This window comes from Amycolatopsis halotolerans, from assembly GCF_042647905.1.
GTDB classification, from domain to species: domain Bacteria; phylum Actinomycetota; class Actinomycetes; order Mycobacteriales; family Pseudonocardiaceae; genus Amycolatopsis; species Amycolatopsis halotolerans.
This window is the reverse complement of sequence record NZ_JBHRWI010000001.1, coordinates 113,662-154,354: the sequence shown is the minus strand read 5'-3', so window position 1 is coordinate 154,354 and position 40,693 is coordinate 113,662. Positions and strand designations below refer to the sequence as shown.

General features: G+C 69.7%; 40 protein-coding genes (1 of these 40 cut by a window edge). 23 read left to right on the top strand and 17 right to left on the bottom strand.

The annotated features are described in order from the left end of the window. Positions 1-69: 69 nt before the first annotated feature. Positions 70-843, bottom strand: coding sequence for a deoxyribonuclease IV (locus tag ACFORO_RS00735; protein WP_354735785.1), 774 nt, complete (start codon positions 841-843; stop codon positions 70-72). Positions 844-959: 116 nt separating this feature from the next. Here ACFORO_RS00735 and ACFORO_RS00730 point away from each other — a divergent pair, with 116 nt between their 5' ends. The 12 genes from ACFORO_RS00730 (at position 960) to dnaB (ending at position 11,240) form a co-directional block, all read left to right on the top strand. Continuing rightward, positions 960-1,787 carry a hypothetical protein gene (locus tag ACFORO_RS00730; RefSeq protein WP_377872821.1) on the top strand — a complete coding sequence of 276 codons (828 nt, stop codon included), beginning with the start codon at positions 960-962 and terminating at the stop codon, positions 1,785-1,787. A 166-nt stretch (positions 1,788-1,953) separates the two neighbouring features. Beyond that, complete coding sequence (locus ACFORO_RS00725; RefSeq protein WP_377872822.1) at positions 1,954-2,856, top strand: hypothetical protein; 903 nt, start codon at positions 1,954-1,956, stop codon at positions 2,854-2,856. Positions 2,857-2,985: 129 nt separating this feature from the next. Beyond that, positions 2,986-3,906, top strand: a complete 921-nt coding sequence (locus tag ACFORO_RS00720; protein WP_377872823.1) for a hypothetical protein — start codon at positions 2,986-2,988, stop codon at positions 3,904-3,906. A 102-nt stretch (positions 3,907-4,008) separates the two neighbouring features. Continuing rightward, complete coding sequence (gene rpsF / locus ACFORO_RS00715; RefSeq protein WP_344282605.1) at positions 4,009-4,332, top strand: 30S ribosomal protein S6; 324 nt, start codon at positions 4,009-4,011, stop codon at positions 4,330-4,332. Positions 4,333-4,361: 29 nt separating this feature from the next. Continuing rightward, entirely contained in the window at positions 4,362-4,898 is a 537-nt protein-coding gene (locus tag ACFORO_RS00710) for a single-stranded DNA-binding protein (protein ID WP_377872824.1), read from the top strand. 34 nt (positions 4,899-4,932) lie between these two features. After that, positions 4,933-5,181, top strand: a complete 249-nt coding sequence (gene rpsR, locus ACFORO_RS00705) for a 30S ribosomal protein S18 (protein ID WP_009085242.1) — start codon at positions 4,933-4,935, stop codon at positions 5,179-5,181. Between the two features lie 14 nt (positions 5,182-5,195). Next, positions 5,196-5,660 (top strand): 50S ribosomal protein L9, encoded by a 465-nt coding sequence (rplI, locus tag ACFORO_RS00700; RefSeq protein WP_009085244.1) that lies wholly within the window; start codon positions 5,196-5,198, stop codon positions 5,658-5,660. A 176-nt stretch (positions 5,661-5,836) separates the two neighbouring features. After that, positions 5,837-6,268 carry a hypothetical protein gene (locus tag ACFORO_RS00695; RefSeq protein ID WP_377872825.1) on the top strand — a complete coding sequence of 144 codons (432 nt, stop codon included), beginning with the start codon at positions 5,837-5,839 and terminating at the stop codon, positions 6,266-6,268. Between the two features lie 7 nt (positions 6,269-6,275). Beyond that, the gene (locus ACFORO_RS00690; protein ID WP_377872826.1) at positions 6,276-6,890 is read left to right on the top strand and encodes a DUF3558 domain-containing protein; all 615 of its coding nucleotides are present in this window, start codon (positions 6,276-6,278) and stop codon (positions 6,888-6,890) included. 42 nt (positions 6,891-6,932) lie between these two features. After that, positions 6,933-8,312 carry a hypothetical protein gene (locus tag ACFORO_RS00685; RefSeq protein ID WP_377872827.1) on the top strand — a complete coding sequence of 460 codons (1,380 nt, stop codon included), beginning with the start codon at positions 6,933-6,935 and terminating at the stop codon, positions 8,310-8,312. Positions 8,313-8,323: 11 nt separating this feature from the next. Next, positions 8,324-9,121: an ESX secretion-associated protein EspG gene (locus tag ACFORO_RS00680; protein WP_354735801.1), complete on the top strand. Its 798-nt coding sequence runs from the start codon at positions 8,324-8,326 to the stop codon at positions 9,119-9,121. Positions 9,122-9,836: 715 nt separating this feature from the next. Beyond that, complete coding sequence (gene dnaB / locus ACFORO_RS00675) at positions 9,837-11,240, top strand: replicative DNA helicase (protein ID WP_037809085.1); 1,404 nt, start codon at positions 9,837-9,839, stop codon at positions 11,238-11,240. An 18-nt stretch (positions 11,241-11,258) separates the two neighbouring features. On the opposite strand, the gene ACFORO_RS00670 is transcribed toward dnaB, so the two are convergent. From ACFORO_RS00670 to ACFORO_RS00655, 4 genes are read right to left on the bottom strand one after another with little or no spacing between them, the layout of a single operon-like run. Further along, positions 11,259-12,272, bottom strand: coding sequence for an alpha/beta hydrolase (locus tag ACFORO_RS00670; protein WP_377872828.1), 1,014 nt, complete (start codon positions 12,270-12,272; stop codon positions 11,259-11,261). A 4-nt stretch (positions 12,273-12,276) separates the two neighbouring features. After that, entirely contained in the window at positions 12,277-12,627 is a 351-nt protein-coding gene (locus ACFORO_RS00665; protein ID WP_354735803.1) for a hypothetical protein, read from the bottom strand. Between the two features lie 14 nt (positions 12,628-12,641). Continuing rightward, positions 12,642-13,142 carry a TetR/AcrR family transcriptional regulator gene (locus ACFORO_RS00660; RefSeq protein WP_377872829.1) on the bottom strand — a complete coding sequence of 167 codons (501 nt, stop codon included), beginning with the start codon at positions 13,140-13,142 and terminating at the stop codon, positions 12,642-12,644. A 60-nt stretch (positions 13,143-13,202) separates the two neighbouring features. After that, positions 13,203-13,568, bottom strand: a complete 366-nt coding sequence (locus ACFORO_RS00655) for an ArsR/SmtB family transcription factor (RefSeq protein ID WP_377872830.1) — start codon at positions 13,566-13,568, stop codon at positions 13,203-13,205. Between the two features lie 87 nt (positions 13,569-13,655). On the opposite strand from ACFORO_RS00655, the gene ACFORO_RS00650 reads away from it, so the two are divergent. Continuing rightward, entirely contained in the window at positions 13,656-14,834 is a 1,179-nt protein-coding gene (locus ACFORO_RS00650) for an MFS transporter (protein WP_377872831.1), read from the top strand. Between the two features lie 3 nt (positions 14,835-14,837). On the opposite strand, the gene ACFORO_RS00645 is transcribed toward ACFORO_RS00650, so the two are convergent. Beyond that, positions 14,838-15,371, bottom strand: coding sequence for a YciI family protein (locus ACFORO_RS00645; RefSeq protein ID WP_377872832.1), 534 nt, complete (start codon positions 15,369-15,371; stop codon positions 14,838-14,840). A 103-nt stretch (positions 15,372-15,474) separates the two neighbouring features. Between ACFORO_RS00645 and ACFORO_RS00640 the strand changes: the two genes are divergently transcribed. After that, positions 15,475-16,254 (top strand): dioxygenase family protein, encoded by a 780-nt coding sequence (locus ACFORO_RS00640; RefSeq protein ID WP_377872833.1) that lies wholly within the window; start codon positions 15,475-15,477, stop codon positions 16,252-16,254. A gap of 84 nt (positions 16,255-16,338) precedes the next feature. On the opposite strand, the gene ACFORO_RS00635 is transcribed toward ACFORO_RS00640, so the two are convergent. Beyond that, the gene (locus ACFORO_RS00635; RefSeq protein WP_377872834.1) at positions 16,339-19,464 is read right to left on the bottom strand and encodes a PE-PGRS family protein; all 3,126 of its coding nucleotides are present in this window, start codon (positions 19,462-19,464) and stop codon (positions 16,339-16,341) included. Positions 19,465-19,655: 191 nt separating this feature from the next. Beyond that, positions 19,656-20,693 carry a hypothetical protein gene (locus ACFORO_RS00630; RefSeq protein WP_377872835.1) on the bottom strand — a complete coding sequence of 346 codons (1,038 nt, stop codon included), beginning with the start codon at positions 20,691-20,693 and terminating at the stop codon, positions 19,656-19,658. A 299-nt stretch (positions 20,694-20,992) separates the two neighbouring features. On the opposite strand from ACFORO_RS00630, the gene ACFORO_RS00625 reads away from it, so the two are divergent. From ACFORO_RS00625 to ACFORO_RS00615, 3 genes are read left to right on the top strand one after another with little or no spacing between them, the layout of a single operon-like run. Then, on the top strand, positions 20,993-22,228 hold the full coding sequence (locus ACFORO_RS00625) for an AI-2E family transporter (RefSeq protein ID WP_377872836.1): 1,236 nt from the start codon (positions 20,993-20,995) through the stop codon (positions 22,226-22,228). After that, positions 22,225-23,361 (top strand): MacS family sensor histidine kinase, encoded by a 1,137-nt coding sequence (macS, locus tag ACFORO_RS00620; RefSeq protein ID WP_377872837.1) that lies wholly within the window; start codon positions 22,225-22,227, stop codon positions 23,359-23,361. The genes ACFORO_RS00625 and macS overlap by 4 nt, the downstream gene beginning before the upstream one ends. Next, on the top strand, positions 23,358-24,014 hold the full coding sequence (locus ACFORO_RS00615; protein ID WP_354735822.1) for a response regulator transcription factor: 657 nt from the start codon (positions 23,358-23,360) through the stop codon (positions 24,012-24,014). Before macS ends, ACFORO_RS00615 begins: the two co-directional genes overlap by 4 nt. A gap of 1 nt (position 24,015) precedes the next feature. Here ACFORO_RS00615 and ACFORO_RS00610 read toward each other — a convergent pair whose 3' ends face one another. After that, a complete protein-coding gene (locus tag ACFORO_RS00610) occupies positions 24,016-24,918 on the bottom strand; it encodes a hypothetical protein (RefSeq protein ID WP_377872838.1) in 903 nt (300 codons plus the stop codon). A gap of 222 nt (positions 24,919-25,140) precedes the next feature. Here ACFORO_RS00610 and ACFORO_RS00605 point away from each other — a divergent pair, with 222 nt between their 5' ends. Then, positions 25,141-25,803, top strand: coding sequence for a DUF1707 SHOCT-like domain-containing protein (locus ACFORO_RS00605; protein WP_354735825.1), 663 nt, complete (start codon positions 25,141-25,143; stop codon positions 25,801-25,803). A 58-nt stretch (positions 25,804-25,861) separates the two neighbouring features. Here the strand turns inward: ACFORO_RS00605 and ptsP are convergent, their stop codons facing one another. Genes ptsP through ACFORO_RS00590 form a run of 3 tightly spaced genes read right to left on the bottom strand, consistent with a single transcriptional unit; the run spans position 25,862 to position 29,160 of the window. Then, entirely contained in the window at positions 25,862-27,535 is a 1,674-nt protein-coding gene (ptsP, locus tag ACFORO_RS00600; RefSeq protein ID WP_377896477.1) for a phosphoenolpyruvate--protein phosphotransferase, read from the bottom strand. Then, a complete protein-coding gene (locus ACFORO_RS00595; protein ID WP_354735828.1) occupies positions 27,528-28,259 on the bottom strand; it encodes a hypothetical protein in 732 nt (243 codons plus the stop codon). The genes ptsP and ACFORO_RS00595 overlap by 8 nt, the downstream gene beginning before the upstream one ends. Before the next feature lie 28 nt (positions 28,260-28,287). Continuing rightward, positions 28,288-29,160, bottom strand: a complete 873-nt coding sequence (locus tag ACFORO_RS00590) for a ribokinase (protein WP_377872839.1) — start codon at positions 29,158-29,160, stop codon at positions 28,288-28,290. A gap of 341 nt (positions 29,161-29,501) precedes the next feature. On the opposite strand from ACFORO_RS00590, the gene ACFORO_RS00585 reads away from it, so the two are divergent. Then, positions 29,502-30,239 (top strand): TetR/AcrR family transcriptional regulator, encoded by a 738-nt coding sequence (locus ACFORO_RS00585; RefSeq protein WP_377872840.1) that lies wholly within the window; start codon positions 29,502-29,504, stop codon positions 30,237-30,239. Here ACFORO_RS00585 and ACFORO_RS00580 read toward each other — a convergent pair. Next, on the bottom strand, positions 30,236-30,973 hold the full coding sequence (locus ACFORO_RS00580) for a 3-oxoacyl-ACP reductase family protein (protein ID WP_354735834.1): 738 nt from the start codon (positions 30,971-30,973) through the stop codon (positions 30,236-30,238). The two genes, ACFORO_RS00585 and ACFORO_RS00580, sit on opposite strands and share 4 nt — an antisense overlap. 152 nt (positions 30,974-31,125) lie before the next feature. On the opposite strand from ACFORO_RS00580, the gene ACFORO_RS00575 reads away from it, so the two are divergent. Beyond that, complete coding sequence (locus ACFORO_RS00575; RefSeq protein ID WP_377872841.1) at positions 31,126-32,001, top strand: ABC transporter ATP-binding protein; 876 nt, start codon at positions 31,126-31,128, stop codon at positions 31,999-32,001. Then, positions 31,998-32,765 (top strand): hypothetical protein, encoded by a 768-nt coding sequence (locus tag ACFORO_RS00570; RefSeq protein WP_377872842.1) that lies wholly within the window; start codon positions 31,998-32,000, stop codon positions 32,763-32,765. Before ACFORO_RS00575 ends, ACFORO_RS00570 begins: the two co-directional genes overlap by 4 nt. 7 nt (positions 32,766-32,772) lie before the next feature. On the opposite strand, the gene ACFORO_RS00565 is transcribed toward ACFORO_RS00570, so the two are convergent. The 3 genes from ACFORO_RS00565 to ACFORO_RS00555 form a co-directional block, all read right to left on the bottom strand. After that, a complete protein-coding gene (locus tag ACFORO_RS00565; protein WP_377872843.1) occupies positions 32,773-33,402 on the bottom strand; it encodes a hypothetical protein in 630 nt (209 codons plus the stop codon). Positions 33,403-33,453: 51 nt separating this feature from the next. Beyond that, positions 33,454-36,354, bottom strand: coding sequence for a leucine--tRNA ligase (gene leuS, locus ACFORO_RS00560; protein ID WP_377872844.1), 2,901 nt, complete (start codon positions 36,352-36,354; stop codon positions 33,454-33,456). Positions 36,355-36,513: 159 nt separating this feature from the next. Continuing rightward, positions 36,514-37,674 carry an esterase-like activity of phytase family protein gene (locus ACFORO_RS00555; RefSeq protein WP_377872845.1) on the bottom strand — a complete coding sequence of 387 codons (1,161 nt, stop codon included), beginning with the start codon at positions 37,672-37,674 and terminating at the stop codon, positions 36,514-36,516. A gap of 65 nt (positions 37,675-37,739) precedes the next feature. Between ACFORO_RS00555 and ACFORO_RS00550 the strand changes: the two genes are divergently transcribed. Next, entirely contained in the window at positions 37,740-38,159 is a 420-nt protein-coding gene (locus tag ACFORO_RS00550) for an SdpI family protein (protein WP_377872846.1), read from the top strand. On the opposite strand, the gene ACFORO_RS00545 is transcribed toward ACFORO_RS00550, so the two are convergent. Beyond that, the gene (locus ACFORO_RS00545) at positions 38,156-38,737 is read right to left on the bottom strand and encodes a YqgE/AlgH family protein (protein ID WP_354735848.1); all 582 of its coding nucleotides are present in this window, start codon (positions 38,735-38,737) and stop codon (positions 38,156-38,158) included. The two genes, ACFORO_RS00550 and ACFORO_RS00545, sit on opposite strands and share 4 nt — an antisense overlap. Positions 38,738-40,024: 1,287 nt before the next feature. On the opposite strand from ACFORO_RS00545, the gene ACFORO_RS00540 reads away from it, so the two are divergent. After that, positions 40,025-40,693: the 5' portion of an MFS transporter gene (locus tag ACFORO_RS00540; protein WP_354735849.1), read on the top strand. 642 nt of this gene lie beyond the right edge of the window; only the first 669 of its 1,311 coding nucleotides appear in the window; the start codon lies at positions 40,025-40,027; the stop codon falls past the right edge of the window.

Below are 40,693 nucleotides of genomic sequence, written 5' to 3'. Positions count from 1 at the left end.
AACCGTGACCAACCACGCTTAAGTTCCTGGCATTGACTCTGATTCCCGCAGGGTTCCCTTCACGGCTTCTCAGGCGAGTTGTTTGCGCAGGTAAGCGATGTCGGCGGCCTGGCCATCGCCCGGCGTCTCGACGACCACCGGCGCGCCCGCCTGGCGCACGACCTCGGCGAGCAGCTCCGGTTCGATGGTGCCGTCGCCGTCGACCACCGACGCGTGCCGGTCGCGGTTGGAGCCGTGCTCGTCGCGGGAGTTGTTGCAGTGCACCAGGTCGATCCGGCCGGTGATGGCCTTGACCTTCTCCACCGCGGTCGCGAGATCCCAGCCCGCCGCGTAGGCGTGGCAGGTGTCGAGGCAGAAGCCCGCGCCGAACTCGCCGACCTTGTCCCACAGCCGGGCGATCACGTCGAGCTCGCGGGTCATCGCGTTGTCACCGCCCGCGGTGTTCTCGATCAGGATCGGCACCGCGAAGCCGCCCTTTTCCGCCTCGCGCTCGAAAAGCTTGCGCCAGTTGACCAAGCCCTCCTCGACGTCGTCGCCCGCGCCGACGTGCCCGCCGTGCACGATCAGGCCCTTCGCGCCGATCGCGGCGGCCCCGTCGGCGTGCTGGGTGACGTTCTTGCGGGACGGGATGCGGATCCGGTTGTTCTTGGACGCGACGTTGATCAGGTACGGCGCGTGGATGAACACCTCGACCGGGGAGGCCTTGATCTCCTCGCCGTGCGGATGCGGTTTCGGTGCCTTCCACCCCTGCGGGTCGGAGAGGAAGAACTGGACGACGTCGGCTTCTCGCTCGGCGACGGCGGCCAGCGGATCGTCGTCGCGGACATGGGCGCCAATCTGCATGCCCTGACGCTACTACCGGGCGAATCTCCCCCTTCCGCCCGAGTTGGTGACGCTCGTGGAGTACCGTGAGCGCGTTCCGTGATCCATTCGGAGTGAGCACATCGGGGGAGGAAGGCATGCGGAAGCGCGCTGGACGGATGACCGCATTGGGGGTCGCGCTCGCGGCGCCGCTGCTGTCCGCGGTTCTCGCCTTTCCCGCCACCGCCGCCGCGGATCCCAGCCCCACCGTGAGCGGCGACTGCGAATCCACCCTGCAGAACGGCAAGAACGGCAACGGCCTCGCGCTCGACGCGGGCGCTCCGCTCAACGCGCCGAACCGGCTCACGATCGGTCTCGATTCGAAGGCCAAGCAGACCGACGGCAACAACACGTTGCTCAACGTCCCGGTCGGCGATGTCGCGCGCACGCTGGGCGTCGGCGAGGTCCCAGCTGTTGGCGACACGGCCGCGAAGGACACTTGCCCGATGGTGCAAGCCGCGGCGAACGGTGTCGGCAACGCGACCCAGGGCCTGGTCGGAGGTCTGCCGAACATCCCGCCGCCGACACCGAAGCCACCGCCGGGCCCCACGCCCCACCCGCCAGCTCCGCCGTCCCCGGCTCCCGGCCCAGGCGGCCCAGGCCAGCCCGTCCCCGGCGGCGACACGCTCGGCCCGGTGACCTCGGTCGGCGGACTCTCCGGCCTCGACTCGGTGTCCGGCATCTTCTCCGGAGCCGCGATGCTCCCGGCGAGCTTCGTGCAGGCCCCGCTCGTCACCCAGGTCGTCCCGGGCCAACTGCCGCAGCCGGACCAGGTGCCGACGGTCGACGCGAAGAAGTCCGGCACCGCCGAGGCGCTGCCCGCGGCCAACCCGCCCGCCCGGCTGCCGCTGCTGATCGCCGTGCTGGCGCTCGCGATGGTGGCCGCCGCGCTGGTGCGCGCGTGGCTGCGCCGCAAGCCCGCCTGATATTGACTCTCAGTAGCGCCCGCTTCCACCCGAATGCCTGACGTCGGAGGGGAGGCGGGCGTTACTCGTCTTCGTTACCGTCGTTGTCCTCAGCAAGGCAGGTACAACGGACGCGGCGAAAGGGTCGACGGCCATGCAGCAGCACCGGGCACGGAGGGCAACCGCAGTGGGCGCCGCCGCTCTCGTCCTGGCCGGCTCCGCCGCGCTCGCCGCACCAGGCACCGCGTCGGCAGGCACTCTGACCGCGACCTGCGGTTCCACCATCACCGCGCATCCCGGAGACCACGTCCAGGCGACCACCCCGCTGCTCGGCATCCCGATCGACCTCGGCATCGTCGGCCAGGTCTCGGGCGTGCTCACCGGCACCATCAACGCGATCCTCGGCACGGTCTGCAAGGTCACGGTGAACGTGGTGAACACCGTCGTCGCGCCGGTCCCGGTGATCGGCGCGCCCGCCGCGAGCGCGGTCAACGGCGCGGTCGCGGGCGGCACGAACACGCTCCAGCAGGGCGTCGCCGCGGCAGGCCAGGCCTTCAGCGGCGGCCAGCCGGGCAAGCAGAACCCGGGCCCGAACCCGCAGCAACCGCCGTCCGGCAGCAATGGCGGCAACCCGCAGCAGGGCGGCTCGCCGGGGCAGCAATCCCAGATGCCGGGCTCGAACAGCCCGGTCCTCGGCGACTACAGCGGCGGCGGGGCCGCGCCGTTCTCGGCTTTCCTGCCGAATTTCAGCAATTTGTCGTACGGCTACAGCACCGGATACGCGCCGATGCGCGATTACAGCGGCATCCCGATGGCGATGGCCGGATTGTTCAGCCCGTCGCCCTCGCTGCGGTACGGCAGCCAGATCCCGGGTTACGCGCCGCAGTACGGCGTTTCCAACCCGGACGGCGCCTCGGGCGGCGACCGCACGATCCAGAACGCCGGTAATGCCGAAGCATTGCCTGGCACCGGCGGCAACCACACGAACGGGTTGGACTGGCCAGTTCTGGTGGCAGTTTTGGCACTCTCCGGAGTCAGCGCGGGCCTGGTCCGAACCTGGGTGCTCCGCCGAATGGCCGCTACGAGTTAGCCCGCCCCGCCCCACCACCACCCTCAGTCGAGCGGCTTCGCCGCGCTGTTGTCACTGCGCCAGTATCTTTACCGGAGTCCACTCGTTGTCCCAGATGCGACGAATCATGCCCACGGACCCCGGAGGATAGTGCTCGTGCGGAAACTCCCCACCTGGAAGCGAACCCGTCGAGCACTCACCGTCACCGCTCTCGCCGCCCTCTTCACCGGCGGCACGTTCCTGGGCGCGGGCTCCGCGTCCGCGGCGACCACGCTCGCGAACCAGTGCAAGGGCACGGTCACCGGCGGCATGGGTGATTCGGTCGCCGTGCCCGGTTCGGCGGTCAAGGAGATCGTCCGCCAGTCGGCCAAGGACCAGGTCAACTTCTGGCGCTTGGCCACCGTCTGGCCGGACGCGCTGGCGAACGACATCGCGAACAAGGGCAACCTGCAGGTCGGCACGATCCCGAACGCCGCGGGCGGCACGGTCAGCGGCGACGCGATCGGCCAGGTCGTCTCGGACGCGCTGAAGAACGAGTGGGGCATCGGCCTGCTGCCGGACACCAAGACCAAGGTGCTGAACGGGATCCGCAGCGGGGTCGCGTCCGCGTGCGGGCTGACCACGATGGCGAACAACTACCAGGCGCCGTCGTCCTCGAGCTCCTCGTCGAACGGCGGCGCCCAGTCGAACGGGAACTCGCCCGCGCAGAACGGCGGCGGCAACCCGCTCGGCGACTACCAGCCGGGCTCGACCGGGATCGCCCCGCCGCGCGACTACGGCAACATCCCGACCGCGAGCCCCGGCAACCCCGGCGTGCTCGGCACCGCGATCGCCCCCGGCGCGCGCTACGGCACGCTGCCCGGTTCCGGCGCGCTGCCGCAGCAGCCCTCGGCCGGACAGGACCCGCAGGGACAGCAGGGCCCGGACATCCGCAACGCGGGCAACGCCGAATCGCTGGCGAGCCAGGGCCGGCCCTCCGACGTCCAGCTGCCGATGCTGCTCGCGGTGATCGTGCTGGCCGGCGTCACCGCCGGGCTGGTCCGCACCTGGGTGCTGCGCCGCGTCAGCTGACCCGCCGGACGGGACTGTCGTACCCGCCGGGTACGCTTACCTGGACAAACCCTCCTGTCACGGAATCCGCCGTGACCGCGAGCCCATAGGAGGTGAGTGGTTATGTCACGCCATTACGAGGTAATGGTCATCCTGGACCCGACGCTCGACGAGCGTACGGTCGCGCCCACGCTGGACAACTTCCTCAACGTGATCCGCACTTCGGGCGGAAGCGTCGAGAAGGTCGACGTCTGGGGCCGCCGTCGCTTGGCGTACGAGATCAAGAAGAACGCCGAGGGCATCTACGCGCTGCTGGACCTGAACTCGACGTCCGAGGCCGTCAAGGAACTGGACCGCCAGCTGTCGCTGCAGGAAACCGTGCTGCGCACCAAGGTCATGCGCCGCGAGGTCAAGGCCGCGGCCAAGCCCGCGCCCGCCAAGGCCTGATCCGAGCCCGATCCGAAGGGACGCCATCCGTGGCTGGAGACACCGTCATCACCGTGGTCGGGAACCTGACGTCCGACCCGGAGCTGCGCTTCACCCCGTCCGGTGCGGCGGTCGCGAACTTCACCGTCGCGTCCACCCCGCGCACGCTCGACCGCCAGAGCGGCGAGTGGAAGGACGGCGAGGCGCTGTTCCTGCGCTGCAACATCTGGCGGCAGGCGGCGGAAAACGTCGCCGAGTCGCTCACGCGGGGCGCCCGCGTGGTGGTGCAGGGGCGGCTGAAGCAGCGGTCTTTCGAGACCAAGGAAGGCGAGAAGCGCACCGTCGTAGAGCTCGAGGTCGACGAGATCGGCCCCTCGCTGCGCTACGCGACGGCGAAGGTCAACAAGGTCAGCCGCGGTGGCGGCGGCGGTGACTTCGGCGGCGGTGGCGGCGGCTTCAACGGCGGCGGAGGCGGCGGCAACCGCGGCGGCGGAGGCGGCAACAGCGCGCCCGCCGACGACCCGTGGGGCTCGGCCCCGGCAGCCAGCAGCGGCGGCGGAGGCTTCTCCGACGAACCCCCGTTCTGATCTCATCTCTTTCTAGAATTCCAGGAGTACACCAGTGGCCAAGCCACCCATTCGCAAGCCCAAGAAGAAGGTCTGCGTGTTCTGCAAGGCCGAGAAGAAGGGCCGCCCGGAGACCATCGACTACAAGGACACCAACCTGCTGCGGAAGTACATCTCCGACCGCGGCAAGATCCGTGCCCGTCGCGTCACCGGCAACTGCAGCCAGCACCAGCGCGACATCGCCATCGCGGTGAAGAACTCGCGCGAGATGGCGCTGCTGCCCTACACGTCCACCGCGCGCTGAGGGGAGCCGTAGTCATGGCGAAGATCATTCTCACCACCGACGTGGCGAACCTCGGCGGCCCCGGCGACATCGTCGAGGTCAAGGACGGATACGCCCGCAACTACCTGCTGCCGCGCGGCTACGCCATCGTGGCCAGCAAGGGCGCGGAGAAGAACGTGCGCACGATCCAGCGCGCACAGGAATCCCGCCGCATCCGCGACCTCGACCACGCCAAGGAAATCAAGGCGACCCTCGAGGGCCTCGGCGCGATCCAGCTGACCGGCAAGGCCGCGGCGGGCTCGAAGAAGCTGTTCGGCTCGATCACCGCCGGCGAAATCGTCGACGCGATCAAGGCCCAGGGCGGCCCGCTGCTCGACAAGCGCGTCCTCGACCTGCGCGACCACATCAAGACGGTCGGCAAGCACTCGGTCAACGCCCGCCTGCACCCGAACGTGAAGGTGGACCTCCGTCTCGAGGTCAAGGCCGTGGCCGCGAACTGACGCTCGCGTCTTTTTCCGCGAACCGCCCCCGGGGACTTTTCCCGGGGGCGGTTTCGTTTCGTCCCGGCCGCAGGTTCCCAGGTCAGGCGCACTCGGCCAACTTGCGAACACCGAGCGGGAACCAACTCGCGTGCGTTAACATCCAAGGTGCTGATCTCGCTGGGGAAGAGCGAGGCGTGGGTTATAAGGGGGCCAGCGAGATGCCTGAAGGAACACCCGCATCCAACGCGAACGCAGGGACTCAGGTTCCTCCAGTTCCGCCGATCATGGTGGGCAGCTACGGCAAGGCCGGCGGCTACAAGTTCACCGAGGACGAGGTCGACTCAGTCATCAAGCAGTGGCAAGACCTGCTCGGCGACCTGGTCAAGGACCGCACGCACGCCATCGTCATCGCCGGGGTAAAACCGCCCGCCGACGAAGTGGCCAGCCATACCTTCGTCAACCAGGGTTCCAACCCGTCCGGGCAAAGCCTGCTGGACGAGCACGAAAAGATGGTCACCTACACCCAGAACTTCATCGACGCGCTCACCGCGGCGAAGAAGAAGATCAGCATTACCGAGCTGCACAATGCCGAAGACATGAAGAAGCAGACACAGAGTGGGCTCTGATCAGCACATGCCAAAACACATCGCGCGGCTCGCCGCCGGCACTGTCGTCGCCCTCAGCTTGCTGACCGCCTGCAGCGGCGGGACCGGCGGCACTGCTGAACCCCCCGCGTCCGGCACCCCCGGCCCGACGAGTTCCGACAACTCGTCGGGCAACGGCGTACCGAAAGTCCCGGCACCGCTCCCGACTGAGAAGCTGCTCGCCGATCCGTGCTCTGTCCTCAGCGACGACGACGCCAAAACGCTCGGTCTCGCCTCGCCCGGGAAGCTCAACGACATCACGCCACGCGGATGCGACTGGCAGTCCTCGGACCCGGAGCTCAAGGCGAACGGGATCACCCTCGCGCCGATCCCGCAGAACAAAAACGGCCTCGCCGACACCTACTCGATGAAGCCGAGCCAGGCTTACTTCGAGCCGACCGAGATCGGTGGCTATCCCGCGGTTTTCGCGTCTCCGAAAGACTCGCGCAAGACTGGCGCGTGCGCTGTCGTTGTCGGCGTCACCGATCAGCTCGCCGTCATCATCGCCGACGGAATTACGAAGGGCAAGAACTACGACAACCCGTGCGAGCCGCTGACCAAGATCGGCGCCGCGATGATCAACCACCTCAAGACAGCTTCTTGATCGCCACACGGCTCTAGCAGGCCCGGAAGGAAGATTCTCATTATGGGGAATGAGGACAACAGCACTGGCAGCACCCTGAAGAACACCGCTAAGGGTGCGGTAGTCGGCGCCGCCTACGGTGCCGTGCTCGGGCCGGAAGGGGCAGTGGTCGGCGGCGTAGTCGGCGGCTTGGTGGGTGCGGCATCCAGCATCTTCAGCGGCGGACCGCACGCCGAACACGTCCAAGCGAACGTCGGTGGCGGGTCAATCGACGCGTACACGATTTACGACAAGATCAGCAAAGGCAACACCGGCTCGCTCGACGGCGGCAGGGGCGCAGCCGACACGCTTCAGAAGCTGCACTCCGGTCGCTCTCAGCAGATCGATGCGCTGAACAACAAGATGAACAGCGCTTGGCAGGGCAACAGCGCCGGCGCGGCCCAGTCGGGCGCGAATGCGCTCAAGATCTGGCACGACGACTCCGCCAACAATCTTGGCAAGAGCCAGACCTTCATGACCAACCAGGTCGACGCGTTCCACGACGTGCACGGGAAGGTCCAGAAACTGGACCAGAACCCGCCCGAGATGAAGTGGTACGACCACCAGCCGTTCAGCGACAAAGACGACGAGATCGACAAGTACAACAAGGACAGCCAGACGAACGTCCAGGCTTACACCGCGTACTACGGTTCGAGTTCCCAGAACGCCGGCGGGATGCCGCAGTACAACGTCTGGCAGGGCAACAACATTTCTGACGGCGGCACCGACCCCGGCAAGTACGGCGGCGGTCCCGGCACCGGCCCCGGCGGCAGCGGCGGCTTCACCGGCGGGCCGGGCGGTGGCGGCGGCGGCTTCACCCCGCCGAAGACGGGCACGCCGAAGTTCACCCCGCCGGGCGGCGGCAACAACACCCCGCCCAAGTACACCCCGCCCAAGTACACCCCGCCGGGCGGTCCCGGCGGTCCCGGCGGGCCTGGCAAGTTCACCCCTCCTGGCGACGGCACGACGACCTCGGGCTGGACGCCGCCTACGACCGACCCGTCGAAGTTCAGCCCGAGCACCTTCGGCCCGAGCACCTTCGGCCCGGGCGGCGGAGGCGGCTTCGGGCCTGGCGGCTCCGGAGGAGGCAGCGGTGCCGGCGGCGCGGGCTTCGGCCCCGGCGGATTCGGCGCGGCGGGCTTCGGCCCCGGCGGTGCCGGTTCCGGCGCGATGGCCGGCGAGGCCGGCGGTGCGGGCGCGGGCGGAATGCGCGGCGGCGGTGCCGCTGGCGGCGGCGCGGCAGGCAAGGCCGGTGCGTCCGGGATGGGCGGCATGGGCGGCGGAGCCAAGGGCGGCAAGGGCCAGGAAGACGAAGAGCACCAGACCAAGTACCTGCTGGAAGAAGACGGCAACGACATCTTCGGCTCGGACCAGATGACCGTTCCGCCGGTCATCGGTGAATGAGGCTCGGCGACGTGATCACTCTCGACCGTCCGGTTTCCTTCACTGCCTACACCCTGTGCAACCTGATCCGGCGACGCGGCGCGGAGCCGCACAAGATCATCGGCGAGACCGCCGCGTTCTACGTGCCGGAGGACCAGCGCAAGCTGGACGAGCAGGTCAACGCGGGGCTTCAGCAGGCCGGGCTGATGGGCCCGCGGGGGATGGACCGCGATCTGCTCGCGCTGATCGATTCCATCTCCCATCCGCATTTCGAGTACTACGGCTGGTTCGACGGCCAGTTCGACGACGGCAGCCCGGCCAACTTCTCCGCTCTGGTGGGCAGTGGCAACGGCGGCGGTTTCGGACTGGTCCGGGCCGGCGGGCAACCGACGCTCGCCGTCACCCGGCAGCGGCCGGAACGGCTCCTCGAGACCTTCCTCGACATCATCCCGACCGCGCGAACGCCTCCTGGGCAGGCGCTGCTTGTCGACCGCAAGGAATTCGAGTCCGGGAAGGCCAACGACTCCGCTGAACCGCGGAGTTCGATCATGGTCACCGACCAGGGCCGGAACCACCAAGCCTCCCCGCTGAAGGAGATTCAGCGGATCATGCAGGCGCCGCGCATCGGCAATGGCACGTTGTACGTCGCCGCCCGGACATCGAGCGGCACCCGCAGGCGGATTCCGAAGCCGATCAACTTCGTCGACATCGCCGAAGGGCGCTGGCTCATGGAGGAGCGACCGGGGCGCGAGTCCATTCTCGTGTACACGCCCTGGTCGAGGCAGGCGGTCTCCGAACGGCTCCGGCAGGCGCACAGCGCCTTGGGCTGAGCACCCCGAGCGTTACTCCGGGTGGGGTTCCCGGCACGGCACCGCGAGGTGTCCGGCCGGTGAACCTCGCCCGGTTTCGCGTTTGCACGCGGTTAACCTGCGCTTTTGCCCGATCGCTCACTGTGCGCAGTCATCGAGTAGGCCACGTGGGGAATTCTCCTTCGTTCAGCCCATCGGGTCGGTGATCTACCGTGCGTAGCAACCATCCACAGGGCAGTGGACCAACCCGGGTGCGACACGCCGAAGAACCAGTTCGACACGACACGCCGAACGAGTTTTCGCGGAGTTCTCCACAGTCTCTGCACAGGGCTTGACCTGCGGGTTCAGTGAAGCCGATCTGCACTGTCCCCACTTTGTCCACAGGCTCACGGATACCTGTGATTCGTTGCCCCCAGTCATCCACAAGTTATCCACAGCACGGTCAACACCCGGGTTTGCGCTCGTCCTTCCGGGGGACCTAGCGTGCGTTCGCGCCCAGTACTCCCGGTGGCTCCGCGTGGCGGTCACCGGCGAGGGGAACCGCCCGGTCCATCATCGAAGTGAACCGGACGGGCGGGTGGGAAAGCCGGGCCGACTCCGGCATACTCGAACAGGTGTTCGCCTGTGCTGGCCTCTGCGCGAGGCGGCGGGCGGACGCGGTTCGGCACAGGACAGGCGCACGCGAGACGACGGGGCCAGCCGGGACGACGGCGGGGCGAGGGGAGGTGTCCGGGCAGTGGCGGTGACCGATGACCGCGGTCCGGCGTACGCGGAGTCCGATCCGGGTCCGAGCGACCCCGGCCCCGGCGGGTTCGACCGCCAGCCGCCGCAGGACATCGCGGCGGAGCAGTCCGTGCTCGGCGGCATGCTGCTGTCGAAGGACGCGGTCGCCGACGTCATCGAAGCGCTCGGCCCCGGCGATTTCTACCGGCCCGCGCACCAGGCCGTGTACGACTGCATCCTCGATCTCTACGGCCGCGGCGAACCGGCGGACCCAATCACCGTGGCGGCCGAGCTGGAACGGCGCGGCGAACTCGGCCGCGTCGGCGGGGCGCCGTACTTGCACACGCTCATCGCGACCGTGCCCACCGCGGCCAACGCGGGCTACTACGCGGAGATCGTCTCCGAAAAGGCGGTGCTGCGCCGCCTCGTGGAAGCGGGCACGCGCATCGTCCAGTACGGCTACGGCGCGGCCGCGGCCGACGGCGCGAACATCGACGAGGTCGTCGACCGCGCACAGGCCGCGATCTACGACGTCACCGAACGCCGCACGAGCGAGGACTACGTCGCGCTGGAGGACCTGCTCCAGCCGACCATGGACGAGATCGACGCGATCGCCTCGCGCGGCGGGCAGTCCCAGGGCATCCCGACCGGGTTCGCCGACTTCGACGAGCTGACCAACGGCCTGCACCCCGGCCAGATGATCATCGTCGCGGCCCGACCCGGTGTCGGCAAGTCGACTTTGGGGCTGGACTTCGTCCGCTCGGCGTCCATCAAGCACGGCCTGACCAGCGTCATCTTCTCGCTGGAAATGAGCCGCACCGAGATCGTGATGCGCATGCTGTCGGCCGAGGCGAAAATCCGCCTGGCCGACATGCGAGGCGGCAAGATGTCCGACGACGACTGGACGCGGCTGGCCCGCCGGATGAGCGAGGTGTCCGAGGCCCCGCTGTTCGTCGACGACTCGCCGAACATGACGATGATGGAAATCCGGGCGAAGGCCCGCCGACTCAAGCAGCGGCACGACCTGAAGCTCGTGGTCGTCGACTATCTGCAGCTGATGACGTCCGGCAAGCGCGTCGAATCGCGGCAGCAGGAAGTGTCGGAGTTCTCCCGTCAGCTGAAGCTGCTGGCGAAGGAGATCGAGGTGCCGGTGATCGCGATCTCCCAGCTGAACCGTGGTCCGGAACAGCGAACCGACAAGAAGCCGATGCTGTCGGACCTGCGTGAATCCGGCTCCCTGGAGCAGGACGCGGACATCGTCATCCTGATCAACCGCCCGGACGCCTGGGAACGCGACGACCCGCGAGCCGGGGAAGCGGACCTGATCCTGGCGAAGCACCGTGCCGGCCCGACGAGCACGATCGTGGTCGCACACCAGCTGCACTACAGCCGGTTCGCCGACCTCGCCCACGACTGACGCGTGGTCCGGTTCGCCTCAGCATCGGGCGAATCGGTGCAGGACGTCGAGCACGGCTGGGGCGAGGGTGCTCGGGTGGTCGGCGTCGTGCAGCAGGTGATCCACTCCGGGCAGCGGCATCCGGCCTGGTCCGCTGACGTGCGCGCGGCGTAGGGCGGCGGTCAGGGCGTCCGTTGTGGTGCAAGGGACTTGGGCGTCGTTCGTGCCGCAAGTCAGCAGTACCCGGGTCCCCGGTCGCAGGGATGCTGCGGTGTCCGGCGGATAGACGGCATCGTCGCTATCCACGAAGCGGCTGTTCTGTCCTTGGAAGGCCTTGAAGAGTTGCGCGACGGCGGGCGGCAGGCCGGTGGTGTCGACCGGTCGATGTTCGCGCACGGCGGTGACGGCGGCGTCGATCGCCGCGTCGATCGAGTGCTGTTGTTCCGGGGTGAGCTGGCCCTGGCGGACAGCCTCGGCGATCTGGGCGTGTAGTTGCAGCGCGACCAGGTCCAGCAGGCGGATCGCCTGCGGTTGCAGCAGTGCCAGACCGGTCGGGCGCGGGCGGGCGGTGCCGCCGAGCAGCAGCGCGGTCATCGCGCCTTCGCTGTGCCCGACGACGGTCAGCGCGTGCGGGTTGGTCTCCGGCTGGTCGCGCAATGACTCGTAGGCAGCCTTTGCCTGACGGACGAACGCCGGATAGTCCAGTTTTTCCGGGTGGTCGCGATAAGCGCCGAGCCCGGTGCGACCGGTGCCGTACTTGTCGAACCGCAGCGTGGCGACCCGGTCGTGGTCGAGTGCGTCGGCGACCTGCGCCAAGGTGTTCGGGGACGTGTGCGCTTGGTTGCCGTCGCGGTCGGTCGGTCCGCTGCCGGGCAACAGCAATGCGGCGCGCAGCCGTTGCCCGGTGTGGTGTGCGGGAACGTGCAGGGTGCCGTACGTCGTCGTCCCGTCGACAGTGAAGACGATCTCGCGGTCGGCGGCGGGCACGAGGCTGACCGGGGCGGCTGTCACGCCGGCCAACGACAGCACGACGGCGGTGAGGTGGGTGAACATCGGCTCACCGCAAGGCGTTCTCGACCAGCGCGACGGTCGCGCGGGGGTCGTCGACCTGGACGACCAGGCGGGCGTAGCGCTCGTCGGCCAGTTCGAGCACGACGGCCTTCGACGGGTCCTTGACGTCCCAGAAGACCTTTTCGCCGTCGAGGTGGAACGTGCCCGCCGTGATCACGCCGGGCACGTGGGCGCCCGGCGCGCGGATTCCCTTGGGGTCGGCGGCGATACCGGGGTCCGCGGTCGCGCCGCGGACGTGGTCCAGCGGGATGGTCAGGCTGCTCTTGAAGGCCCAGAGCTTGTCGAGACCTTCGATCACGACAACGAGGTCGTCGCCGTCGATGGAGACCAGTGCCATTTCTGTTTTCCTTGTCAGTTAAGGGGATCGAGGTGTTGAGTCAGCGCGACGGCGGCACCGTCGGGGTTGCCGCGCAGGCGGAGGCCCAATGCGGCAGCCGTTAGGGCGGCGGCCAGTTCGGTGGAGATGTCGAGCGCGTCGGCGATTGCCTGGTCGAGCGAGGCCAGAGCCGCAGTCACTTCAGCGGCCACCTCCTCGTCGGCCGGTGCTCGTTCGACCACCGCGAGCAGGAGCAGGCCGAGGTCGGCCGAACTGACCAATCGCAGCACGGTCGCGGAATCTGTTGCCGCGGCGAGCTTTTCGGCCAGTGGGCGGAGGTCGTCGGCGAGGTGGCGGCGCAGGGCGACCAGATAGAGGCCGCGTTTGCTGCCGAACGTCTTGTAGAGGCTGTTGCGGTGCACGCCGAGGTGGGTGACGAGGTCGTCGACAGAAACCCCGTCGTACGCGCGGCCGCCGAACAACCCCACGGCGGCGCGCACCACCTCGTCCTCGTCGAACGCCCTTCGCCTGCCCATGCCTCGACTATAGGATTTTGGGGAATGATCAGTCAAGAACGATCGTTCCCCAAAAGTGAGTCACGAAGCGGGCTGCCACTCCGCGACCAGGTCCAGCAGTCCGGGGAAGCGTGCGTTGAGGTCCTCCATGCGCACCCGGCTGCGGCGTTCCAGCCCGTATTGCCGCTGGCGCAGGACGCCCGCCTCGCGCAACGCCTTGAAGTGATGAGTCAGCGACGACTTCGGGCGGTCGAAGCCGAACCAGCCGCACGGATGGTCGTAGGCCTCGCGTTCCAGCAGGAGTTTTCGCACGATCGTCAGCCGCAGCGGGTCGCTCAGTGCGCCTAGGACGATTTCCAGCCGCAGGTCTTCTCGCGCCGGTTCGGGGAGGGCCGGCGGGAGTTCGACGGGCGGGGCATCCGGGTCGGTCACCGAGGACGAGCGCATGTCTTCATTCAACCACTCCAGTACGAGATTAGTCGAACTACTGCTAGGTTCGAAGAGTAGTTCGACTAATCTCGTACTGGAGGACCCATGGCCGTCGTCGCACCCTCGCGGGTCGGCAGTCCTTGGCTTGCCGCTTGGCCGGTCACCGCAGTGTTCGTGCTTTCGAACGCGCCGACCCCGCTGTACGTGCTGTGGCAGCACCGGCTCGGGTTCTCCTCCGGCACGCTCACGGTGATCTTCGCGGCCTACATCGCCGGGTTGCTGGCAGCGCTGCTCGTGGCGGGGCGCGCGTCGGATCGGCTCGGGCGTAAACCCGTTGTGCTGCCTGGGGTTTTGCTCGCGCTCGTCGCTTGCGGGTTGTTCGCGGTCGCGACGTCGGTGCTCGCGTTGGCGGTCGCGCGGTTGCTGGCGGGGATCGCGGTCGGCATCACGGTGTCGGCGGGGATGGCGGCGGTGGTTGACGTCGGCGGACGCGAACGTGCGAGGACCTCGACGCTCGCGGCGTCTACCGCGATGGTGTTCGGGGCCGGGCTCGGGCCGTTGCTGGCCGGGGCGCTGTCGGAGACACTGCCGGGGCCGACGGTGACGATCTTTGTGGTTGCGGCCGTGCTTCTGCTCAGTGCGGCCGTCGTGGTGATCCGGTTGCCGCTGCGGCGTCCGGTCGATTCCGGTGCGGGCGGTTGGGTCCGGGTTCCCGCAGTGCCGCGGGAGCAGCGCAAGTACGTCGTGCTGGGGATCGCGGTTTTCGCACCGGGGATCACGTCGACGTCGTTCGTGCTTTCCCTCGGACCGGCGTTGCTGGCCAGCGTGCTCGGCACCAGCAATCGCCTGCTCGCCGGGGCGACCGCGTTCGTCATGTTCGGCGCGGCGACTGCGGTTCAGTTCGCGGCGAAGCGGCTCGAGGTCCGTGCCATCCTGCTCGCCGGTGCGGCGGCGGGCGTCGCCTGCATGGCCGCGTTGCTGGTCGCCGTGCACGCGCAGTGGATCGCGGCCATCGTCGTGACCGCTGTGCTCGCGGGTGCCGCGCAGGGACTCGGCCAACTCGGCGGGCTCACCCTGATCAGCACCCACGTGCCTGAGCGGAGGCGCGCCGAGGCCAATGCTTTGGTCAATTTCGGCGGCTACCTTCCGGCGGCGCTGCTGCCGGTCGGCACCGGATATCTCAGTGACGCCCTCGGAATCGCCACTGGGACAACGGTTTTCGCTGCGGTTCTCGCACTTTCCGCACTGACTGCTGGCGGAATCGTGTGGCGGTCGGCCCGCTAACAGTCAGGAACGGCCGCCTGGTTGCCAGTAGTGCACCTCGATCGCGGCATAGTTCTCCGCGGTAAGGATTCCGCGGGCCGCGTCGGCATCGGCGGCTTGCACCAGCGCTGCGGTGCCGAGCCAGGCGGTGCCGTCGTCGGACCACAGCGGGCCGTAGGAGATCAAGGACTCCGTGGCGGACGGCTCGAGGTCGACGGCGGGGCCGGAACCCAAGCCCAGCACCAAATACAGGTTGGCCGCCTCCGGATCACCGGGGAATTCCCACATGGTGCGGCCGAGAACGTCGTCCCAGCGGCGGATCAGGACGTCCCGGTAGGCGCCGGCCTGGTAATTCGGTTCCGCGAAAGCGAATTCGCGGACGGCGGCGACGTCCGGGAGGTCGACGATGTGCACGCTGCCGGTCGGAGTTTCGCCGTCCAGGGTCGGGCCGCGGGCGATCAGCTCGAAACCGTCCATATAGGACCAATGCGCTTCGATCAGCTCGGCGCGCAACGCGGCGGAGCCGGGGCGGTCGCGGTGATAGCAGAAGAACTTCACCAGAGGAGTCTCCCGCATCCAGCAGGCCGCCGAGGACGAATTAGCCAAGTCCTCGAACCAGGCGTACGGTAGTAGTTGAACTTTCAAACACTCGGAGGCAGTCATGGCGAACCGCACGCCGGTCCTGTACCTGAGCCACGGTGCGCCGCCGCTCGCCGACGACGCGACGTGGACTCGGCAGCTCGCCGAATGGTCCGCTGACCTGGCCAAACCTCGCGCGATCCTGGTTGTTTCGGCGCACTGGGAGGAAGCTCCGCTGACGCTCGGGGCGACCACGACGGTCCCGCTCGTCTACGACTTCTGGGGCTTCCCCGAGCACTACTACCAGGTCAAATACGCCGCGCCGGGTGCTCCGGAGCTGGCCGCGCAGGTGCGCAAGCTGCTGCATTCGACCGAAACCCCGGTGCACGACGCCCCGGACCGCGGCCTCGACCACGGCGCGTACGTCCCGCTGGTGGAGATGTTCCCCGACGCCGACGTCCCGGTGCTGCAGATTTCCATGCCCTCGCTCGACCCGCGGGCGCTCTACGACCTCGGCCGCAAGCTCGCTCCGCTGCGCGACGAGGGCGTGCTGATCATCGGCAGCGGATTCTTCACCCACAACCTCCGCGCGATGCAGGAAGTCAACGGCGTCAACGGAAACCCGCCGGGATGGTCCGCGGAATTCGACCACTGGGGCGACGAGGTGCTGCGCGCCCGCGACCTCGACGCATTGCTCGATTTCCAGCACAAGGCCCCCGCCGCCGCGATGGCGCACCCGCGCATCGAGCACTTCGCGCCGCTGTTCGTGTCGCTCGGCGCCAGCTCGGCCGAGGGCGAAGGCCGCACAGTGATCGACGGTTTCTGGCACGGCCTGGCGAAGCGGTCGCTCGAATTCTCCTGACCCAGCACACAAAAAACGGGCCCGGAAGCACTTGGCTTCCGGGCCCGCCCGGGGTTATCCCCGGTTCGCTTCAGGCGAAGCGGTTCACTTCTTGAAGATGCCGGTCACCTTCGCGGCCAGCTTCTGGAACGCACCCAGCGGGCCGGTCGCGTCACCGATCGCCGGCACGGCCGGAGCGGTCGGCATGGCGGTCGGCAGCGTCGTCGGGGCGCCCGGAACGGCGGGCACCGCGGCGAAGGAGGGCAGCTGGCCCAGCGTCGGCAGCGAGGTCTTCACCGGCAGCTGAGCGGGAACGGCCGGCACCGCCGGAACGTCCGCGCGCTCGGCACCCGCACCCGGCAGAGCCGGAACGCCGGGCAGAGCCGGAGCCGACGGCAGGTGGATGCCGTTCTGCAGCCCGGAAACCGAAGGCAGCGCCGAAGCACCCTTCAGCTGGTTGAGCTGGTTCAGCGCGGACAGTCCGCTGACCTGCGGCACGTCAGCACGCTGGGTGCCCGGCAGGGCCGGGGCGGGCAGCGTGGTGGCGGTGGGCAGGCTGCCCAGGCCCGGCAGCGCCGGGGCCGACGGCAGCGACGGAGCGGAACCGCCCGGCAGACCCGGCACGGCGGGCATCGCGGGGAGCTCGCCGGCGCCCATCTCGCCGCCGACCGGCACGTCGATGGCGGGCGGCTCTTCGACGTCGGTCGAGTTGGGGGCCTCGGCGGTGGCCACGCCGAGCACCTCCAGCGGCACGCCGAAGACCTGCACCAGCGCACCCAGCGGGTGGTAGAAGTCGAAGCCGGAGAGGGCTTCGCCGGTGCCGTCGGTGCTGGTGGCGTCGTTGCCGTCGGTCACGTCGGTGACGTTGTCGCCGACCCCGTGCGCCACGCCGCCCGCGGCGACCCCGTCGCCGAAGACCTGCGCCACAGCCGGGACCGGGAGGTCCAGGATGTCGCCCGAGATCGAGCCCTCGGTGCCCGAGGTGGTGTCCTTGCCGGCGTCGGTGGAGACGGTGTTGTTCATGGCGTCGCCCGAGGACACGCCCGCCGCGGAGACCGCGTCGCCGAAGACCTGCGCGACCGGTTCGGCGTCCGCGCCGACGATGTCGCCCGCGACCGCGCCGCCGTCACCGTCGGTGAGGGCGTCGCCGCCCGCCGTCGAGGTGACGTCGTTGGTGGCGGTGCCGTGGCCGATCGCACCCCCGGCGACGCCGTCGCCGAAGATCGAGCCGGCACCGGCGATCGGAGCCTTGACGATGTTGCCGGCGAGCGCGCCGTCCTTGCCGTCGGCGCTGGCGTTGCCGCCCGCCTTCGAGTCGGTCAGGTTGTCCGACATGCCGGTGCCGATGCCGGCGACCGAGCCGCCGACGCCGTGGCCCTGGACCGGCAGCGAAACCGGGGCCTCGACGAGGTTGCCCGCGCCCGCGCCCTTCGCGCCGGTCGCGTGCACGTCGTTGCCCGCGGTGGAGGTGGTGTCGTTGCTGGACTTGCCGTGGCCCTGGCCGACGAACGAGCCGCCGATGCCGAACAGCTGCACCGGGGTGGACAGCGGCGCGGTGGCGAGGTTCGAGCTGAGGAAGCCGTTGTCGTCAGCGGTGTTGCCGCCGCCGCCCGCCTTCACGACCTTGGTCTCGGAGCCGTCGGCCGAGCCCTGCCCGATAAACGAGCCGCCCACGCCGAAGACCTCGGCCGGCGCGGCCACCGGGACCTGCACGATGTTGCCCGAGCCGGACGAGTCGTTGCCCTGGCTGCCGTCGTAGTTGCCCGCGGTGACCGTCTTGGTCTCGGTCGAGGTGCCCGAGGCGTTGCCGATGTGGCTGCCGCCGATGCCGTGCACCTCGGGGGCGCCCGCCACCTGGGTGTTGACGATGTTGCCGGTCAGCGTCGAGCCGTTGCCGCGGGTGTAGCTGCCGTCGCCGGACGTCGCGGTGGTGGTGTTGTCGCAGTTGGCGACCGCGCGGCCGATGTAGGTGCCGCCGACGCCGCACGCCTCGACCGGGAGCGCCACTGCCGGGTCGACCACGTTGGCCGAACCGGCGGCGTCGTTGCCGCTCGTCTTCACGAAGCCGCCGGAGGTGGCGGTGGTCTCGTGGGTGGAGGACGAGGCCTGGCGGTCGAGCGCCTGGCCGGTGGTGGCGTTGCCGATCCACGAACCGGCGACCGACGCGACGTTCGCGACCGGGCTGGCCTGCGCGGCGGCGGCGTTGCCGGACAGGAACGACTGGTCCCCGTCGGTCTCGAGGTAGGTCGGGGTGCCGTTCAGGCTGCCCGGACGGGTGTCGCCCGCCTTGGCGTCGGCCGAGGAGTTGGAGGTCGAGTCCGCGTCCGAGCCCCACACGCCGCCGGCGTTGCCGTTGAACTTGACCGGCAGCGCGATCGGCGCGCCGACCACGTTGCCGCTGCCCGCGGCGCCCTTGCCGTTGGACTTCATCGAACCGCCGGAGGCGGCGGTGGTGTCGGCGTTGTACCCGCCGCTGTAGGCGTTGCCGAGGATCCAGGACGCGGCGTTGCCGGTCACCTGGACCGGGGTCGCGAACTGGCCGCCGACGACGTTGCCGGACAGGCCGGAGCCCTTGCCGGTGGTGTCGACGTTGCCGGTCTCGGTGGTGCTCTGGTGCGCCGAACCGCCGTGCACCGCGCCGCTGCCGCCGGCCAGGCCGACGCCGTTGCCCGCGATCTGCACCGGGAGCGCGTAGTCGAGCGCCACGACGTTGCCCGCGATGCCCGAGTACTTGCCGTCGGTCGCGACGTCCTGGTTGTGGCTGTAGGTCTGGTCGTGGTCGCCGCCCTGCACGTGCGCGTCGCCGATGACGCCGACCGCGTTGTCCACGATCTGGATCGGGACGACCACGTCGCCGTTGACCTTGTTGCCCTTGAACGCGTCGTGGGTCGGCTCGAACTGCTGCCGCGGCGCGTTGGCCTTCGGGAGGCTGTCGGTCAGGCTGCCCGCAGAGCCGGCGGGCGTCTTCGCCGAAGCGAGCGCCTCCTTCGCGGCCGAGGTCACGGGCTTGGTGCTGATCTCGCTCTGGTGGGACGGGAGGTCAACCTGTCCGAGCGGGGTGCCGATCGCGTTGTTCGCTTCAGCGATCGGGACGGTGACGTTGAGATCAAGCGGGGAGGCCGGGGTGTCCGGGTTCACGTTCTCGTCGGCCGAGGCGATGCCGGTGCCCAGCATCAGCAACCCACCCGTGACCAACGCGGTCTGGAGTCCGCGCTTTGCCCAGGTCTGCATGGGATTTTTCTCCTTCATATCGGGGTCCCTTGCGGGTTCGTGGCGGTGCGCCCTGTCTCTCAAGGAATGCACCGGGAATGCGTGCGCGGAAATTGCGCAGCGCGCGAAAAACCCGCGGGATATCTGTCGATGATGGCAACGGCACACAAAGGTGTCCGAGGGTGCGTCAAAGACCCCGCGGGTGAAGTGGATCAGTCAGGAGTGACGCCGGGCTGCGTGCCCGGGGTGCGCGGCGTGTGCGCGAGGCCGGTGCGGGTCGAACCCGCCACGGCGTTGTCGACGGCGGCGGTGACCCAGGAGGGGACGCCGAAGTTCAGGCCGTCGAGGTGTCCGCCGGGCGCGGTGCTGCCACCGGCCGGGGAGTTCGGGATGGAAAGCGGCGCGGCGGGAAGCTGCGCCGGGGAGAACGGCGCGCCGGGCAGGCCCCGGTCGCCGCCGTGGTGCCGCGACGGCAGTTCGACGCCCTGCACCGGGTCGGTGGACTGCGCGTCCATCGACGGGAAGACCGACTGCAGTGCGTCGGACGTGGTCATCGCGGCGGCGCCGAGGTTCTGGTCCGCCTCGGCGGGCTGCTCGGGAATACCGGGCGCGGGCACCTGCTGCTCGGACCCGGGGGCCGGAGCGGAAGGCAGTTTCGGCAGGTCGACCAGGTTCGAGGGAGCGCTCGGGTCGAGCAGGTCCCACAGCTTCCGGCCGAAATCCTGCGCCGCGGGCGGCGGGGTGGTCGCGTCGGCGATCACCTGGCGCGCGTCCTGCGGCTTGCGCGCGATGTGCTCGAGCGAGCCGAGCGTGCGCTCCACCGGCTTGACGACCGCGTGCTGGCCGAGGTCGCTGACCGCGGTGCTGACCTTTCCGGCGGCCTCCTGGCCGCTGGCGAGATCATCGCGGTGCGGACTGGCGAGCTGGCTGAGCGAGCAGGTGGGCCGCGACGTGCCTGGTTCAGACCACGTGGTGGCGCCCTGGCCGCACGACGAAAGCCCTTGCGCCGCACCGGTGACGTCGCCCGCGAAACGGGCCGCGCCGTCGGTGACGTCGCCGATCCCGGCGGCCGTCGCGTCGGTGACCGGCGTGACGTTCGCGTCGACCGTGTCGGCTGAAGCGGCGGAAGAGGAGACTGCCCACGCTGCCGCGGTGGCCGCGAGCGCGCCGCCGACGACGAACAACGCACGCGACGCGAGACGGCCGAAGCGCGTCGCGCCCCGCCTCTCGTGCACAGCGTCGTTCGTCACAGGTGATTTCTCCTCGAGAGTAAAAATTGATTTCGGTTTTCGGGCGGAACGGCACAGTTCCGCGGTGGTGCAAAACCGAGACAACCAAATTTCGGACCCGCCGCGCATCCTTGACACGGCTTGATGCCACCATCGTGTGAACAACACAGAGTGTGGCCGGGTCTCACGATGGGTCATCCCCGGAGAAGACGGCGGGTTACTCCCGAGTCGGTTCGCGCGGCACCGGCGAAGCGGTGATTCGCGCCGCCGGCTGGGCGATCCGCCCGGTTTTCGTCGACAGGGCCGATACGGTTGACCCCGTGAGCCAGCCAGGGCGCGGACAACGCGAACAACCGTCCCTTTCCGAACCAGTCACCGACGTCACCGGTTTCATCCCGCGCGGCCTGCGCGTGTCCGCCGCGCTGTCGTGGCGGTTCATCGTGGTGATCGCCGCGCTGTACGCGGTGGTGTGGCTGCTGGGCTATCTCGCGTCGGTCGTGGTGCCGGTGTCGATCGCGCTGCTGCTTTCGGCGCTGCTGGCCCCCGCGGTGTCGCGGCTCGTGCGGATCCGCTTCCCGCGCGGCCTCGCCACGGCGATCGTGCTCGTGGCCGGGCTCGCCGTGCTCGGCGGGCTGCTGACGTTCGTGATCACCCAGTTCTCCAGCGGCCTCCCCGAACTGCAGCAGCAGCTGACCACGAGCCTCAACCAGATCAAGGACTGGCTCATCAACGGTCCGCTGCACCTGCGCCAGGAGCAGATCCAGGACTTCATCAACCAGGCGATCGGCTTCCTGCAGAACAACCAGGCGTCGATCACCACCACCGCGCTGACCACCGCGGGCACCGTCGGCGAGATCCTCACCGGCTTCGTGCTGACGCTCTTCGTCACGATCTTCTTCCTCGCCGGCGGCGACGGCATCTGGTCGTTTCTGGTGCGCGGCGTGCCGACGCGGGTGCGCTCGCGGGTGGACGTGGCGGGACGGCGCGGGTTCGCGTCGCTGGTCAGCTACATCCGCGCGACGGCCGCGGTGGCCGTGGTCGACGCGGTCGGCATCGGCATCGGGCTGTGGATCGTCGGCGTGCCGCTGGTGATCCCGCTGGCGACGCTGGTGTTCCTCGGCGCGTTCATCCCGATCATCGGCGCGCTGATCACCGGCGGCGTCGCGGTGCTGATCGCGCTCGTGTCGAAGGGCGTCATCGGCGCGGTGGTCGTGCTGGCCATCGTGATCGGCGTGATGCAGCTGGAAAGCCATGTGCTGCAGCCGTTGCTGCTCGGCCGCGCGGTGCGGCTGCACCCGCTCGCGGTGGTGCTCGCGATTGCCACCGGCCTGGTCGCCGCGGGCATCGCGGGCGCGCTGCTGGCGGTGCCGCTACTGGCGGTGCTCAACGCCGGGGTCCGGTCGCTGCTGCACGAACACGATCCCGATCCGGCGACCGTCGACGCGCTGCACAGCAAGGCCGCGTACCCGAACGACGCGCCGGACAAGGCCGAAGGCAAAAAGTCCGGCAAGGACAAGAAAGACGAGGACGCCGGCTCCGGCGAAGACGAGAAGTGACCGTTCGTTCCATCCGGGATCCGGCGGCACCGCTGTGGCGCGGTGTCGTGGTGCTGCGCGTCGTCACGTGGTTGTTCGCGCTGGCAGTGGCGATCGCACACCACCCGGGCTTCCAGCGGCCGTGGCTGGCGTGGCTCGTCATCGGAGTGATGGCCGTGTGGTCTGTCGTGTCGAGTCTGGCGTACACGCGCGAGAACGGGCGGCACCGCTGGCTGGTGATCTTCGACCTCGTACTCACCACAGCGCTCCTGCTCACGTCGCCGTGGATCCTGTCGGACGCGCAGTTCGCCAACGCGACTACGCCGTTGATCACCACGGTCTGGGCAGCGGTAGCGCCGATCGCGGTGGCAACGCGCTTCGGCGCGCGCTGCGGCGTATCGGCGGGCCTCGTCGTGGCGGTAAGTACTGGTGTCGCACGCTGGCACGTCGACATCGACGTCATCCGTGACGGTGTGCTGTTGTGCGCGAGCGGTCTCCTTGTCGGTATGGCGGCGACGCTCGCGCGTAGCTCCGCCGAGACACTCGCGCGTGCCCTTCGCACCGAAGCAGCGACGGCCGAGCGTGAACGGCTTGCGCGCTCGATTCACGACGGTGTGCTTCAGGTTCTCGCGCGCGTACGGCGTCGCGGTCTCGAAGTAGGCGGCGAAGCAGCGGAGCTGGCGCGGCTCGCGGGGGAGCAGGAGATCGCGTTGCGCGCGTTGGTGACCAGCGAACCGACGCGGTCCGGCGACACCGCGGACCTCCGCTCGGCGTTGCAGTTGCTGGCGACCACATCGGTGCAGGTCTCGACGCCGGCCGGAACGGTGGACCTGCCCGCGCACGTCACCGAGGAACTCGTCGCCATCACCCGGGAAGCGCTGGCCAACGTGGAGAAACACGCTGGTCCGGACGCACACGCCTGGGTGCTGCTGGAAGACCTCGGCGGCGAGGTCGTGGTGAGCGTCCGCGACGACGGGCCGGGCATCGAGGGCGGCAGGCTGGAACGAGCGGCGGCCGAGGGCCGGCTCGGGGTAGTGAAGTCGATTCGCGGCCGGGTGGCCGACCTCGGCGGGACCGCGGAGCTGGACAGCGCTCCCGGCCGGGGCACGGAATGGGAAGTGCGGGTGCCAGCCACGATGAGGGACGGGCGATGACGGAACGGACGATCTCGGTGATGGTGGTCGACGACCACCCGATGTGGCGCGACGGCGTGGCCCGCGACCTCAGCGAAAACGGGTTCGAGGTGGCCGCGACCGCCCCGGACGCCCCGGCGGCGATCCGGATCGCACGCGCGGTGCGTCCCGACGTCGTGCTGATGGACCTGAACCTCGGCGGCACGTCCGGCGTCGAAGCGACCCGCGAGATCACCGCGGCGGCGCCGGACACGCGCGTACTGGTGCTCTCGGCCAGCGGCGAGCACAGCGACGTGCTGGAAGCGGTGAAGGCGGGCGCGTCGGGCTACCTGGTGAAATCGGCGTCCGCGACGGAGCTGGTAGACGCGGTGCGCCGCACGGCCGACGGCGATCCGGTGTTCACCGCCGGGCTGGCAGGTCTGGTGCTCGGCGAGTACCGGCGGATGGCCGACGTTCCGGACGGTGCGCCGGAACCGCCGCGGCTCACCGATCGGGAGACCGACGTGCTCCGGCTGGTCGCGAAGGGGCTGACCGCGCGGCAGATCGCGGAACGGCTGGTCCTGTCGCACCGGACGGTGGAGAACCACGTGCAGTCGACGTTGCGGAAGCTCCAGCTGCACAACCGGGTCGAGCTGGCGCGATACGCGATCGAACACGGGCTGGACGAGGACTGAGTCAAGAGGTCGCGACCCCGGCTTCCTGCTGCGCCGCAGCGAGCTTCGCCTTCCCCAGCCGCCAGGCCGGTTCGCCGGGATGCCACGCCGCGACCACCCCGTCGTCGAGGACCAGGTCTCCTGCTTCCGTCCACTCCAGGCCGGAATGCTTCAGGTTTTCCGTCGAGTACGGCATCGACGGAGCCTGCTGCCAGGTGCCGTCGGTCAGGTTCAGCAGCCACAGATCGCGGGTCTGCGTGCCGGTTCCGGCGAACGACGGGGTGCCGAAATCCACCGCGGCGACGGTGCCGTCCCGGCTGGGCAGCACGTACGGATTGGCCTGCGGCACCGGCAGGGTCACCGGTTTCCGCGCTCCGCTGCGCAGGTCGAGCACGGTCAGGTCAGTGAGGCCGCCCAGGACGAGCCGGTCGCCTGCCGCGGCGAGGATGCGCGGCGACTGCTGCACGGTGCGCCCGGTGGCCGGGTCGATCAGGACGTCGACGGTCTCCGCGGTGCCGCCGCCGACGGTGATCAGCAACCCGTGCGACGTCTCCACCCGGACGAGCGTGTGACACGACGCCACGGACCCTCTTCCGAACGAGGTACCGGTGAGCGCGACGTGTTCCAACCGGCAGAGGTCCGGGCCGTCCTGGCGGATCAGCCATACGCTGGCGCCGTCCGCGCCCGGGGCCGCGCTCACCGCTTTACCAAGGGACCGCGGGGTCGAAAGTCCCAGGTAGACGTACACCTCGGCCGGGTCGCAGGCGGCCTGCGCGCAGATCGGCCCGGTCAGCACGACGGGGGTGTGGCCGACGCGCAGCACCGACACCACCCGCTGCCCGCCGGGAACGCCGGGCAGCGTTCCGCGCACGCCCGAATCGGCGTCGAACACCGTCGGCGGCGACGTGGCCAGCAATAACTCCACGCCGATGCCGCCGGTGGCGACGCCGCCGTCGAGGCCGGTCGGCGGGGGTGCGGTCGGGGTCGGACGCGCCGACGAGGTGAGCGGAGCCGGTACCGGGGCGCCGCTCGTGCAGGCGGTCAGCAGGCAGCAGGCCGCGGCCAGGGCGGCCGTCGCGCGGAGTACGGGTCCGTTCAGGGTTTTTCCCCGATCTGCCAGCGGAAATCGAGTTCTACCATCGAAGCCATGGCCGAGGAAGAGACGATCGCCGCGCAGCCCGCGACCGAGACCAAGCCGTTGACCGAGCGCGACATCCGGGTGTCCGACGACGAGCGCGAACACGTGGTCGGAGTGCTGCAGAAGGCGATCGGGCAGGGGATGCTCACCCTCGACGAGTTCACCGAACGCACCGACCAGGCGCTCGCGGCCCGCACCAGGGGCGACCTCAACGCCGTTCTCGCCGACCTGCCCGGGCTGGTCCACCCCGGCGCGGCGCCGCAGTACGCGCCGCTGCCCGAACCGCCCGGCTACGGCCCGAACTACGGACTCGGCAGGCGGCTCGAGCTCAACGCCAAGTACTCGTCACTGCAGCGCAGCGGCCCGTGGCAGGTCCCGGCCGCGATGGTGGTGCGCAACAAGTACGGCAGCACCAAACTCGATTTCACCGAGGCCCGCGTCGCCACCCCGGTGGTGCAGATCGAACTCGACTCGAAGTGGGGTTCGGTCGAGCTGATCATCCCGCAGCACGCGGCGGTGGACTACAACTCGATCACCGAGATCAAGTTCGGTTCGCTCGACGACAAGACCGGCAGCAACGGCCGCGCGGGCACCCCGCGCTACGTGCTGACCGGCCGCATCCACGGAGGCTCGCTGGTCATCCGCCACCCTCGGCGGGGCATCTTCGGCTGACCAGCGTCCGGCGCCGGATCCGGTACCCCATCTCTCTCCCGGGTCCGGCGTCCCCCTGCTAGGAAAGGGCGTCCGCGACCGCCTTGCGCGCGGAGGCCGGATCGGCGGTCGCGAGCGCCGCCGCCGCGATCTCGCGGGCCTTCTCGCGAGACACCGTCGCCAGGCTCGCGCCGACCGCGCGGACCGCCGGGGCGTTCATCGACAGACTGGTCAGGCCGAGCCCGGCCAGCACCAGCGCGAGCCGCGGGTCGGCCGCCGCCTCGCCGCACACGCCCGCCGGTTTGCCGGTCGCTTCCGCCGCGTCGCCGATCAGCTTCAGCAGGCGCAGCAACCCGGGCTGCCACGGGTCGTTCAGCTTCGCCACCGCGCCGAGCTGACGGTCCGCGGCGAAGGTGTACTGGGCCAGGTCGTTGGTGCCGACGGACACGAAATCGACCACGCCGAGAATCTCCTGCGCCAAAACCGCGGCGGCGGGAATCTCGATCATCACGCCCGCCCGCGCGATCCCGGCGGCGCGCACGCGCTCGGCGAACCACGCGGCTTCCTCGACGGTGCCGACCATCGGGGCCATCACCGAAACCTCCGCGCCGGAATCCTCCGCCGCGCCCGCGATGGCCTCCAGCTGCCGGTCGAGCACCTCAGGCCGGTCGAACGCGATCCGCAGGCCGCGTACGCCGAGCGCCGGGTTCGGCTCGTCGTCCGGCGACAGGAACGCGAGCGGCTTGTCCGCGCCCGCGTCCAGCGTGCGCACGATGACCGGCTTGCCGCGGAACGGCGAAAGCACTGCGGCATAAGCTTTTCGCTGCTCTTCGACGGACGGCTCGGCCGGCGCGTCGAGGTAGCAGAACTCGGTGCGGAACAGCCCGACGCCCTCGGCGCCCGCGTCCGCGGCGGCCTGCGCGTCGGCCGGGGAGCCGACGTTGCCGTACACCTTCACCCGGTGCCCGTCGGACAGCTCGCCGACGCCATTCCACTCAGCCGGGCCCGAAGCGGCGGCGGTGACGATCGGCGCGGACGGGTCGACTGCCTCGAGCACGCCGGTGTCGCCGTCGACCGACAGCGCCTTCGCGTCGGAGGCCAGCAGGCCGCGCACCGCGACGACCGCCGGAATTCCCAGCGCCCGCGCGAGAATCGCGGTGTGGCTCGTCGGGCCGCCCTCCTCGGTGACCAGCGCGAGCACCTTCGCCGGGTCGAGCCCCGCGGTGTCGGCGGGCGCGAGGTCGCGGGCGACGAGCACGCTCGGCGACGACAGCTCGGGCACCCCCGGCGGGGCGACGCCGAGCAGTTCGGCGACGAGCCGGTCGCGCACGTCGCGGACGTCGCGGACCCGCTCGGCCATGTACCCGCCGGCGGCCGCCAATGCGTCGGCGAACCCTTCGGCGGCCTGGTAGACGGCGCGGGCCGCGGGTAGGTTCCGCGCCGTCACCAGCTGTTGAGCCTGAGCGGCGAGCGCCGGGTCGGCGGCCATCGCGGCGGTGGTGATGAGGATCGTCGCGGCCTCGCCGGTCGCGGCCTCGGCCTGCGCTTCCAGCCGCGCGGCGACCGCCTGCGCGGCGGGTTCGATCCGGGCCGCCTCCGCCGCCGGGTCGTCCGGCGCGGGCGTGCTGGCGGGTTCCCCGAGCGGCTCGGCGACCCGCACGACGGGTCCGCTCGCGCGTCCGGGGCTCACCGCGACCCCGGTCAGCGAGGAAGCGACAGCGGACTCGGCCGGAGCGGCGGCACTCTCAGACATGGTCTAGACCATAGCTCACGTAGACGGCGATCTCCCGGGGCGCCGCACCCGTTTCCCGATTTCGCACCCGTTCGACCACCGGACGCACCTCCTCGTGCCACCAGGCGCCTGCCAGTTCCGCGCGGTCGCGGAGCACCCGGCCCCGCAAAGTCTGCCGGAAACCCCACGCCTCCGCCGAGTCCGCGAGCCGGAACCAGTCAGCCGGGTCGTCGAGCCACAGGTCGGTCCGGTCGGCGTCGGCGAGCGGGACCCGCTCCAGGAACATCCGTTCGGCCCGCTTCGACGGCAGATCCGCCAGCGTCAGGCAGCGCATCGCGAACGCGACCGTGCAGACCGACCGCACCTCGGCGAGGACAGTCTCCGCGCCGCGCACCCTGGCCAGCGCGATCCGGTGGTGCCCGTCCTCCACGAAGTACATGTCGCCCAGCCGCACGAGCCGCACCGGCGGAAGCTCCCCGACGGCGTCGGCGATCGCCCGCCAGCGCTCCCGCAGTGCGCGGTTGCGGGGCCGGAACAACCGGTCGAAATCCTCGGCACGCGCGAGAGACCCCACTACGCCGTCAACCGGGACCTTGCGGAGCCCCTCATAGGTTTCCGCCGTCCGCCCCAGCGCGGCGAGCGTCTCGTCGAGCGGCATCAACGCGAGCGGATCACGCGCTGCCGCGATCCTCCGCAACCGGGTCGCGTACCCCTGCCACCACGCCGAACCGAACGAATCGCCCACGTGAGCCACAACACGGCCCGGGCGCGGCTCATTCCAGCTCGGCGGCCGTCGGATACGACGGCTGAGCACCATGCCTCGTCACGGTCACCGCGGCGACTTTCACCGCTCGCTCGGCGGCTTCGACCAGGTCAGCGCCGTCGGCAAGGGCCGAGGCCAGCGCACCGGCGAACGCGTCGCCCGCGCCCGTCGTGTCGACCGCTGCCACCTTGGGCGACTCGACCGTTGTCGACTTGTCGCCCTCGATCACCGCCGCGCCTTTGGCCCCGAGCGTGACCACGGCTGCCCGCGGGCCGAGTTCGAGCAATTTGCGCGGGTCAGCGTCCGCCGAGCCGAGCAGGTAGGCCGCCTCGTGCTCGTTGACCAGCAGGACGTCCAGCGCGGCCAGCGTTTCCGGCGAAACCTCGGCCGCCGGGGAGAGGTTCAGCAGCACCCGCACGCCCTTTTCGCGTGCCCGCACCACCGCGCGTTCGATCGTCGGCAGCGGCACTTCCAGCGAGGCGACCAGCACACCGGCGCCCTCCAGCGCCTCGTCGGCGATGTCCCCGGGTTCCAGCGCGGAGTTCGCGCCAGGGGAGACGAGGATTGAGTTTTCCCCGTCCGGAGTCACGGTGATGTAGGCGATTCCGGTAGGCCGATCGACAGTCCGAACGAATTGCGTATCGACACCTGCATTCGACAACGAATCCCGCAGCATTCGACCGTACGGATCGTCGCCGACCGCGCCGAGCAACGCGACGTCCGCGCCGAGTTTTCCCGCCGCGACCGCGGTATTCGCGCCCTTGCCGCCCGGCGACAACGCGGTGTCGCCGCCCAGCACCGTCTCGCCGCCGCCGGGGCGACGGTCGACCGGCACCACCAAATCGGCATTCGCGGACCCGACTACCAGTACCGCAGCACTCATACCGCTACTCTGCCACGACCCGTCCTTTCCGCCATCCGTGCCCGAAAGTGAAAGCGTTTGTAACTTTCTTGGCGCTCAGTGCGACAATCAGGCGGAACAGCGTCCGGCCGTCACTCGATCGGGGGATCCGTATCCCCCAGGCGTCACTTCTGCGGCGGCCTTCGCTCTTCTTCGAGCGTCACTGGCCTTGAGCCGATGACGTTGCCCCGACCGGAAGCGCACCGGAGAGGGCATCGGGTCGCCGGCGCCGATCACGTAGCCCCCCGAGTGATCGGCGTCGGCACCGACCCGATTCGCGCGCCAGCGCCTAGATCGGTGTCCAGACCACCTAGACTGCCCCAATGAGCAGCCCCACACGCAGGGGTCGCGCGCGAGCGGCTACCGAATCGGACATCCGCCGGACCGCGCGGAAACTGCTGGTAGGCCAGGGCCCGGAAGCCGTGACGCTGCGGGCCATCGCCCGGGAGCTGGGGATCACCGCACCGGCCCTGTACCGCTACTACGAATCCCGCGACGACCTGCTGGAGAACCTCCGCCTCGACGTCTGCACCGACCTCGCCGCTGAGATCGCCGAGGACATCGCGGAGCTGAAGGACGAGGGCCTGCTGCAGCTGTTCCAGATCTGCAAAGGATTCCGCCGCTGGGCGCTGACCCACACCAAGGAATTCACGCTGGTGTTCGCGTCGCCGACCGGGGCCACCGGCACCGCGACCGGCAGCGCGCTGCGCAGGCTGGACGAGCCGTTCGGCAAGATCTTCCTCGCCGCGGCGGGCCACGTGCTCGCCCAGCACGACCTGGTCATGCCGCCGAACGACGTGGTCCCGCCCGAACTCCGCGACGACCTCACCGCGTTCCAGCAGGACCTGCTGACGGTGCTCAAGGAGTCCGGGCGGGAGATCCCGCCGGAGAAGCTGGACCTCGGGCTCACCTACCTGATGATCACCTTCTGGGCGCGGCTCTACGGCCACGTGACCCTCGAGGTGTTCGGCAACTACCCGATCCCGGTGTCCAAGCCGGACGTGCTGTTCGAGGCCATGCTCACCGACCTCGCCCGCGACGTCGGGCTTTATAGCGATTAGGCCGCGTGGCCGCCGTCGACCGAGATGGTCGAGCCGGTCACGTACGCGCTGGCCGGCGAGGCGAGGAACGCCACCGTGTCAGCCACTTCCGCGGGCTTGCCGTACCGGCCGGCCGCGGTCATCGACGCCTGGTCCGCGGCGTACGGGCCGTCGGCCGGGTTCATTTCGGTGTCGGTGGGTCCCGGGTGCACCAGGTTCACCGTCACGCCGTTCGCGGCCAGTTCGCGGGCCAGCGCCTTGGTCAGCCCGACCATCGCGGACTTGCTGACCGCGTACAGCACCATTCCCGGCCCCGGCACGCGATCGGTCACGCAGCTGCCGATCGTGATCACCCGGCCGCCCTCGCCGAGGTGCTTGGCCGCCGCCTTCGTCGCGGCCAGCACCCCGCGCACGTTCACCGCGAGCACGCGGTCGACGTCGTCCATCCCGGTCTGCTCGAGCGGCCCGACGAAACCGACGCCCGCGTTGTTGACCAGCACGTCCAACCGCCCGAACTCGGCGACCGCCGCTTCCACCGCTGCTTCTACGGCCGCTGAATCCGCGTTGTCCGCACCGACGGCGAGCGCTCGCCGCCCGAGCGCCTTGATCCGGTCGACCACTTCCGCCGCCTGCTCGGCGTTCACCGCGTAGGTGAGCACCACATCCGCCCCAGCCTCGGCGAGCCGCAGTGCCGTCGCCGCACCGATTCCGCGGCTCCCACCAGTCACCAGCGCCACTTTGCCGTCGAGGTTCATGTCCGTCCTTCCGTTTGTTTCGCTTTCAACCATCGAAGCGCCGGACGATGGGCGAAGCTGGCGTCTTTCGGCCGTGGCGGTTCGATTCCGCACCCGGGCGGCCACAGCGTGTGACAAACTCCTGCCAGCGGGAGAACGGGGAGGGGGACGGGTTGCTGCACGTCCAAGAGCTGGTGAAGGTCTACAGCCAACGCCGCGTGGTCGACACCGTGTCGTTCAGCTTGGCGCCGGGCACGGTGACCGCGTTCCTCGGACCGAACGGCGCCGGGAAATCGACCACGCTGCGGATGATCTGCGGCCTGACCACGCCGACGTCCGGCACCGCGACCATCGCCGGCCGCCGCTTCGGCGAGTGGCCCAACCCGGCGCACGTCGCGGGCGTGCTGCTCGACGCGTCCGCCGTGCACCCCGGCCGCACCGGCAGGCATCACCTGCTCAACGCCGCGAAACTGATGCGGCTGCCCGCCGCCCGGGTGGACCAGGTGCTCGGGCAGGTCGGCCTCTCCGACGCGGCGAACCGGCGAATCGGCAAGTACAGCCTCGGCATGCGGCAGCGGCTCGGCATCGCGCAGGCGCTGCTGTGCGATCCGCCGGTGCTGATCCTCGACGAACCGATCAACGGCCTCGACCCGGACGGCATCCGCTCCACCAGGCAGTTGCTGCGCGGGTACGCCCAGCGCGGCGGCACCGTGCTGCTGTCGAGCCACGTGCTGTCCGAAGTGGACCAGACCGCGGACCGCGTGGTGATGATCGGCCAGGGTCGCGTCGTCGCCGACGGTCCGCTGGAGAGCTTCGCCGGACCGGCCCGCACGCTCATCCGCACCGCCGATCTGCCCCGGCTGACCTCCGCGCTGAGCCAGGCCAGGCTCGAACTGCGCCAGACCAGCGTGGACGGGGTGTCCGTCGCCGCCCCGATGAAACAGGTGTCCGACCTCGCGTTCGGCGCCCGCGTGCAAGTGCTGGAGCTGCGCGAGGAACAGCAGAACCTGGAAGAGCTTTTCTTCCGGCTCACCGGAGGAGCCCGATGATCCCGGCGCAGGCGCCCGCGTGGCAGGCCCCGGCTCAGCGGCGCGCGTCGTTCGGCACCGTGGTGGGCGTCGAACTGCGGAAGATGACCGCGACGGTGGCGGACAAGATCCTGGTGATCGCCGCGCCGATCCTGCTGGTGGCGCTGTCGTTGCTGTTCCTGCAGGGCGGACTGCGCGACTACACGCTCGACAAGCAGCTGCTGCCGGTGTTCCTCACGATCCGGCTCGGCGCGGTGCTGATGAACGTCGTGCTCGTGAAACTGATCGCCGCGGAATGGCATTACCGCAGCGCGCAGCCGACGCTGCTGGCCCAACCGTCGCGGCTGCGCTACGTGCTCGCGCAGGCCACCATCGCGATCGGGGTCTGGCTGATCACCTCCGGGCTGAACCTGCTGATGACCTTCACCTACTACCGCAGCCAGCTCGACGGATACGACACCCAGTTCCTGCTCGACGCCCGGCCTGGCGCGATGGTCGCGACGATTCTGCTCGGCGGGTTCTGCATGACCCTGCTCGCGGTGACCATCGGCTGGCTGATCCCCAATACCGCCGGATCGATCACCGCTTACGTCCTGCTGTCGCTGCTGTTCGTGTTCCTGCAGAGCGGCATCGACTACGCGGGATGGGTCGATCCGGCCGAACCCGCGCGGCAGCTCGCGGGGATCGCCAAGCACGGACCGGTCGCGCTGGCGACGTCGCTGGTGGTCTGGATCGGTCTGGCCGGGGTCGCGATCTGGCGGGCGGGCACGCGAGAAGCGGCGTGACCGCGGGTCAGCCGGCCAGCGAGCCGCCGCCGGGGTCGACCGTGTTCAGGTAGTCCTCGGCGGCCTTCTGCGCGTCCGGGCAGAACTGCTGAGCAGTCTGGCGGTCGACGTCGAGATTGTCTCCGGGGACCGGTCCGCGGCCCGCTTCGGTGCCGACCCGGACCGTGACGACCTGCAGCGAGCCGGTGTTCACCGCGACCACGCAGCCGTATCCCTGGAGCTGGGAAACCGCGTAGTAGCGGTCCAGCACCAGCATCCGGCGGAAGTGGTGGACGCTGTAGTCGTAGACCTTCCACCAGCCGGGCCACGGCTCCGGGATGCGCTGGTCCGGGTCCATCGAGCCGATCTCGACCTGCGTGCCCGCCGACCGCTTCAGGACGCAGGCCTTGGCATACGGGTTGTACATCGGCGAACTGCCGCCGAGGGAGGCCAGCAGCTGCGGGTTCTTTTCGAGCTGTGAACAGTCGCCAGGGAACAGCTTCGGCCTGCTCGTGATGACCGGCAGCGTGTCGTAAGCGATCGAATCCGCCGGCAGGCTCGGCGCGGGTTTCCCCGGTGGCGGAGCAGGCGCGACGGCGCACCCGGAAAGCACTGCCGCCACTGCGACAATTACCGCGGTGATCGCTCGGTTACGCACGGACAGCACAGTACCGGCCCGGGATCGGCTCCCGGGCCGGAACGAGCTTTTTCAGAGCACGATGTTGACCAACCGGCCCGGCACCACGATCACCTTGCGCGGCGTCTTGTCGCCGACCAGCGCGGCGATCTTCTCGTCCGCCAGCGCGGTCGCCTGCACCGCGTCGTTCTTCGCGTCCGCGGGCACGGTGATCCGCGAACGGACCTTGCCGTTGACCTGGATCGGGTACTCGACCGAGTCCTCGACCAGGTACTTCTCGTCCACGACCGGGAACGGCCCGTGCACCAGCGAGTCCGCGTGGCCCATCCGGTGCCACAGCTCCTCGGCCACGTGCGGGGCCAGCGGAGCCAGCAGCAGCACCAGCGGTTCGGCCACCTCGCGCGGGGTTCCCGCGGCCGAGCCGTACGCCTTGGTCAGGTGGTTGTTCAGCTCGATCAGCTTCGCGCCGGCGGTGTTGAACCGCATCTCCGCGTAGTCCTCGCGAACCCCGGCGATGGTGCGGTGCACCAGTTTCCGGTCCGCCTCGGTCGCCTCGTCCGCCGAGACCCGCAGCTCGCCGGTCTGTTCGTCGACCAGCAGCCGCCACAGCCGCTGCAGGAACCGGTGCGCGCCGACGACGTCCTTGGTCGCCCACGGCCGCGACATGTCCAGCGGGCCCATCGACATCTCGTACAGGCGGAAGGTGTCCGCGCCGTAGGTGTCCGACATTTCGTCCGGCGTCACGGCGTTCTTCAGGCTCTTGCCCATCTTGCCGTATTCCTGCTTGACCTCTTCGTCGCCGAAGAAGAACTTGCCGTCGCGCTCGACGACGTCCTCAGCAGGCACGTACACACCGCGCTTGTCGGTGTAGGCGAACGCCTCGATGTAGCCCTGGTTGAACAGCCGGCGGTACGGCTCCTTCGAGGAGACGTGGCCCAAGTCGTACAGCACCTTGTGCCAGAACCGCGAGTACAGCAGGTGCAGCACCGCGTGCTCGACGCCGCCGACGTACAGGTCGACGCCGCCCGGGTCGTCCCCGCCGTGCTCGGCCGGACGCGGGCCCAGCCAGTACGCCTCGTTCTCCGGCGCGCAGAACACGTCCTGGCTCGTCGGGTCGACGTAGCGCAGCTGGTACCAGCAGGAACCGGCCCACTGCGGCATGACGTTGGTGTCGCGGCGGTACTTCTTCGGCCCGTCGCCCAGGTCCAGGGTGACCTCGACCCAGTCGGTCGCGCGCGACAGCGGCGGCGACGGCTCGGAGTCGGCGTCGTCCGGGTCGAAGGTCCTCGGCTTGTAGTCGTCGATGTCCGGCAGGACGACCGGCAGCTGGTCCTCGGGCAGGGCGATCGGCAGGTTGTTCTCGTCGTAGACGATCGGGAACGGCTCGCCCCAGTAGCGCTGGCGGGCGAACAGCCAGTCGCGCAGCTTGTACTGCACGGTGCCCTCGCCCGCGCCGCGGTCCTCCAGCCAGGCGATGATCGTCTTCTTGGCGTCGGCGACGCCCATGCCGTTCAGGTCGACGGTGTCGTTGGCGGAGTTGATCGCCGGGCCGTCGCCGGTGAACGCCTCGCCCTCGAAGCCCTCGCCCGGGTCGACCGTGCGGACGATCTCCAGCTCGAACTTCTTCGCGAAGTCGTAGTCGCGCTGGTCCTGTGCGGGCACCGCCATGATCGCGCCGGTGCCGTAGCCCATCAGCACGTAATCGCCGACGAAGACCGGGATTTCCTTGCCGTTGACCGGGTTCACCGCGTAGGTGCCGGTGAAGACTCCGGTCTTCTCCTTGTTCTCCTGCCGGTCCAGATCGGACTTGCGGGAGGCGGCGGCCCGGTAGGCGGCGATGGCCTCGGCCGGCGTCTTCGCGCCGCCGGTCCAGCTTTCCGGGTGCTCGCCCGGCCACTGCGCCGCGGTCAGCTTCTCGACCAGCGGGTGTTCCGGCGCGATCACCATGTAGGTGGCGCCGAACAGGGTGTCCGGACGGGTCGTGAAGACCTCGATCTTCTCAGTTTTTTCGGGCGAGCCCGCGGCGAAGGAGACCCGCGCGCCCTGCGAGCGGCCGACCCAGTTGCGCTGCATGGACTTGACCTTGTCCGGCCAGTCCAGCAGGTCCAGGTCGTCGACCAGGCGGTCGGCGTACGCGGTAATCCGCATCATCCACTGGCGCAGGCTCTTGCGGAACACCGGGAAGTTGCCGCGGTCGCTGCGGCCGTCCGCGGTCACCTCCTCGTTCGCGACGACGGTGCCCAGGCCCGGGGCCCAGTTCACCGGGGCCTCGGAGATGTAGACCAGCCGGTGGTCGTCGATGATCTTGCGCTGCTCGACAGTGCTCAGCTCGACCCACGGACGGCCGTCCGGCGTCGCGCGCTCACCCGCGGCGTACGCCTTCTCCAGCTCCTCGATCGGCCGCGCCTTGCGGGCGTCCTCGTCGTAGTAGGAGTTGAAGATCTGCAGGAAGATCCACTGGGTCCACTTGTAGTAGTCCGGGTCGATCGTCTCGATCGACCGGCGCTCGTCGTGGCCCAGGCCCAGCCGCTTCAGCTGGCGGCGCATCGTGGCGATGTTCTGCTCGGTCGTGGTGCGCGGGTGCGTGCCGGTCTGCACCGCGTACTGCTCGGCGGGCAGGCCGAACGCGTCGTAACCCAGCGTGTGCAGCACGTTCCGGCCGATCATCCGGTGGTAGCGCGCGTAGACGTCGGTGCCGATGTAGCCCAGCGGGTGCCCGACGTGCAGGCCGGAGCCGGACGGGTACGGGAACATGTCCTGCACGAACAGCTTGTCCGAGGGCACCGGCTCGCCCGCTTCGGCGAGCGGGCCGACCGGGTTCGGCGCGTGGTAGGTGCCGTGGTCGGACCAGTGGTCCTGCCAGCGCTGCTCGATCTGCCCGGCCAGCTCCGCGGTGTAGCGGAACGGCGGGGCGTGCTCAGCGTCCGCGGCACTCTTCGCCGCGGCCCCGGTGGCCTCGTCAGACCCTGTCATCGCCGTCTTCCTCCGTGTCGAGCCACTCCCAGAAACAACTCGACCCCCCAAGCCAGAAGGCATGAGGGGTCGCCGCGCCGAGCCGGTCATCGGACCAGGTCAGCGCGGCAGGCCAAGGAGCAGCCGAGCCGTGTTCATGCACTCATCGTAACGCGCTGGTCAAAGCCGTTCCGACGGGACCGCCAAAGCGACGACCTGGGTCACCTGGGACGCGGAGAAGTTGTTGTCGCTCACGAGCAGGAGACTGCGCTCCCCGGACGGCAGCGCCGGACCCCAGGTCATCCCCTCGATGTTGTCCACAGTGGACAGCGGGAGATCGGAAAGGTCGGCGAGCAACCGCTTCTTCACCGGCTTCACGTGCTTCGCCGCGGTCAGCGACGGGGTGTTCAGGACGTTCGTCGCGCCGGTGGTGTCGATCTCGAAGATGCGCACCTTGTTGCCGACGCCGGTGACGAAGGACCGCTCCATCATCAGGAATTTCGTCGGATCGGCCTGGTTCACCGCGAGCATCGAGGACACCCCGGTGTCGGCGAACCCGGTCGCGGGCTTCGGCTCGGCGAAGAGCTTCTCCTGCGGGTACGCGTACTGCGCCAGCACGTGCCCGAACCGGCTCTGCAGGGTGATCCGCGACAACGCGCCCGACGTCGGCGTGGGCGGCGGGCCGTCCTGCAGCAGCGGGGCCTCGACCTCGCTGGCCAGCAGGGTGCCGAACCCGGTGTAGGCGAGGCCTTCGAGAACGTAGTTCCGGCGCGGACCGGCGTCCGGCGTCATCCGCTCGTTGGCGGGCAGCGGCAGGTCACGGACGTAGTGCCCGTCGCGGGCGGCCTCGCGGATCGACGGCTGGATCAGGTGCTGATCAGCGAGCCGGTCGCCTTCCTGCGACCAGGTGTAATGCCCGGTCCACGGGTCGACGCGCAACTCCTCGGGGTCGATCGTCTGCTCGTTCTGCGGAGCGGCCGGATCGTTCTTCGCGAGCGGCGGGTACGGCGTGCCGTCGGGGCGCAGCAGCGGATGCGTGCCGGTGAAGGTGACCGGCCCCACGCCCTTCGCGCTGACGTCGAACTTCGCGGTGTAGAAGCGGGCCGGGTTGATCGCGGACCGGTCGTCGCTGATGAAGACGTAACCGCCGGTGCGCGGATCGAAGTCGATCGACGACAATCCGCCGACCGTGGTGCCCTGGAACTGCAGGTTATGCGGCACCCGCTGCTCGCCGAGCAGCCGGACCGGCCGCGGCGCGGCTTCGGCGGTTCCTGGAATGAGCAAGGACAGCGTGACGATCCCGGCGGCGGCGAGCAGCCGGTGTCGCGTGGACGAAGACATGGCCCGTAGCACAGCCGACGAGGGTATCCGGGACATGGCCGCGAGGTCACGCTTATCCTCAAGAGGTGTTCGCTATCGCGCTCGTCCCGATCGTCCTTGGTGTCGTCGTCGGCTGGGGTGGCTTCCTCGGCGTGCGCGGACGGCTGACCCGAGCAGGCGGTGCCGGAGTCCGGACCGAAGCCTCGATGCGCAGCGAAGAGGCCTTCAAGCTCGCCAACCGGGTCGCCGGAATCCCGACCCTGGCCGGCGGCGCGGCCGCGGTCGTCTGCGGACTCGCCGGCCTCGCCATCCCCGCCACGGCCGGCCTGGTGGCCGCCGCGATCGTCGGGCTGCTTGGTTTGCTGGTCATGGTGGTCGCCGGAGCCCGCATGGGCGCCCGAGCCGCCCTGACCGTGCCCGCCCCGTCGCCGGTTCCCGCTGGCTGCAGCGGCTGCGCGTGCGGCGCGGGCGGCTGCGGAGTCCTGCAGAAGTCCAGCGAGGCCTAATTCCGCTGCAAATCGCCGGGGTGGGTGGCCAGCAACGCGAGCGGCACCCCCTGGCGGCGCAGCACCTGCCCCCACAGATCACGGCTGGGCGGCGCGAGAATGTCGCTGGGCAAGGCGGGAACGATCACCCAGTCCTCGCGCTCGATCTCGCCCGCGAGCTGCCCTGAATCCCACCCGGCGTAGCCCGCGAACACCCGCACACCGCGAACCTTGGGCACCAGGACTTCGGGATCGCTGTCCAGGTCGACGAGCGCGACCGGCCCCCGCACCGCGACCACGCCCGGAACGCTGGAAGCGGACTCCCCAGTCCGCAACGCGGCGAGACAAAGCGCGGTCTTCTTGTCGACCGGCCCGCCGACGAAGACCGACTGAGGTTCGGCGACATGCGCGCCCCACCCCGGCAGGACGTCATTCACCGGAACATCAGACGGCCGGTTCAAGACCACCCCGAGCGTGCCCTCCGCCCGATGATCGATCACGAACACCACGGTCCGCTTGAAGTTCGGGTCGAACATCGTGGGTGCGGCGACCAGGAGCGTTCCCGGTTCAACCTCGGCGTCCGCTGGCACGCCACCCATGATCCCATCACCCGCCACGGGAAATCCTCCCGGCACGGGAACACCAGCACCACGCGCCCCGTTGAGAACAATGAGCCGGCGCACTCGTGTCCCCCGGGCTCACTGAAGAACCGCCTTTGTGGAATACCGGTCCGGCCGGAGCCGCACTGCGCCAAGCCGCCGAGAGGCGAAACGAGTGCGCCGGTGTTCTCTCCTCCTGTTCGGTGCTTCGCACCTTCCCTTCGCCACCGGCGCCGAGTACCCGGGGGCCGAGCCCCCGGACCCCCGCGGTGCCTTCGGTGCGGTTTTCGGGGTGGTCGGGGGCGGGGCCCCCCTTTGGCTTCCGGGGTGGCTGGGTTTCGTTGAGGGGTGCGGTTGGGGTTTTGGCCGGGTTGTTGGCGGTGGGGTGGATCGCTGAAGGTTTGTTGGCTTTTGTGCTGTTTTCTGTTGGGAGTGCTGGAGCGTTTGGTGCTCGCAGGGCTCGGTTCGTTTGATGGCCGCAGAGCTCGGATCGTCCGGTGCCCGCAGAACTCGGTCCGTCCGGTGGCCGCAGAGCTCGGTCCCTCCCGGTGCCCGCAGAACTCGGTCCGTTCGGTGCTGCAGGGGCTCGGTCCGGCCGGTGCCCCCAAGCTCGGTCCGTTTGGTAGCCGCAGAGCTTGGTCCGGCCAGTGCCCCAGAGTTCGGTCCGGCTGGTGCTGCAGGGACTTCGGTCCGGCCGGTGCCCCCAGAACTTGGTCCGGCCGGTGATGCGGGGGCTGCGGCTCGGCTGGGCTGGGCTGGGCGGGCTTTGTTGCTCGATCCTTGCTCTTCTGCCGTGAGCTTTTGTTCTGTTTGGGAGCCGCGCGCTCCGGGTGCGCGAGTGTCGTTCTGTTCTTGGTGCGCTGTCTTCGTTCGTCGGTGGCCAGGCTCTGATTCGTGGGGTGCGCGCTTGGTGCGCCTTCGGTTTGCGGTGCAGCTTCCGGGCAGTTCGCGCCGTCTGTTCTTTACTCGCCCGCGACTCCGGTTTGCGGTGTCTGCGGGGCGCGCGTTGTGGGGTCGTTGGGCTGAGCTCGGTGGTCTTTCTGTCGAACGTTCTCGGCTCGGCGGGCGGTGGTCTCGGGGTGCGGCGTTGGTCTGGGTTTGTCGGCGGGCGTTTCTCATCGGGCTGTTGCGTCGGGCTGCTTGGTCTCCGTGTTCTCCGCGTGTTGCTCGGCCGTTCTCTTCTCTGGCTGGCTTGGCGGGCCGTTCCCTCCCCGCCCCGCGGGGTGGGGAGTGGTTGGGGTGTCTCATTTTTCGGGTTTTGTCGGGGGGTCTCGGTAGGGTTGCGGGGTGAAGGTGGGGGAGCGGCGGCTGGGTTGGCAATTGGTTCGGGATCCGTTGTTTCGGCGGTTGCTGTGCACGCGGTTCGCGGCGCAGTGGGGGGACGGCGTTTTCCGGGCCGGGTTGGCTGGGGCCGTTTTGTTCAATCCGGAGCGGGCGACGGATCCGTTGGCCATCGCGGAGGGGTTTGCGGCCCTGCTGCTCCCGTATTCGCTGGTGGGGCCGTTCGCGGGGGCGTTGCTCGATCGGTGGGACCGGCGGCGGGTGCTCGTGTTCGCGAATCTCGTGCGGGCTCTGGCGATCGTGGCGTCGGTCTTCGCGGTGGGGGCCGGGGTCGGCGGGATCGGGTTGTTTTCGCTCGCGTTGCTCGCCGAGGGGGTCAGCCGGTTCATCGGGTCTGGGTTGTCGGCTGCGTTGCCGCACATCGTGGAGCCCAAGGCAGTCGTTTCCGCGAACGCGGTGGCGGCGACGCTCGGGTCGGCGATCGCGGTCGTCGGGGGCGGGTGCGCGATTGGGTTGCGCGCGGTGTTCGGGTCTGGCGACGTCGGGTCGGCGGAGACCACGGCGTTCGCGGCGGTCGGGGCGTTGTTGTCGGCCTTTCTCGCGCGTCGGTTCGCGAAGGGAGTGTTGGGGCCGACGGTCGTGGACGAGCCGCCTAATCCCGTGGTGGCGGTTGCG

Excerpts from the sequence above, each read along its gene's own strand:
- ACFORO_RS00615 (WP_354735822.1), top strand. The coding sequence starts at position 23,358 with ATGACGGAACGGACGATCTCGGTGATGGTGGTCGACGACCACCCGATG.
- leuS (WP_377872844.1), bottom strand. The coding sequence starts at position 36,354 with ATGACAGGGTCTGACGAGGCCACCGGGGCCGCGGCGAAGAGTGCCGCG.
- ACFORO_RS00590 (WP_377872839.1), bottom strand. The coding sequence starts at position 29,160 with ATGAGTGCTGCGGTACTGGTAGTCGGGTCCGCGAATGCCGATTTGGTG.
- ACFORO_RS00655 (WP_377872830.1), bottom strand. The coding sequence starts at position 13,568 with ATGCGCTCGTCCTCGGTGACCGACCCGGATGCCCCGCCCGTCGAACTC.
- ACFORO_RS00650 (WP_377872831.1), top strand. The coding sequence starts at position 13,656 with ATGGCCGTCGTCGCACCCTCGCGGGTCGGCAGTCCTTGGCTTGCCGCT.
- rplI (WP_009085244.1), top strand. The coding sequence starts at position 5,196 with ATGGCGAAGATCATTCTCACCACCGACGTGGCGAACCTCGGCGGCCCC.
- ACFORO_RS00670 (WP_377872828.1), bottom strand. The coding sequence starts at position 12,272 with ATGTTCACCCACCTCACCGCCGTCGTGCTGTCGTTGGCCGGCGTGACA.
- ACFORO_RS00685 (WP_377872827.1), top strand. The coding sequence starts at position 6,933 with ATGGGGAATGAGGACAACAGCACTGGCAGCACCCTGAAGAACACCGCT.
- ACFORO_RS00730 (WP_377872821.1), top strand. The coding sequence starts at position 960 with ATGCGGAAGCGCGCTGGACGGATGACCGCATTGGGGGTCGCGCTCGCG.
- ACFORO_RS00545 (WP_354735848.1), bottom strand. The coding sequence starts at position 38,737 with ATGGGTGGCGTGCCAGCGGACGCCGAGGTTGAACCGGGAACGCTCCTG.
- ACFORO_RS00690 (WP_377872826.1), top strand. The coding sequence starts at position 6,276 with ATGCCAAAACACATCGCGCGGCTCGCCGCCGGCACTGTCGTCGCCCTC.
- ACFORO_RS00555 (WP_377872845.1), bottom strand. The coding sequence starts at position 37,674 with ATGTCTTCGTCCACGCGACACCGGCTGCTCGCCGCCGCCGGGATCGTC.
- ACFORO_RS00580 (WP_354735834.1), bottom strand. The coding sequence starts at position 30,973 with ATGAACCTCGACGGCAAAGTGGCGCTGGTGACTGGTGGGAGCCGCGGA.
- ACFORO_RS00605 (WP_354735825.1), top strand. The coding sequence starts at position 25,141 with ATGGCCGAGGAAGAGACGATCGCCGCGCAGCCCGCGACCGAGACCAAG.
- ACFORO_RS00635 (WP_377872834.1), bottom strand. The coding sequence starts at position 19,464 with ATGCAGACCTGGGCAAAGCGCGGACTCCAGACCGCGTTGGTCACGGGT.
- ACFORO_RS00640 (WP_377872833.1), top strand. The coding sequence starts at position 15,475 with ATGGCGAACCGCACGCCGGTCCTGTACCTGAGCCACGGTGCGCCGCCG.
- ACFORO_RS00585 (WP_377872840.1), top strand. The coding sequence starts at position 29,502 with ATGAGCAGCCCCACACGCAGGGGTCGCGCGCGAGCGGCTACCGAATCG.
- ACFORO_RS00735 (WP_354735785.1), bottom strand. The coding sequence starts at position 843 with ATGCAGATTGGCGCCCATGTCCGCGACGACGATCCGCTGGCCGCCGTC.
- rpsF (WP_344282605.1), top strand. The coding sequence starts at position 4,009 with ATGTCACGCCATTACGAGGTAATGGTCATCCTGGACCCGACGCTCGAC.
- ACFORO_RS00665 (WP_354735803.1), bottom strand. The coding sequence starts at position 12,627 with ATGGCACTGGTCTCCATCGACGGCGACGACCTCGTTGTCGTGATCGAA.
- ACFORO_RS00570 (WP_377872842.1), top strand. The coding sequence starts at position 31,998 with ATGATCCCGGCGCAGGCGCCCGCGTGGCAGGCCCCGGCTCAGCGGCGC.
- ACFORO_RS00660 (WP_377872829.1), bottom strand. The coding sequence starts at position 13,142 with ATGGGCAGGCGAAGGGCGTTCGACGAGGACGAGGTGGTGCGCGCCGCC.
- ptsP (WP_377896477.1), bottom strand. The coding sequence starts at position 27,535 with ATGTCTGAGAGTGCCGCCGCTCCGGCCGAGTCCGCTGTCGCTTCCTCG.